This window comes from Pseudonocardia sp. NPDC049154 (assembly GCF_040648315.1).
Classification (GTDB): domain Bacteria; phylum Actinomycetota; class Actinomycetes; order Mycobacteriales; family Pseudonocardiaceae; genus Pseudonocardia.
Window position 1 is genome coordinate 1 of record NZ_JBEZDN010000033.1, and the last position, 57,126, is coordinate 57,126.

At 74.7% G+C, this 57,126-nt stretch carries 51 protein-coding genes (1 of these 51 only partly in view); 30 read left to right on the top strand and 21 right to left on the bottom strand.

What is annotated here, in order from left to right:
• The first annotated feature begins 152 nt into the window (after positions 1-152).
• From AB0B41_RS17915 to AB0B41_RS17925, 3 genes are read left to right on the top strand one after another with little or no spacing between them, the layout of a single operon-like run.
• Entirely contained in the window at positions 153-479 is a 327-nt protein-coding gene (locus AB0B41_RS17915) for a rhodanese-like domain-containing protein (RefSeq protein ID WP_358204383.1), read from the top strand.
• A 17-nt stretch (positions 480-496) separates the two neighbouring features.
• Positions 497-1,486 carry a DUF4328 domain-containing protein gene (locus tag AB0B41_RS17920; protein WP_358204386.1) on the top strand — a complete coding sequence of 330 codons (990 nt, stop codon included), beginning with the start codon at positions 497-499 and terminating at the stop codon, positions 1,484-1,486.
• Entirely contained in the window at positions 1,486-2,424 is a 939-nt protein-coding gene (locus AB0B41_RS17925) for a DUF5926 family protein (RefSeq protein WP_358204388.1), read from the top strand. Before AB0B41_RS17920 ends, AB0B41_RS17925 begins: the two co-directional genes overlap by 1 nt.
• 18 nt (positions 2,425-2,442) lie before the next feature.
• Here AB0B41_RS17925 and AB0B41_RS17930 read toward each other — a convergent pair whose 3' ends face one another.
• Positions 2,443-2,976, bottom strand: a complete 534-nt coding sequence (locus AB0B41_RS17930; protein ID WP_358204390.1) for a ferritin — start codon at positions 2,974-2,976, stop codon at positions 2,443-2,445.
• A gap of 23 nt (positions 2,977-2,999) precedes the next feature.
• Entirely contained in the window at positions 3,000-3,803 is an 804-nt protein-coding gene (locus tag AB0B41_RS17935) for a CPBP family intramembrane glutamic endopeptidase (RefSeq protein ID WP_358204502.1), read from the bottom strand.
• Between the two features lie 337 nt (positions 3,804-4,140).
• Between AB0B41_RS17935 and AB0B41_RS17940 the strand changes: the two genes are divergently transcribed.
• Together AB0B41_RS17940 and AB0B41_RS17945 are read left to right on the top strand one after the other, a co-directional pair.
• The gene (locus AB0B41_RS17940; protein WP_358204393.1) at positions 4,141-4,677 is read left to right on the top strand and encodes a hypothetical protein; all 537 of its coding nucleotides are present in this window, start codon (positions 4,141-4,143) and stop codon (positions 4,675-4,677) included.
• A gap of 23 nt (positions 4,678-4,700) precedes the next feature.
• Complete coding sequence (locus AB0B41_RS17945) at positions 4,701-5,057, top strand: DUF3817 domain-containing protein (RefSeq protein ID WP_358204396.1); 357 nt, start codon at positions 4,701-4,703, stop codon at positions 5,055-5,057.
• A 1-nt stretch (position 5,058) separates the two neighbouring features.
• On the opposite strand, the gene AB0B41_RS17950 is transcribed toward AB0B41_RS17945, so the two are convergent.
• Entirely contained in the window at positions 5,059-5,877 is an 819-nt protein-coding gene (locus AB0B41_RS17950; RefSeq protein WP_358204398.1) for a DUF2470 domain-containing protein, read from the bottom strand.
• Positions 5,878-5,993: 116 nt separating this feature from the next.
• Between AB0B41_RS17950 and AB0B41_RS17955 the strand changes: the two genes are divergently transcribed.
• The 3 genes from AB0B41_RS17955 (at position 5,994) to AB0B41_RS17965 (ending at position 8,765) form a co-directional block, all read left to right on the top strand.
• A complete protein-coding gene (locus tag AB0B41_RS17955; protein WP_358204400.1) occupies positions 5,994-6,896 on the top strand; it encodes a hypothetical protein in 903 nt (300 codons plus the stop codon).
• 226 nt (positions 6,897-7,122) lie between these two features.
• Positions 7,123-8,082 (top strand): prephenate dehydratase, encoded by a 960-nt coding sequence (gene pheA / locus AB0B41_RS17960; protein ID WP_358204403.1) that lies wholly within the window; start codon positions 7,123-7,125, stop codon positions 8,080-8,082.
• A complete protein-coding gene (locus tag AB0B41_RS17965) occupies positions 8,079-8,765 on the top strand; it encodes a histidine phosphatase family protein (protein WP_358204405.1) in 687 nt (228 codons plus the stop codon). The genes pheA and AB0B41_RS17965 overlap by 4 nt, the downstream gene beginning before the upstream one ends.
• A 34-nt stretch (positions 8,766-8,799) precedes the next feature.
• Here AB0B41_RS17965 and AB0B41_RS17970 read toward each other — a convergent pair whose 3' ends face one another.
• Positions 8,800-9,183: a maleylpyruvate isomerase N-terminal domain-containing protein gene (locus tag AB0B41_RS17970; protein ID WP_358204407.1), complete on the bottom strand. Its 384-nt coding sequence runs from the start codon at positions 9,181-9,183 to the stop codon at positions 8,800-8,802.
• A gap of 74 nt (positions 9,184-9,257) precedes the next feature.
• On the opposite strand from AB0B41_RS17970, the gene AB0B41_RS17975 reads away from it, so the two are divergent.
• On the top strand, positions 9,258-9,689 hold the full coding sequence (locus tag AB0B41_RS17975; protein ID WP_358204410.1) for a MarR family transcriptional regulator: 432 nt from the start codon (positions 9,258-9,260) through the stop codon (positions 9,687-9,689).
• Here the strand turns inward: AB0B41_RS17975 and AB0B41_RS17980 are convergent.
• Positions 9,670-11,034 carry a DHA2 family efflux MFS transporter permease subunit gene (locus AB0B41_RS17980; protein ID WP_358204412.1) on the bottom strand — a complete coding sequence of 455 codons (1,365 nt, stop codon included), beginning with the start codon at positions 11,032-11,034 and terminating at the stop codon, positions 9,670-9,672. The two genes, AB0B41_RS17975 and AB0B41_RS17980, sit on opposite strands and share 20 nt — an antisense overlap.
• Complete coding sequence (locus AB0B41_RS17985; protein WP_358204414.1) at positions 11,031-11,615, bottom strand: NAD(P)H-dependent oxidoreductase; 585 nt, start codon at positions 11,613-11,615, stop codon at positions 11,031-11,033. The genes AB0B41_RS17980 and AB0B41_RS17985 overlap by 4 nt, the downstream gene beginning before the upstream one ends.
• A gap of 64 nt (positions 11,616-11,679) precedes the next feature.
• Here AB0B41_RS17985 and AB0B41_RS17990 point away from each other — a divergent pair, with 64 nt between their 5' ends.
• Complete coding sequence (locus tag AB0B41_RS17990) at positions 11,680-12,324, top strand: TetR/AcrR family transcriptional regulator (RefSeq protein ID WP_358204417.1); 645 nt, start codon at positions 11,680-11,682, stop codon at positions 12,322-12,324.
• Positions 12,325-12,395: 71 nt separating this feature from the next.
• Here the strand turns inward: AB0B41_RS17990 and AB0B41_RS17995 are convergent, their stop codons facing one another.
• Both AB0B41_RS17995 and AB0B41_RS18000 read right to left on the bottom strand, forming a co-directional pair.
• Positions 12,396-12,734, bottom strand: a complete 339-nt coding sequence (locus AB0B41_RS17995; protein ID WP_358204504.1) for a metallopeptidase family protein — start codon at positions 12,732-12,734, stop codon at positions 12,396-12,398.
• 13 nt (positions 12,735-12,747) lie between these two features.
• Positions 12,748-13,980 (bottom strand): septum formation family protein, encoded by a 1,233-nt coding sequence (locus tag AB0B41_RS18000; protein WP_358204419.1) that lies wholly within the window; start codon positions 13,978-13,980, stop codon positions 12,748-12,750.
• Between the two features lie 256 nt (positions 13,981-14,236).
• Here AB0B41_RS18000 and AB0B41_RS18005 point away from each other — a divergent pair, with 256 nt between their 5' ends.
• From AB0B41_RS18005 to AB0B41_RS18015, 3 genes are read left to right on the top strand one after another with little or no spacing between them, the layout of a single operon-like run.
• Positions 14,237-14,905, top strand: coding sequence for a hypothetical protein (locus tag AB0B41_RS18005; protein ID WP_358204421.1), 669 nt, complete (start codon positions 14,237-14,239; stop codon positions 14,903-14,905).
• Positions 14,906-14,908: 3 nt separating this feature from the next.
• A complete protein-coding gene (locus AB0B41_RS18010) occupies positions 14,909-16,075 on the top strand; it encodes a glutathionylspermidine synthase family protein (protein ID WP_358204424.1) in 1,167 nt (388 codons plus the stop codon).
• Between the two features lie 54 nt (positions 16,076-16,129).
• Positions 16,130-16,576, top strand: coding sequence for a DUF350 domain-containing protein (locus AB0B41_RS18015; RefSeq protein WP_358204426.1), 447 nt, complete (start codon positions 16,130-16,132; stop codon positions 16,574-16,576).
• Positions 16,577-16,582: 6 nt separating this feature from the next.
• Here the strand turns inward: AB0B41_RS18015 and AB0B41_RS18020 are convergent, their stop codons facing one another.
• Both AB0B41_RS18020 and AB0B41_RS18025 read right to left on the bottom strand, forming a co-directional pair.
• Entirely contained in the window at positions 16,583-17,227 is a 645-nt protein-coding gene (locus AB0B41_RS18020) for an endonuclease (protein ID WP_358204428.1), read from the bottom strand.
• The gene (locus AB0B41_RS18025; RefSeq protein ID WP_358204431.1) at positions 17,224-18,255 is read right to left on the bottom strand and encodes an FUSC family protein; all 1,032 of its coding nucleotides are present in this window, start codon (positions 18,253-18,255) and stop codon (positions 17,224-17,226) included. The genes AB0B41_RS18020 and AB0B41_RS18025 overlap by 4 nt, the downstream gene beginning before the upstream one ends.
• Before the next feature lie 58 nt (positions 18,256-18,313).
• On the opposite strand from AB0B41_RS18025, the gene AB0B41_RS18030 reads away from it, so the two are divergent.
• Positions 18,314-18,805 carry a MarR family transcriptional regulator gene (locus tag AB0B41_RS18030; RefSeq protein ID WP_358204433.1) on the top strand — a complete coding sequence of 164 codons (492 nt, stop codon included), beginning with the start codon at positions 18,314-18,316 and terminating at the stop codon, positions 18,803-18,805.
• Between the two features lie 72 nt (positions 18,806-18,877).
• Here AB0B41_RS18030 and AB0B41_RS18035 read toward each other — a convergent pair whose 3' ends face one another.
• Positions 18,878-19,999, bottom strand: coding sequence for a nucleotide disphospho-sugar-binding domain-containing protein (locus AB0B41_RS18035; protein ID WP_358204436.1), 1,122 nt, complete (start codon positions 19,997-19,999; stop codon positions 18,878-18,880).
• Between the two features lie 76 nt (positions 20,000-20,075).
• Here AB0B41_RS18035 and AB0B41_RS18040 point away from each other — a divergent pair, with 76 nt between their 5' ends.
• The 5 genes from AB0B41_RS18040 (at position 20,076) to AB0B41_RS18060 (ending at position 23,933) form a co-directional block, all read left to right on the top strand.
• Complete coding sequence (locus AB0B41_RS18040; protein WP_358204437.1) at positions 20,076-20,900, top strand: HAD family hydrolase; 825 nt, start codon at positions 20,076-20,078, stop codon at positions 20,898-20,900.
• A gap of 206 nt (positions 20,901-21,106) precedes the next feature.
• Entirely contained in the window at positions 21,107-21,652 is a 546-nt protein-coding gene (locus AB0B41_RS18045) for a phosphatase PAP2 family protein (RefSeq protein WP_358204506.1), read from the top strand.
• Entirely contained in the window at positions 21,652-22,572 is a 921-nt protein-coding gene (locus tag AB0B41_RS18050; protein ID WP_358204439.1) for a decaprenyl-phosphate phosphoribosyltransferase, read from the top strand. The genes AB0B41_RS18045 and AB0B41_RS18050 overlap by 1 nt, the downstream gene beginning before the upstream one ends.
• A 294-nt stretch (positions 22,573-22,866) precedes the next feature.
• Positions 22,867-23,571: a glycosyltransferase family 2 protein gene (locus tag AB0B41_RS18055; protein WP_358204508.1), complete on the top strand. Its 705-nt coding sequence runs from the start codon at positions 22,867-22,869 to the stop codon at positions 23,569-23,571.
• Positions 23,553-23,933, top strand: coding sequence for a DUF2304 domain-containing protein (locus AB0B41_RS18060; protein WP_358204441.1), 381 nt, complete (start codon positions 23,553-23,555; stop codon positions 23,931-23,933). The genes AB0B41_RS18055 and AB0B41_RS18060 overlap by 19 nt, the downstream gene beginning before the upstream one ends.
• Positions 23,934-23,959: 26 nt before the next feature.
• Here AB0B41_RS18060 and AB0B41_RS18065 read toward each other — a convergent pair whose 3' ends face one another.
• Positions 23,960-25,231 (bottom strand): hypothetical protein, encoded by a 1,272-nt coding sequence (locus AB0B41_RS18065; RefSeq protein WP_358204444.1) that lies wholly within the window; start codon positions 25,229-25,231, stop codon positions 23,960-23,962.
• Positions 25,228-27,156: a DUF6541 family protein gene (locus tag AB0B41_RS18070; protein ID WP_358204446.1), complete on the bottom strand. Its 1,929-nt coding sequence runs from the start codon at positions 27,154-27,156 to the stop codon at positions 25,228-25,230. The genes AB0B41_RS18065 and AB0B41_RS18070 overlap by 4 nt, the downstream gene beginning before the upstream one ends.
• Positions 27,157-27,352: 196 nt before the next feature.
• Between AB0B41_RS18070 and AB0B41_RS18075 the strand changes: the two genes are divergently transcribed.
• Together AB0B41_RS18075 and glf are read left to right on the top strand one after the other, a co-directional pair.
• Positions 27,353-28,240 (top strand): glycosyltransferase, encoded by an 888-nt coding sequence (locus tag AB0B41_RS18075; protein ID WP_358204448.1) that lies wholly within the window; start codon positions 27,353-27,355, stop codon positions 28,238-28,240.
• Positions 28,241-28,309: 69 nt separating this feature from the next.
• Positions 28,310-29,503: a UDP-galactopyranose mutase gene (glf, locus tag AB0B41_RS18080; protein ID WP_358204451.1), complete on the top strand. Its 1,194-nt coding sequence runs from the start codon at positions 28,310-28,312 to the stop codon at positions 29,501-29,503.
• A 54-nt stretch (positions 29,504-29,557) separates the two neighbouring features.
• Here glf and AB0B41_RS18085 read toward each other — a convergent pair whose 3' ends face one another.
• From AB0B41_RS18085 to AB0B41_RS18095, 3 genes are all read right to left on the bottom strand, one after another.
• Positions 29,558-30,058 carry an MFS transporter gene (locus tag AB0B41_RS18085; protein WP_358204510.1) on the bottom strand — a complete coding sequence of 167 codons (501 nt, stop codon included), beginning with the start codon at positions 30,056-30,058 and terminating at the stop codon, positions 29,558-29,560.
• Positions 30,025-30,732, bottom strand: a complete 708-nt coding sequence (locus tag AB0B41_RS18090; RefSeq protein ID WP_358204453.1) for an MFS transporter — start codon at positions 30,730-30,732, stop codon at positions 30,025-30,027. Before AB0B41_RS18090 ends, AB0B41_RS18085 begins: the two co-directional genes overlap by 34 nt.
• A gap of 180 nt (positions 30,733-30,912) precedes the next feature.
• The gene (locus tag AB0B41_RS18095; protein WP_358204456.1) at positions 30,913-32,112 is read right to left on the bottom strand and encodes an acyl-CoA dehydrogenase family protein; all 1,200 of its coding nucleotides are present in this window, start codon (positions 32,110-32,112) and stop codon (positions 30,913-30,915) included.
• 302 nt (positions 32,113-32,414) lie between these two features.
• On the opposite strand from AB0B41_RS18095, the gene AB0B41_RS18100 reads away from it, so the two are divergent.
• Positions 32,415-33,878 carry a hypothetical protein gene (locus AB0B41_RS18100; protein WP_358204458.1) on the top strand — a complete coding sequence of 488 codons (1,464 nt, stop codon included), beginning with the start codon at positions 32,415-32,417 and terminating at the stop codon, positions 33,876-33,878.
• A 105-nt stretch (positions 33,879-33,983) separates the two neighbouring features.
• Positions 33,984-35,936, top strand: a complete 1,953-nt coding sequence (locus AB0B41_RS18105; protein WP_358204460.1) for a glycosyltransferase — start codon at positions 33,984-33,986, stop codon at positions 35,934-35,936.
• Positions 35,937-35,979: 43 nt separating this feature from the next.
• On the opposite strand, the gene AB0B41_RS18110 is transcribed toward AB0B41_RS18105, so the two are convergent.
• Both AB0B41_RS18110 and AB0B41_RS18115 read right to left on the bottom strand, forming a co-directional pair.
• Positions 35,980-37,902, bottom strand: coding sequence for a glycosyltransferase (locus AB0B41_RS18110; RefSeq protein ID WP_358204463.1), 1,923 nt, complete (start codon positions 37,900-37,902; stop codon positions 35,980-35,982).
• Between the two features lie 110 nt (positions 37,903-38,012).
• The gene (locus AB0B41_RS18115) at positions 38,013-40,916 is read right to left on the bottom strand and encodes an arabinosyltransferase domain-containing protein (protein WP_358204465.1); all 2,904 of its coding nucleotides are present in this window, start codon (positions 40,914-40,916) and stop codon (positions 38,013-38,015) included.
• A 161-nt stretch (positions 40,917-41,077) separates the two neighbouring features.
• On the opposite strand from AB0B41_RS18115, the gene AB0B41_RS18120 reads away from it, so the two are divergent.
• Entirely contained in the window at positions 41,078-42,868 is a 1,791-nt protein-coding gene (locus AB0B41_RS18120; RefSeq protein ID WP_358204467.1) for a hypothetical protein, read from the top strand.
• Between the two features lie 4 nt (positions 42,869-42,872).
• Here the strand turns inward: AB0B41_RS18120 and AB0B41_RS18125 are convergent, their stop codons facing one another.
• On the bottom strand, positions 42,873-46,064 hold the full coding sequence (locus AB0B41_RS18125; protein WP_358204470.1) for an arabinosyltransferase domain-containing protein: 3,192 nt from the start codon (positions 46,062-46,064) through the stop codon (positions 42,873-42,875).
• A gap of 205 nt (positions 46,065-46,269) precedes the next feature.
• On the opposite strand from AB0B41_RS18125, the gene AB0B41_RS18130 reads away from it, so the two are divergent.
• Positions 46,270-48,354 (top strand): acyltransferase family protein, encoded by a 2,085-nt coding sequence (locus AB0B41_RS18130; protein ID WP_358204472.1) that lies wholly within the window; start codon positions 46,270-46,272, stop codon positions 48,352-48,354.
• Between the two features lie 4 nt (positions 48,355-48,358).
• Here the strand turns inward: AB0B41_RS18130 and AB0B41_RS18135 are convergent, their stop codons facing one another.
• Positions 48,359-51,613: an arabinosyltransferase domain-containing protein gene (locus AB0B41_RS18135; protein ID WP_358204475.1), complete on the bottom strand. Its 3,255-nt coding sequence runs from the start codon at positions 51,611-51,613 to the stop codon at positions 48,359-48,361.
• Positions 51,614-52,106: 493 nt separating this feature from the next.
• On the opposite strand from AB0B41_RS18135, the gene AB0B41_RS18140 reads away from it, so the two are divergent.
• From AB0B41_RS18140 to AB0B41_RS18160, 5 genes are all read left to right on the top strand, one after another.
• On the top strand, positions 52,107-53,213 hold the full coding sequence (locus tag AB0B41_RS18140) for a hypothetical protein (RefSeq protein WP_358204477.1): 1,107 nt from the start codon (positions 52,107-52,109) through the stop codon (positions 53,211-53,213).
• Positions 53,206-54,333 carry a glycosyltransferase family 4 protein gene (locus AB0B41_RS18145; RefSeq protein ID WP_358204479.1) on the top strand — a complete coding sequence of 376 codons (1,128 nt, stop codon included), beginning with the start codon at positions 53,206-53,208 and terminating at the stop codon, positions 54,331-54,333. The genes AB0B41_RS18140 and AB0B41_RS18145 overlap by 8 nt, the downstream gene beginning before the upstream one ends.
• 9 nt (positions 54,334-54,342) lie before the next feature.
• Positions 54,343-55,044, top strand: coding sequence for a class I SAM-dependent methyltransferase (locus AB0B41_RS18150; protein WP_358204482.1), 702 nt, complete (start codon positions 54,343-54,345; stop codon positions 55,042-55,044).
• 40 nt (positions 55,045-55,084) lie between these two features.
• Positions 55,085-55,738: a nitroreductase family protein gene (locus tag AB0B41_RS18155; RefSeq protein ID WP_358204484.1), complete on the top strand. Its 654-nt coding sequence runs from the start codon at positions 55,085-55,087 to the stop codon at positions 55,736-55,738.
• Positions 55,739-55,888: 150 nt separating this feature from the next.
• Positions 55,889-56,875 carry a hypothetical protein gene (locus tag AB0B41_RS18160; RefSeq protein ID WP_358204487.1) on the top strand — a complete coding sequence of 329 codons (987 nt, stop codon included), beginning with the start codon at positions 55,889-55,891 and terminating at the stop codon, positions 56,873-56,875.
• Between the two features lie 24 nt (positions 56,876-56,899).
• Here the strand turns inward: AB0B41_RS18160 and AB0B41_RS18165 are convergent, their stop codons facing one another.
• Positions 56,900-57,126 carry the final stretch of a decaprenylphospho-beta-D-erythro-pentofuranosid-2-ulose 2-reductase gene (locus AB0B41_RS18165; RefSeq protein ID WP_358204489.1) on the bottom strand. 529 nt of this gene lie beyond the right edge of the window, so only the last 227 of its 756 coding nucleotides appear in the window; its start codon lies beyond the right edge, outside the window — the gene reads right to left on this strand; the stop codon is at positions 56,900-56,902.

Consider the following 57,126-nt stretch of genomic DNA (forward strand, 5'->3'; position numbering starts at 1 on the left):
GGGGTGGTCGAGGGCCCCCTAGGCCGCAAGACCCCCCCTCCCCCGGCACGCCGGGCTCACACAAAAATTTTTGGTGAGCGAGAGCGCCGTTCGTGCATCGGAGGGGCGGGCGTTCACGGCCGGCTGACGGGGCCGGGTGCCATCATGGGGGCATGACCAGCGTTCCGTCCGTGCCCGTCGCGGACCTGCCGGCCGACGCCGCCATGCTCGACGTCCGCGAGGCGGACGAGTGGGCTGCCGGCCGGGCCCCCGCCTCCCGGCACCTGCCCATGTCCGAGCTGACCCAGCGCCTCGCCGAGATTCCCGACGACGAGCCGCTCTACGTCGTGTGCCGCTCCGGCGGCCGCTCGGCCCGCGTCGTCGCCTACCTGGCCCAGCAGGGCTACCCGGCCGTGAACGTCGACGGCGGGATGCAGGCGTGGGCCGGCTCCGGCCGCGAGATCGTCGCCGACCCGGACCGGACTCCCGAGATCATCTGAGCGATCGGGTGAGCCCCATGCCGGACGTGTCCGCCCGCCCGACGGGCGGGGCCCCCGCCCGGCCGCCGGCGTGCTCGCGGTGCGGGCGGGTCGCGCCGCCCGGGTCCGGGCCCTTCTGCCCGTACTGCGGCCGCTACCTCGCCGCGCTGGCGTGGGTGGCCGAGCCGCCGCCGGGCGGGAAGCCGCGCCCGCCGGTCCGCCCCCGCTTCCGCTACACCGGCCCGCCCCGCTACCGGGAGGTGCCGCGCTGGGGCTTCCCGCCGCTGCCGTGGCGTGGCGAGCCCGAGGCCGAGCGCGTGCCGGCGCTCGAGCGGGCAGCCCGGGTCGCCCACCCGCTCGACGTGCTGCTGCGGGTCACCGCGGGCGTCGCCGTCGTGGCCGCGCTCGCCGAGATCCTGCGGTACGTCCTGCTGGTGCTGAGCCGCGCCGACGCGCTGCCGGCCGGGCTGGTCGCGTTCTCCGACGCCGCCGTCGCGTTCGGCGGCTGGGCGTCGCTGGCCGGGCTGGTCGGCTGCGGGGTGCTGATGGTGCTCTGGACGCTGCGCGCCCGCGAGGCCGCCGCCGAACGGACCGGCACGGTGTCGGCCCGGCCCGCGGCCGCCGTCGTCGCCGGGTGGGTGGTGCCCGGGCTCAACCTGTCGCTGCCGGGCTCGCTGCTGGCCGAGATCGAGCACGCGGGGCTGGACCGTCCGCCCGCCGAGCGCCCGCGGCCGTCGCGGCTGCTGCTGGTGTGGTGGGGGCTGTGGGGCGCCGGGGTGGTGCTCGGCGTCGTGGTGTTCCTGTGGTCCTTCCGCGGCGGGGTGCAGGCCATGGCCGACGGCGTCCTGCTGCACGCGGTGCTCGACCTGCTCGCCGCGGCGACCGCGCTGGTCACGGTGCGGGTGCTGCGCTACCTCACGGCGCTGCTGGAGCCGGCCCGCCCGGTCCGGCGCGAGACGCTCGTCGCCGTGCGGCCGCCGGGACCGGCGGCGGACGAGACGGCGCCCGGCGCTACGGTGGCGCCCTGATGGCCAAGAAGAACCGCGACAAGTCCACCGCCGCGACCGGCGAGAACCCGCGCCGCCCCTGCCCCTGCGGCTCGGGCAAGCGGTACAAGGCGTGCCACGGCGCCGGCGACGACGTGATCGTCACCCGGCCCTTCGAGGGGCTCGCCGCCGAGCCGGACCTCGTCGCGATGCGCGAGTTCCTGCCGTCGGCCGTCGCCCCGCTCCCGCTGCGCGAGACCGGCGAGCGCGCCGTCCGGCTGGCCACGGTGCTGCCGGGCGCCTCCGCGGCGCTCGTCCGCCCGGACGGCGAGATCCTGCTGGGTATGCAGGTGCAGACCCGCTCGGGCGACCTGTCCGCCGACCTCGCCAAGGCGCTGCGCTGGGCCGAGTCGGCCGAGCCGGGGTCCGCGCTGCCCGTCGTCGGGCCCGGGGTGGGCGAGGGCGAGGTCGTCCGGCTCCAGGACCTGCTGGTCGCCGACGCCGAGCTCGACCTCGAGCTGCACCAGGACTTCGGCTGGTGGCTGCCCGCCGACGGCGAGCAGCCCGGCGCCGAGATCGCCGCGACCATCGAGCGGGCCAACTCAGTGATCATGCCGACCGAGGCGCTCGGCGGCGAGGGCGTCCGGGCCGCGTACTGGGTCGACACGGGCACGAAGGCGCACGTGCGCTGGGTGCGCCCGGAGGCCGAGGACGCCCTGATGCCGGCGCTGGCCCGGCTGCAGGCGGCCGGCGAGCTCGACCTCGGCGAGGGCAGCCGCTATGCCGGCGCCTTCCGCGCCCACGGCCTGCTCGTGCCCGTGTGGGACGTCGACCGGGAGATGCACGCCAAGGAGTGGGCGGCCCCGGCGGTGGCCTTCGCGAAGCGGCTGTCCCAGGCCCTGGCCGCCACGGACGAGCTGACCCCGGCCGAGCGCAGCGCCCGGGACGCGCTCGCGGGCAAGCAGATCACCCTGCGCTGACCCGGCCGGGTGGCCGCCTCAGACGCGGCCGCCCGCGACGGGCGGGGCGGACGGGTCCGGTGCCTCGCCCTTCGTGAGTTCGCGGGCCACGAAGTCCTCGATGTGGAAGAGGTTGTCGCCGGCCCGGCGCACGACGGTGAGCAGCGTCGACATCGAGGCGACCTCCTCGACCTGCTCCTTGAGGAACCACTGCATGAACTGCTCGCCGAGGTAGTCGCCCTCGTCGCGGGCGGTGCGGGCCAGCGTGGTGATCTGCTCGGTGACCCGCTTCTCCTGCTCGAGCGCCAGCGAGACGACGTCCTCGACCGTCGCGAAGTCGTTCCGGACCTCGTCGATCCCCGGGATCTGCACGCGCTCGTGGGTGTCCAGGATGTACTGGACCATGCTCATCGCGTGGTTGCGCTCCTCGAGCGCCTGGGCGTAGAAGTGCGCGGCCAGCTGGGGGAGGTCCTCCCCGTCGAGCCACACCGCGACGGCCGTGTACTGCTGCGAGGCCGTGAACTCGCTGCGGATCTGGTCCTTGAGCAGGGCGAGGAACTTCGAGTCGGACACCCGGGAAGGGTAACCTCAGCGACCTACGGACGAATGCTCGCGGGCAGCAGGGCGTACCCCACGAAGGCCACGACGTCGATCAGCGCATGCGCCCCCACCAGCGGCCACAGCCGCCCGGTCCGCTGCCACACCCGCCCGAACACCAGCCCCATCACCAGGTTCCCGACGAATCCGCCCAGCCCCTGGTACAGGTGGTACGCCCCGCGCAGCACCGCGGCCGCGAGCACCGAGCGGTCGGCCGACCAGCCGAGCTGGCGCAGCCGGGTCAGCAGGTACCCGATCATCACGATCTCCTCGGCCCACGCGTTCGCCGCGGCCGCGAGGACGAGGACGGGGGTGCGCCACCAGACGTCGTCGAGCGTGCTGGGGGCGACGTCGAGGCTCACGCCGAGGGCCCGGGCCAGCAGGTAGAGCCCGAGGCCGGGGATGCCGATCAGCGCGGCCAGCCCCACGGCGCCCAGCGCGTCCTTCCCGGGGCGCGTCCGGTCGAGCCCGATCCGCGCCAGCGGGATCCCGGCCCGCAGCAGCAGGTACGCCGCCAGGGCGCCCCAGCCGACGAGCTGCAGCACCCGGACCAGCTGCAGCGCGAGGTCGACCAGGTCCGCCTGCGCCGCGGGGGCGTTGAGCGCGACCTGCTGGTCGGCCAGGGGAGTGGGGGCGAGGAGCGCGTCGATCAGGGCCAGGGTGCTGCGCAGCGCGGAGAGCCCGAGCGTCACCGTGAGCACCACGGCGATCTCCAGCCCGATCAGCCGGCGCGCCCGCGGATCGGTGACCTCCGCGATCCCGGACGGCGGGGCCGCGAGCCACCGCCCGACCCGACCTGCCACCACGACCCGAAACTACCGCCCACTGCCGCAGCAGGTACCGGACCCCGTGGTCGCAGCCCGAACGGGGCGGGTGTCACCAGCCCGCTCGCCCATGATCACCGGCCGGGGCATCTCCGCGCCACATCCGGCGCCCGGCGGTCCCGAGTGACGATCACGCGCCCGAGAGTCGGCACCCGTCACTCGGATCGCCGCCGACAGCGCTCCCACAGAGACCCAGCCCGTGATCGCCGTTCGGGACCGGACACCGCCAGAGCGGTCACGTATCGGTCCCGGCCGGTGATCACCGGGGGCGGCGAGGGCGGCCGGGGCCTGCGGCGGACCGCGTATCGTGGTCGGTGTGTGGCGCGTGGTCCTGTCCCCCCGCTGGATCCTCTGGCACGTGCTGGCGATCCTCGCGGTGGCCGGGTGCGTGCTCGCGGCGATCTGGCAGTGGGACCGCGCGGGGTCGGCGCTGGGCTCGGCGCTGAACGTCGGCTACGGCATCCAGTGGCCCATCTTCGCCGTGTTCTTCGCCTACATGTGGTGGCGCTTCCTGCGGCTGGAGCTGCTGGAGCACCGGGAGACCGCGGCGGAGGGCCCCGCGCCTGCAGAGCCCGAGACCGTCCCCGCGCCGCCCGAGCCCATCGGTGCGGAGGCCGGCGCGGACACCACCGCGGAGACCCGCGCCGACGTCCGGGCCGGGTCGAGCGCCGACGACGCCCCGGCGCCGTGGGACGCCAGCCCCTTCACCCGCAGCCCCCTCGCCGCCCCGGCTCCCGTCACGGACGCGGAGGCGCCCGGGCTGGCCGAGTACAACCGGATGCTCGCCGGCCTGGCCGCCCGCGACGCCGCTCACAGCGCGGGCCGGGACCGGGAGACCGCGGACGAGCGGTGAGCCGCCGCGGTTAGAGTCGAGTCGTGACCAGCCCCAGGACGTCCACCGCCCAGCGCCCCGTCGGGTGGCGGCTGCCGCTGTACCGCGTGTTCGCCTACGTCACGGGCGTGGGGCTGCTGCTGCTCGTGTTCTACGCCATGCCGATGAAGTACTTCGCCGGCGACCCGCGGCCCACGGCGATCATCGGCATGCTGCACGGCTTCCTCTACATGGCCTACATCGTGGCCACGCTGGTGCTGGCCGAGCGCGCGCGGTTCACCCCGCTGTTCGCGCTGCTGGTGCTGCTCGCGGGCACGATCCCGATCTGCTCGTTCATCGCCGAGCGCAAGGTCACGCAGCGCGTGCAGGAGCGGGAGCGCACCCTGCAGCAGGAGGCGTAGCTCAGGCCTCGTCGACGGCCTCGTCGACCCGGTCGTGCGCGCCGCCGCCGACCTGGCGGAAGGGGCAGCCGACCAGCAGCCCGAGCTGCACACGCAGCTCCTCGGCCGTCGTGGCCTCCTGCGGCCAGGCGAGCCGTACGTCGTGGTCGCCCTCCGGCGTCTCCACCCGCAGCCGCAGCCCGCAGCGGTCCACCCCGAGCGGCCGCACACGCGCACCCGTCGTGCAGCGCAGCGGCGCCGGCAAATGCCGTGCGAGCGCGTCGAAGACCTCGGGGTGCGCCTCCTCGAGGTGCGACAGCCAGTGGTTCTCCATCCGGCAGAACGGGTCCGGACGCGCGGCGGCCAGGTCGACGGGCGCGAGCGCGGCCGTGCCCTCGGCGTCGGCCAGCACGGCCGAGCTCGGGGTGAGCTTCACGAGCGTGGCACCGTGGCCGAGGTCGAGCAGGCGCGGGTGCGGCGCCACGTCGGCGACCTGCATGGCGGCCCGGCGGGCCGACGTCGCGTCGGGGATCCGGAGCCAGCCGCTGATCCACAGCAGTGCGCGGACCGGCTCGCGCAGCTCGACGGGCGCGCGGTCGGTCAGCTCGAGCATCACCGGGATCTCGGCCCGGTCCGACGTGCGGATCGCCTCGAGGACCGGCGACTCGTCGGGCAGCAGCACGACGGCCGAGCCGTCGGCGTGGACGTGGTGCACCAGCGGCACGACGGGCTCCGGTCCGCCCGTCCCGACCAGTGCCGCCTCCCCGCCGCGCGCCGCGACGCTCCGGGCGCGTTCGGCGTCCGCGGGTGCCGGCGGACGCCGGAGCCGGGTCTGTCCCACGTAGCTCACCTCCGAGTTAGGTGAGGCTAAGTTAGCTCCCGGACGACGACGCTGTCCAGGGCCGACCGGCGACCCCTTGTCGGGCCCGTGTGAACGGCGGGTTAGCGTGCGTACCCGTGACGACCGTGCCCTCGGGATCCTCCGCCGACCCGTGGCCGATCCGTCCCCTGCTCGCCGGCCTGGTCGACGACGCGAGCCTCGTCCAGCCGCGGATGGTCGCCCCGAGCATCGACGCCGTGGTGGCCCGCTACCTGTCGGCCCGCGACGGGGCCTACGGGGGCATGATCGGCCACCTGGTCTGCCCCGTCTCGCGCCTGCCCGCCCTGGTCACCGAGCTGGCCCGCTCGGCGCCGTCGCGGCCCGTCGACCTCTCGCTGGTCGTCGACACGGGGCTCGGCGCGGTGCCGAAGGCGCTCTCCACCGTCTTCTCCCGGTCGAGCCTGCTCACGCCGCGCACGGTCGAGACCGCCGCGCCGCCGGACGTCGACGCCGTCTGGCTGGAGCGCGTGTCCGAGTTCGTGCCGGACGAGGTCACGCCCGTGGTCGAGCCGCGGCGCCCGCTCGGCGGCACCGCCGAGGAGATCGACGCCTGGCTCGACGCCGTGCAGCGGGTCGCCGAGCACGGCTGCACCCCGAAGCTGCGCTGCGGCGGGCCCCGCCCGTCGGACGTGCCGTCGGTCGCCGAGGTCGAGCGGTTCCTGCAGGTCACCGTGGGGGCCGGGCGCGGGTTCACCGCCATCGGGCTGCGCGAGGCCGTCCGGCCGACGCCGGAGAACGAGACCGGCAAGGGCCGCCACGGCGTGCTCAACCTGCTGATCGCCGTCGCCCGCGAACTGGGTACCGGCGGCGAGGGCACCGTGGGCGACGCCCTCCGCGAGACGGACGGGCAGGCGCTCGTCGGCGAGGCCGAGGCGCTGTCCGGGCGCACGGTCGACACCGTGCGGGGGCTGTTCACCTGCTGCGGGATCGACCCCGACCCGATGTCGATCAGCGAGTTCGCCACCCTCGGCCTGCTGTAGGCACGTCGGCGAGCCGCCGGACCCCGGGCGCGGGGTCCGGCGACCCCCGGGGCGTCCGCGCGCCGAAGACCCCCCGGCCACCTCGGATCGCGACTCCCTGTCCTGGCCTACGCGTGTGAGGGCCCGACGGTTCGCCCGGAGCGCGAAGTTCGGTCCTCCGGCCCCCTCCGTTGCTCGGGACGGGGCAGCGCGGCGGCCGCCGGCGGCCCGACTAGGCTGGTCGATCGTGCCCCGTCCCCGATCCCGCATCGGTTTCCTCGGCCCGCACGCCACCTTCACCGAGCAGGCGCTGCGCACGCTGCCGGAGTCCGAGGACGCGGAGCTGGTGCCGCTGCCGGGTAACCCCGCCGTCCTCCGCGCCGTGCGCGACGGCACCGTCGACGCCGGCTGCGTGCCGATCGAGAACAGCGTGGAGGGGGCCGTCCCGCCCGTGCTCGACGGGCTGGTGGAGGAGCCGCCGCTGGTGATCGTCCGGGAGGCGGTCATCCCCGTGCGGTTCGTCCTGCTCGGCCGCGCCGGTACGACCCTCGCCGGGGTCCGGTCCGTCGCCTCGCACGGCCACGGCATCGCGCAGACCCGCGGCTGGATCGCCGCGCACCTGCCGGAGGCCGACGTGCGGGTGGCCACCTCCACGTCCGAGGGTGCGGCGCAGGTCGCGCGCGGCGAGGTCGACGCGGCCGTGTCGTCGCCCCTGGCCGCGCAGCAGCACGGGCTCGAGGTCCTGGCCGACGACATCGCCGACAACGCCGGCGCGGTCACCCGCTTCGTGCTGGTCACCCGGCCCGGCACGCCGCCGCCCGCCACCGGGCACGACCGCACGACCCTGGCCCTGACCACGGAGAACCGGCCCGGCTCGCTGCTCGGGCTGCTCACCGAGCTGGCCGTGCGCGGGATCGACCTGACCCGCATCGAGTCCCGCCCGATCAAGGACCGGCACGCGGACTACTGGTTCCACCTCGACTGCAGCGGGCACGTCGCGGACCCGGCGATGGGCGAGGCGCTGGCCGCGCTGCACCGCCGTTGCGACCGCGTCCGCTTCCTCGGCTCCTACCCGCGGGCGGCCGGCGCGCCCGAGCCGGTGGAGGGGGTCGGGGCGCCCGCGGTCCCGCTGCACGGGGCCGACGCGGCGGCGTACCGGGCGGCACAGGAGTGGCTGCAGGGAGTGCGGAACGGAGCGTGGACATGACCCCCGAGGAGCCCGAGCAGGACGAGCTGCGCCTGGTCCTGCTGCGGCACGGCCAGACGGACGCGAACGTCGCGCGGGCGCTGGACACCATCCCGCCCGGGGCCCCGCTGAACGAGACGGGCCGGGCGCAGGCGGCGGGCGTCGCCGAGCTGATCGCGGACTGGCCGATCCGCGCGGTGCACGCCTCCCGGGCCATCCGCGCGCGGCAGACGGCGGAGCCGGTCGCCCTGGCCCACGGACTGGGCGTGACCGTGGTCGACGGGGTGCACGAGATCTTCGTGGGCGAGCTGGAGGGCCGCTCCGACAAGCCCGCCCGCCGCGAGTTCGACGAGGTGTACGACGCCTGGTGGGGCGGCGACCTGGCGCGCACCCTCCCGGGCGGGGAGTCGGCGCTGGACCTGCGCGCCCGGTACCTGCCCGCCGTCGCCCGGATCGTCGAGCAGACGGAGCGGGCGTACGGGCCGAGCGGGATGGTCGTCCTGGTGAGCCACGGCGCCGCGATCCGGCTCGCCGCCGCCGCGCTGCTCGGCGACACCGCCGAGACCCGGTACGTGCCCAACGCCGGCCGGGTGGTGTTGCGCCGCGACCGGTCCGTCGAGAGCGGCTGGGCGCTGGAGCTGTGGGACTCCGGTCCCGCGCTGGTCGGCGACGTCACGGCCGGCGCCGCACCCGAGGCCCACTGAGGGCGGCGCCCTGACGACCACCCCCCGGCGGCCGTCAGGGTGCGGCGAGCCGCTCGAGCCCGTCCCCGGTGAGCCGGGGCAGCGCGGCGGCGCTGCGCCCCGTGAGCAGCAGGAGCAGGGCATCGGCGGACCCGCGGATCTCCGCGCCGTCGGCGTCGCCGGCGGTCCAGTCGACGTCCGTGGCCACGAGCCGCGCGCTCAGGGCCTGGAAGTCGCCGCCGGCGCGGACGCCCGCAGCGAGAATGCGCAGGATGCCCGGGGACTGCGGGGTGAGTGCGACGTGCGCCGCGACGTCCCGGATCCGCCACTCCGCGCACAGCGACGGGCGCTCCCACTCCTCCTCGTGCAGCCCGGCCAGCAGGTCGGCGAGCTCCCGCCGGCGTCCGGCGATCACCGCCCACTTCTCGTCGCGGTCCATCGGCCACCCCGATTCAGTCAGAGAACCTGACCAATTTCGTCAGAGTCTCTTACCATCTCGTAGGATCGTCAAGTGTGACGGAGTTGAACACCGGGCTGCTGCTCTTCCTGCCCTATCGGGCTCTCGAGTCCCGCGTGTTCGAGGGTCTGGCCGCGGCCGGGTTCGACGACTTCACCCCCGCCCAGGCCCGCGTCTTCCAGCGGATCGCGCCCGGCGGCAGCCGCACGACCGAGCTGGCCGAGCAGGCCGGGATCACCAAGCAGAGCGCGAGCTTCCTCGTCGACCAGCTGGAGCGGGCGGGCTACGTCGAGCGCGTGCCCGACCCGGCGGACGGCAGAGCCCGCCTCGTCCGGGTCGCGGAGCGGGGCGCGCACAGCGTGGAGGTGTCCCGCGGGATCGTCGCGGAGGTGGAGGCGGAGTGGACCGCGCACCTCGGCGCACGCCGGATGGCGCAGCTCCGCACGATCCTCGCCGACCTGCGGGAGATCACCGATCCCTGGCGGTGACCGGGCTCCGGGCGAGGAGCGCCGCTGAGACCAGGGCGACCGCGCCCAGGCCCGCGAGCAGCCAGAACACCGCGGCAAAGGCCGGCCCCGCGCCCTGCGGCAGCAGCGTCGCCAGGGTGGTGGCCACCAGCGCGCCGCCGACCGCTCCGCCGACCCGCTGCAGCGCGTTGAGCTGGGTGGTCGCGTCCGGCAGCTGCTCGGGGCGCACCGCCGCGTAGGCCGCGACCGTCGGCGGGATCGCCGCGAAGCCGATCGCGATCCCGCGCAGGACCAGCAGCACCTGGACGAGCACCGGCCCCGGCTCGGCGAGCGCGAAGGGGAGCGCCGTGAGCACCAGCCCGGCGCAGCCGGCCGCCGCGACCACACCGCCGCCGAACCGGTCGGTGAGCCGGCCGGCCAGCGGCGTCGACACCGCCGTCGCGAGCCCGTAGGAGAGCAGCGCGAGGCCGGTCCCGACGGTGTCGGTGCCGCGGCCGAGCTGCAGGAGCAGCGGGAAGACCAGCACGGTCCCGAAGAGCGAGGCGCCGGTGAGGGTGCTGCAGAGGGTCGCGGTGGCGTATCGGCGGTCGGCGAACAGCCGCAGGTCGGTCAGCGGGTGCGTGCGCCGCAGCGACCGCGCCACGAACAGGGCGAGCGCGATGCCGCCGCCGAGCACCGTCCCGCCCACCACGACGGGCGCGCCCCGCTCGCCCCACGCCGTGAGGCCGTAGACCAGTGCGGACAGGCCGATCCCCGCCAGGAGCAGGCCGGCGACGTCGAGCCTCCCGGTGCGCGTCGGCACCCCGCGAGGCAGAACCCGCAGCCCCGCGACGATCCCGGCCACCCCGATCGGCAGGTTGACCAGGAACAGCCACGGCCACGACGCCACCTCGAGCAGCACGCCGCCCACGACGGGACCGAGCGCGGGGCCGAGGCTGACCACCGAGCCGAGCACCGCCATCACCCGGCCGAGCCGGTCCGGCCCGACGGCCTGACCCAGCAGGGCCTGCCCGGTCGGCACGAGGAACCCCGCTGCCACGCCCTGCAGCACCCGTGCGGCCACCAGCAGTCCGAGGCTCGGGGCGCCCGCGCAGAGCAGCGAGGCCAGCGTGAACCCGGCGAGTGCGAGCACCCACAGCCGCCCGGCACCGATTCGCCGGCTGAGCCACCCGCACGCGGGCAGCGCCACGGCCAGCGCGAGCAGGTAGGAGTGCGCGATCCACTGCGCGGCACCCAGGCCGGCCCCGAGGTCGCGGGCCATCGACTCGAGCCCGACGGCGACCACCGTCGCGTCCAGCATCGAGAGCAGGGCCCCCAGCACCACGACCGCGGCGATCCTCCGGGTCGCGGGGTCCCAGACCGTCACGCCGGGACCCGCAGGCCCCGCAACGCTCCCGCCCAGGCGGTGACCTCGTCGAGCATCCGGCGCAGCGTCGGTTCCTGGTGCTCGGCCGGGGCGATCCGGCCGACGTCGGTCGGCCCGGTGAGGACGAAGTCCGACATGAGGTTGACGCAGACCTGCGTCCGGACGTCGGCGATCCCGACCTCGGCCAGCACCGGTCGGAGCGCCTCGACGGCCCGGACGCCGCCCTGCACGCCGTAGCCGACCAGGCCCGCGGCCTTGTCGTTCCACTCGGCGAACAGGTAGTCGATCGCGTTCTTCACCGCGGCCGGGAAGGAGTGGTTGTACTCCGGGACCACGAAGACGAAGGCGTCGCAGGCCGCGACCGCCGCGGCCCAGCGCAGCGTGTGCGGGCCGGTGTAGTCGCCGTGGATCGCCGGGCTCGGCTCGTCGAGCAGCGGCAGGTCGAAGGCGGCCAGGTCGAGGAGCTCGATGGTCGCACCGTGGGCCTCGGCGACCTGCTGGACCCAGCCCGCCACGACCCCGCCCCGGCGCTGCGGGCGCGTGCTGCCCACGATGATCCCGATTCTGATGTCGCTGCTCATGAGCAGTAAAGTACAACGTGCATTGCAAAGTGACAACGCTCGTTGCATTCGGTAGGAAGTCGTCGTGACGACGGTCGGGACCGGGGCGCGCCGGGGGCTCGCGGACAAGCGGCGGGCGATCCTGCGCGGCGCGCTCACCGTGTTCGCGCGCGAGGGCTACACCCGCGCGAGCATCGACCTCATCGCCCGGGAGGCCGGGGTCTCCACGCGCACCATCTACAACCACTTCCGCGACAAGGCGGCGCTGTTCGAGACGGTGATCCAGGAGAGCGCGCAGCGGGTCGCCGAGGAGCAGATCGCGGAGATGGACCGCCACCTCGGGCAGGTCGGCGAGGGTCCGGAGGCGCTGGAGGAGGCGCTGCTCGCCTTCGGCCGGGCCCACGCGCAGCCCACGGCGGGGGAGCACTTCGCACTCGTCCGGCAGATCCAGGCCGAGGTGCTGCACATCCCCGCCGAGGCGCTCGAGGCCTGGCAGGAGACCGGCCCGCGACGGGTGCAGCGCGCGCTGACCGGGCACATCGCGCGGTTCACGGCGGAGGGCCGGCTGCGCGAGGCGGACCCGTACCGCACGGCCCGCCACCTCGTACTCCTCGCGGCGGGGGAGGTGACCAGCCGGTCCTTCCACGGCGCGGTCCCGCTGCCCCGGGCGGAGGTCGACACGATCGTCGCGACCGGTGTCGACGCGTTCCTGCGGGCCTACGCCCCCTGACCGAATCGGCGCAGGTCAGCAGGGGTCGTGAGTGCCGACTGCCCCTACAGGGTCACCCGGCACTCACGGGGTCAGCCCCAGCCGAGCTCGTGCAACGTGTGCTCGTCGATGCCGAAGTGGTGGGCGATCTCGTGCACCACTGTCACGGCGACCTCGTGCACGACCTCGTCCTCGGTCGCGCAGATCTCCAGCACCGCGTCCCGGAAGATCGTGATCCGGTCGGGCAGGACGCCTCCGTAGTCGCTCGTCCGGTCGGTGAGCGCGACGCCCTCGTACAGCCCCAGCAGCTCCGGCTCGTCGGGATGCCGGTCCTCGACCAGCACCACGACGTTGTCCATCGCCGCGGTCAGCCGCCGGGGGACCGTGTCCAGCGCGTCGGACACCAGCTCGTCGAACCGGGCCCGGCTCATCTCCACCACGACGTCAGGGTGCCGCAGGGACCTCCACCGGCAACGGCGCGGGCGCCGCCGCCGACTCGGACTCCGACGGCGCGGGCGCCTCGGAGCTCGGCGGCGCCGCCGGGTCGGAGCTCGACGGCGGGACGCTCGGGTCCGTGGTCGGCGTGCCGGACTGCGTCGGCGGGGCGGGGACGCCCGGCTTCGGCGTGGTGGTCGCGGGCGGCGCCGGCCGGTCGCCGACGGTCACGGCACCCTTCACGGGGCCGGTGACCGGCGCGAACCCGCTGCGGTCCGGCAGCAGCGCCGCCAGGTTGCAGTTGACCTTGCGGGTGCCCGCGTTCCAGGAGTCCTCGGTGATGTTGTCCCAGTACACGGTGAGCTTCTTGTCCGTGATGACCTGCGGGCCGCCGGCGTACTCGCCCGCGATCCGGGTGCACTCGGGCTGCAGGAACCCGTCCTGGTCGCCGACGGCGGGAAAGCCCTCCGGGAACTTCTGCGACAGGTCGACGACGCCGACCGTCTCCACCGCGTGCGGCCCCGTGCAGTCCGTGGGGTCGCCGACCCGCGGCCCGTCGATCGCCAGGCAGGTGCCGGGCTCGTACACCCCGGACTGGTCCTGGTCGGCGGCCTTGCCGGTCAGCGGGTAGAGCGCGCCGGAGCGCGAGGCGCTCTGCACGCCGCAGCGCAGCTCGCGGTCGCCCTCGTCCCACTTCTTCTGCGACGGCTTGAGCGCGCCCACCCGGAACTTGCCGTTGGGGTCGAACTTGCCGCCGAGGTACTGCAGGACGACCGGGGTGCACCGCTCGTTGACGAGCTGGCGCATGGTCGCGTCGTCCGGCAGGGCCTGCTGGTCGGTGAGCTGGACGGTGCCCGACTGCTCGAACAGGTGCGGCTGCGCGCAGTCGACGACCGTGGTGTCCGCGGCGTCGGCGCGGGCCCAGTTCAGGCAGGTGCCGGGCGTGGTCGGCGGCGGCGGGATGTCCTCGACGTCCGCCGAGGTGCCGTTGGGCGACGGCAGCGCGGCCAGCGAGCCGAGCACCGGCACGGTGGCGCCGGCGACGGTGTCGAGCGTGGCCACGCCGAGCATCACCCCGGCGCCCACGAGTACGGCCGCGACGATCCGCCGCGCCTGGCGGCGGCCCGGCAGGCGCGCACCCCGGCGGGGTGGCGCGGGCGGGCTCGTCCGCGGGGAGCGGGCCGGGCGGTCGGCGACGGCGAGGGGGGAGCGGCCGCCGGACGGGGTGGGGAGCTCGTCCATGTCGGCGACCATCTTGCCGTCCCCGTCCGGGCGACCCCGATCCGGTGCCGCCGTCGCTCGGTCATCGGTCGCGCGCGTGCTGCGAGGTGTCGTCGGGGGACGGCGAGGCACCCCGATCCGGTGATCCTGCGCGACGGGAGGCGCCCCGGGCCGGGTGAACGGTGTCGCGATCTTGGTCGGGTCGATACCGACCCGAGACCGAGGGCGGTTCCGTGGGTCCGCCCCGAGCGGATACGGTGCGCACGGGGGTGGACGCATGACGGAGAACGACGGCCGGGACCAGCCCGGGCCGCCGGACGAGACCGGGGAGACCCGGCCCGTCGAGAGGGTCCGCGGGCGCATGGCGCGGCAGGACGCCTCCACCACGCCCCGTGAACCCACCCTCGCCGAGAAGCGCGCCCGCGAGCAGGGCGCCCGCCGCCGTGCCGAGGAGGCCCGGCAGGCGGAGGAGGACGCCGGGCGCCGGAAGAAGCGCAAGCGGATCCTCATCGGCTCGGGCGTCGCGGTCGGCGTGGTCGCGCTGATCGCCGTCGGGTACGCCGTGGCCTCGGACGACGACGAGGTCGAGGCCCGCTGCGTCGACGAGAACAACGTGGTCGTCGACGACGCGAACTGCGTGACCCCCGCCTCGGCCAGCAACAACACCTACTACGGTGGCGGCGGCTTCTACCCGATCTTCATCGGCGCCGGCGGCGCGCAGTACCACTACAACTACGGCGGCTCCGGCAACGTCGGGCAGGTCGCGACGGGCGGCACCACGACCGTGCCGAACAACGCGACCGTCCGCACCCCGTCGGGCAAGACCATCTCGCGGGGCGGCCTCGGCGTGAACAGCGGGAGCTCGTCGTCGGGCGGGTCGAAGGGCACGTCCGGCGGGTCCTCGTCGTCGGGCGGCTCGTCCTCCGGCGGAAGCAGCGGGAGCTGAGCGGTGCGCCGTGAACGCGGGGCCGCGCGCCCCGGCTGGCAGCAGATCGTCCGTGACCAGGGTCTGGTGTACGACGCACCCGGCCGGGACGCGAACGGGCTCGCCCGACCCTACTGGGACGAGTCGGTGCACTACGTCTTCGAGATGGACGAGATCCTCTCCCTCGAGGCGGACGTCGAGCTCCTGCACTCGATGTGCCTGGAGGCCGTGGACCACATCGTCACCACCGAGCGGTTCCGGGACTTCGCCCTGCCCGAGTGGGCGTGGGAGAAGGTCGCGGCCTCGTGGAAGCGGCACGACCCGCACGTCTACGGCCGCTTCGACCTGCGCTACGACGGCTCCGGCCCGGCCAAGTTGCTGGAGTACAACGCCGACACCCCGACCACGCTGCTCGAGGCGTCGATCCTGCAGTGGTACTGGCTGAAGGACACCCACCCGGACGACGACCAGTGGAACTCGCTGCACGAGCGCCTGGTCGAGCGGTGGGGCGAGATCAAGGGCACGCTGCCGGGCTCGGAGGTCCACTTCACCTGGTCCGGCGGCGACTCCACCGGCGAGGACCACGTGACCGTCGGGTACCTGCAGGAGACCGCGGCGGAGGCCGGCCTCGACACGGTGGGCCTGCGCATCGAGGACCTCGGCTGGGACGTCGACCTCGACCGCTTCGTCGACCTCGCCGAGGCGTCGATCGCCACGGTGTTCAAGCTCTACCCCTGGGAGTGGATCCTCACCGAGGAGTTCGGCAAGCACGTCGTGCGCAGCCTGCCCGAGACGCTCTGGCTCGAGCCGCTGTGGAAGACGCTGCTGTCGAACAAGGCGATCCTCGCCGTGCTGTGGGAGATGTACCCCGGGCACCCGAACCTGCTGCCCGCCTACCTGCACGACCCGGGCCTGCTCACCGAGTACGTGCGCAAGCCGCTGCTGGGCCGTGAGGGGGCCAACGTCGACATCGTCTCGCCCGGCTCGCAGGTCTCGACCGGCGGTGTGTACGGCGAGGAGGGCTACGTCTACCAGCTCTTCGACCCGCTGCCCGAGTTCGACGGCTTCCGGCCCGCGCTGGGCGCGTGGATCGTCGGCGACGGCTCGGCGGGCCTCGGCATCCGTGAGACCGCCGGTCTGGTGACGGACGACGGCGCCGCGTTCGTGCCGCACCGCATCCCCGAGGACTGACCCCGTCCCGCCCCGGAACCCCCGCTCCCCGTCCCCTTCCTCCCGGAGGACCCCATGACCCTCGCCCTCGATGCGGTGTACTTCGCGAACATCGGCCGCGGCGTCGGCGCGATCCTGCTCTACGCGCTGCTCGGCGCGCTGCTCATGCTCATCGGCTTCTGGGCCATCGACATCACCACGCCCGGCAAGCTGAACCGGCTGGTCCGCGACGGCCGCCCGGGCGCGGTGCTGGTGACCTCCGCCGGGATGATCTCGATGGCGTTCATCGTGGTCGTGGCGATCTGGAGCGCCTCGGGCCTGCTGGCCGAGGGGCTGCTCGCAGCGCTGATCTTCGGCCTGGTCGGGATCATCGCGCAGGTCGCGGCGGTACGGCTGCTGGAGTGGGTCACCGGCATCCGGATCGGCGAGGTGCTGGCGGCCGACGAGCTCAACGCCGAGGCGTGGGTGGTCGCGGCCGCGCACGTGGCACTCGGACTCGTGGTGGCCGTCGCGATCATCTGAGCCGGGTCAGGCGGACTCGCGGACCTTCTCGACGACGTCCTTCGCCAGCGCCGCCCGGGTCAGCGCGGCCGCGAGCTGCGCGAGCCGGTCGTCGGGGACGAGCGCGGCGAGGTCGTCGGGATCGGTCGGCAGACCCAGGCGTTCGGCGCCCTGCCGCGCCTTGCCGTCGAGCGCCGGGCGCAGCTCGGGCCACACGGCCTGGGCCTCGCGGCAGAAGATGTCCGCGCCGGTCGGTCCGAGCCGGGGGAACTCCGTGAGCAGCTCGCGGAGGCGGCCCGGGTCGCCGCGGCCCTCCTCGCGCAGCCGCCGCAGGTCGCCCTTCCAGCGGTCGAGGAGCAGCTCGGCGCCCTCGCCGAGGGCGGTCGCGGTGCTCTCGTCGTAGCGCGTGTAATGGGCGCGGCCGAGGGCGTCGACGCGGTCCTGCCAGCTCGCGTCGCGCATCTTCTCGGGCGTGCCCATGCCGGAGCGGACGAGCTCGTGCGCCGCGTCGACGGCGATGTCCGCCCGGATGCGGGTCGACAGCAGCACCGCGAGCACCAGCAGCCGGTACAGCGGTGCGGGGGTGTCCTTGAGCGTGATGCCGGCCTGCTCGGCGTAGGTCTCGCCGGCCTCGTCGAGCAGCGCGGTCACGGTGTCCTGGAGCGTGCTCATACCTCCGGGTACCCGGCCCGGCGGGCCCGTGCACGGCCGCGCAGGCCCAGGACGGCCAGCGCCACCAGCACCCCGACCACGGTGGCGACGAGCCGGTCGGTGAGCAGGGTCGCGGTGTCGGCGGGGTGCATCGTCGTGCCGACGACCAGCGCGAGCGGCGTGATGAACAGCAGTGCGACCGCGTAGTTCCGCATCACCAGCAGCTCCGCCCCGGTCTGCAGCACCACGGCCGTGACGACGATCGCCCAGCCGGGCAGGTGCAGGGCCAGCAGCACCGCGGCGACGGCCAGACCGGCGAGCGTGCCGCCGATGCGCATCACGCCGCGGGTCACCCGGGCTCGCGAGCCCGGCACGGACAGCGGGACGACGGCCGCGACCAGCGCCCAGTACAGGTGCTCCACCCCGAGCAGCACGGCGAGCGGCGCGGTGACCGCGCAGGCCAGCAGCACCTCGAGCACGATCTCGCGGCGCACGGCCTCGCGCAGCGGCACCGCGACCAGCGGCGCGGGGCGCCGGACGTGCCCGGGCAGCAGCGCGCCGGCGCTCCCGACGAGCACCGCGAACCCCGCCGAGCCCGCGGCGACGGCCACGACCTGCAGCGACGCGGACAGACCGAGCGGATGGGCGCCGGCGAACGCACCGGCCGCGAACACGAAGAACAGCGGCCCGCCCGGCTTCCAGCCGACGACCTCGCCGCCGACCGTGCCGGCGACGGCGACGGCCACCAGGACGAGCAGTGCGAGCCAGGGCGAGGCGGGCAGGTGCGCGGCGAGCAGCCCGACGACCACGCTCGCGACCAGCCCGAGGCCGGTGACCGCCTGCACGCCCGTGCGGGCGGGCACCGTCAGGTTCCGCCCGTAGATGGCGGCGAAGGCGCCGAAGGTGGCCGCGCCGAGCAGGTCGAACCGGCCGAGCGCGAGCAGCACGAGCATCGGGACGCCCACCGAGATCCCGCACCGCAGCGCGGGCCGGTGCGCGCCGGCGTGGGCCTCGAAGCGGACCAGTTCACGGACCAGCGTCCCCTGCACGCATACTCCTTTCACCGGTGTAGCAATTTACTTCACCGGTGTACGAAAGGGGAAGCCGATGACGGCGAACCGTGACGCGATCGACGAGATCCGGGCGGTCTGGGCGGGCCGGCGCCCGGACCTGGACACCGAGCCCATCGCCGTCGTCGGGCGGATCCTGCGGGCCGCGCGGTTCCTCCAGCAGGCGGCCGACGACTGGCTGGCCGACGCCGGCGTGACCCGCGCCGAGTTCGACGTCCTCAGCCAGCTGCGCCGCAACGACGCCCCCCTGCGCCCCGGCGACCTCACCGCCGGGGTCGTGGGTTCGCCGGCCGCGACCACCAAGCGGCTGCACAAGCTCACCGCCGCCGGGCTGGTCACCCGCACCCCCGACCCCGACGACGCCCGCGCCGCCCGCGTCGCGCTGACCCCGTCGGGCGAACGCCTGGTCGACGAGGTGCTCCCGCGCCAGCTCGCCGCCGAGGCCGAGCTGCTCGAGGCCCTCACCCCCGCCCAGCGCGAGTCGCTGGCCGCGTTGCTCCGGACGGCGCTACTGGCCTGGGAACCGTGAGCGGCAACTGCCCCAAGAGGGTCGGTCGCCGCTCACGACCGGGGCTGAGCTGCGGAGACACCGCCGGGAGGCTCAGTCGAGGGCGGCCACGTCCGGCACCCGGGCCTCGGGCGGCGGCATCGCCTCCAGCTCGGTCCGGACCTCGCGGGCGTTGGCGGCCAGCTCGCCGTCGGCGACCAGGCGGCGCAGCGCCTCGGCGGTCACCTTCCCGGCCAGACCCGCCCCGCGCCGCGCGATGAGCTCGGCGTTGTGCCGCCGGTCCCCGGCCCCGGGCACCGCGAGCTGCGGGATGCCGGCGGACAGCGCGCCCATCGCGGTGCCCGAACCGCCGTGGTGGACGATCGCCGCGCACAGCGGCATGACGTCGACCAGCGGCACCCACCCGACCGTCCGGACCGTGTCGACGCCGCGCGCCCGGCGCTCGATGCGCGGCTCCGGGCGAACCAGGACGATCTCGGCGTCGACCTCCGCCGCGGCGGCCAGCGCCGCCGGCATGGGGTCGGCGCCCGGGCCGGGGGCCGTGCTGCGCGAGACGAGGATGCGCGGCCGGTCCGCCGCGTCCGACGGCACCCGCAGCCAGGCCGGGATCTCCCCGCCGCCGCGCTGGACCGGCCGCATCGGCAGCCCGGTCCGCTCGCCGACGACGCTGCGCGGCGCCGTCGTCAGCACCACCTCGGGGGCCGGGAGCCCGCGATCCTCCAGCCCGTGCCGGCGCAGGGCGCGCCGCATGATCTTCGACTCCGACGTGACCCGGACCAGCGACGGCCCGTCGAACAGCGAGTTCTCCAGCAGCACCGTGGGCAGGTCGTAGCGAGCCGCGGCGACGGCGGCGGCGACCGCGAGCGGCTCGTGCACCACGACGTCGGGCCGCCACTGCTCGACCACGGTGACCAGCCCGTCCGTGAGCTCCTCGTTCACGGCCCCGAACAGCCGCGCCACCATCCGGGTGCCCGCGGTGCCGGCCAGCTCGGCCCGCGCGTCGAGCGGATGGGCGGCCATGCTCCGCGCGGCGATCCGGGCGAACGAGAGGTCCCGGGCGATGTCGATCACGGGGAGATCGCCCGTGTCGGCGCCCATCGCGTCGCCGCCGGTGGCGACGAGCACGTCGTGCCCCGCCTCCCACAGCGCCTCACCGAGGGGCAGCATCGGCAGCAGGTGCCCGGTGAGCGGCGCCGACACCAGCAGCACGCGCATAGGCGCACGCTATCCCGGAGATCGCGTCGGCCGCTGCCCGTACGCTGGGGGCGTGTCACGGTGGATGGTGTAGTCGATGGAAGCCCCACGCCTCGTGGCGACGGACGTCGACGGCACCCTGCTCGGCGAGGACCACGAGGTCAGCCCGCGCACCGCGGCCGTGGTCGGCAGACTGGTCGCCCGTGGCGTCCCGTTCGTGCTGGTGACCGGGCGCCCGCCGCGCTGGATCCCGCCCGTGGCGACGCAGCTCGGGGTGGTCCGGTACGCGGTCTGCGCCAACGGCGCGGTGCTCTACGACGTCGAGGCCGACCGGATCGTCGGCTCCCGCCCCCTGCACCCGGAGGACCTCACCCGGCTCGAGCAGGCCGTCGCCGAGGCCCTGCCGGGCGCCACCCTCGGGGTGGAGCGGGTGGGCGAGCACGCGTTCGACGACCAGGTGGCCCAGTTCGTCGCCGAACCGGACTACGAGCACGCCTGGCCCGGCGGCGGGCCCCCGACCGAGGAGCGCGACCGGCTGCTGGCCCACCCCGCGGTGAAGCTGCTGGTCCGGGCCAAGGGGATGTCCAGCGACGCCATGGCCGCCGTGCTGGAGCCGCTGGTCGGCGACACCGTCGACATCACCTTCTCGCACCCGGGCGGGCTGATCGAGGTGGCGCCGGCGGGCGTCTCGAAGGCCACCGGGCTGCTCGACCTCATGGAGCGCACACCGGAGTTCGCGGGAATTCGGGCGGACGAGGTGGTCGCGTTCGGGGACATGCCCAACGACCTGGCGATGCTGCGGTGGGCCGGGCACGGGGTCGCGATGGGCAACGCGCACCCGGAGGTCGTCGCGGCGGCGGACGAGACCACGGCGACCAACGTCGACGACGGCGTCGCGCTGGTCCTCGAGCGGTGGTTCTGACCTCCGGCTGACCTGCCCGGACGGTCCGCCCCGGCACGCCGGACCGGGGCCGGCGCGGGTGACGCGTAGCATGGCTGCGCCGTACACCCCGCAGATCGGCGCCCGCGGAAACCCCGCCGCGAGCGCGAGGAGGCCTGCCCGTGACCGACCGGTCGCTCGACGTACCGGCCGTGCCGGACGCACCCACGGTCCCCGCCGTACCCCCCGTGGCGCCGTCCGAACCCGTCGCGACGCCCGCGTCGCCCGAGCTGCAGGTCCTGGCCGCTGTCCAGCGCGGGATCGCGCGGCCTCGGACGGTCTCGGCGGCCCGGGGCATGTCGCACTTCGGCGAGCACGCGGGCGGCTGGCTCGCGCTGGGCCTCGTCTGTGCGGCCGTCGACCGCCGGCGGCGCGCGGAGTGGCTCTGGTCCACCGCGGCCGTCGCCTTCGCCCACGGGGCGTCCATCGGGGTCAAGCGCGTCGTGCGCCGGCCCCGTCCCGAACACCCGTCGGTCGAGGTGCTCGTGGGCACCCCGAGCCGGCTGTCCTTCCCCTCCTCGCACGCCACCTCGACCACCGCCGCCGCCGTGCTCTACGGCGGGCTGCTGCGGTCCGCCGCGCCGCTGGCCGTCGTGCCGGTGATGGCGCTGTCCCGGCTGGTCCTGGGCGTGCACTACCCGACCGATGTGGCGACGGGATCGGCGCTCGGCGCCGGCGTCGCCCTCGCCGCCCGGCGCGTGATCCCGCGCCTGATCCACAGGAAGAAGCGCTGATGACGAGCACGGACGTACCCCCGACGATGGAGGCCCCGCAGCGGACCCCGATCGGTCTGGCGGCCGGCGTCGTCAAGACGATGCGCCCGCGTCAGTGGGTCAAGAACGTCCTGGTGCTGGCCGCGCCGTTCGCCTCCGGCGACCTGTTCCAGGGCGCCGTGGCGGTCAAGCTGGCCATCGCCTTCGTGGCGTTCTCGCTGGCCGCGTCGGGCATCTACCTGGTCAACGACGCCAAGGACGTCGAGGCCGACCGCGCGCACCCGACCAAGCGCAACCGGCCCGTCGCGGCGGGGATCGTCCCGGTGCCGGTGGCCTACGGCGTCGCGGCGGTGGCCTTCGCCGCGGCGATCGCGCTGTCGCTGCTGGCCTCGGTGCAGCTGCTGATCGTGCTGGGCGTCTACGTCGGCGTGCAGCTGGCCTACTGCTTCTGGCTCAAGCACCAGCCGGTGCTCGACATCTGCATCGTCGCCTCGGGCTTCCTCATGCGCGCCATCGCCGGTGGCGTCGCGGCCGCCATCCCGCTGTCGCAGTGGTTCCTGCTCGCCGCCGGGTTCGGCTCGCTGTTCATGGTCGCCGGCAAGCGCTACGCCGAGATGATGCTCGCCGAGCGCACCGGCGCGAAGATCCGCAAGTCGCTGGAGTCCTACTCCCCGTCCTACCTGCGGTTCGTGTGGGCGCTGTCGGCCACCGTGCTGATCATGACCTACGGGCTCTGGGCCTTCGAGATCCGCGAGGCGTACCACAACTCGGTGTGGTCGGTGATCTCCATCGTCCCGTTCGTCGTCGCGGTGCTGCGCTACTCGGTCGACGTCGACAACGGCGACGGCGGCGAGCCCGAGGAGATCGCCCTCGGCGACCGGGTCCTGCAGGTCCTCGCGATCGCGTGGGTCGCGATGCTGACCCTGGCGGTCTATCTGTAGATCCGCTTCCGCTGCGTCCTTTCACCCGTCCGGGCCGTCGTGTCCGGGCGGGTGTTCTGTATCACCCTCGTTATCGTCGCCGTCGGAATCGGGTTCGAGGATCCGGAGTCGTCGCAGCTCAGCCGGTACACGCCGGGCACTTCGCGATTTCCCGAATTCGGTTCGCACACGTCGGACTCGGGGACCGCGTGTACCCGCAGGAGCAAAGGCGCACTGATGTCGGCTGTCCATCTCGACCAACTTCCGCTCGACTTCCCGCCGCCGTCGGCGCTGGGGGCCGGGCTGCTGGTGGTCATGCCCGCCCTCAACGAGCAGGACTCGGTGGCCCGGGTGATCGGCGAGGTCCGCGCCGCGTGCCCCGCGGCCCGCGTGCTCGTCGTCGACGACGGCTCGACCGACCTCACCGGGCGGCGCGCCGCACAGGCGGGCGCCGCGGTGCTGAAGCTGCCGTTCAACCTCGGGGTGGGCGGCGCGATGCGGGCGGCCTACCGATGGGCGCACGAGAACGGGTACGCCGCGGTCGTCCAGGTCGACGCCGACGGGCAGCACGACCCCCGGGACATCGCCGACCTCGCGGCCCTCACGGACGCCGAGATCGTGATCGGGGCCCGCTTCGCCGGGCGCGGGAACTACGAGGTGACGGGTCCGCGGCGGTGGGCGATGCGCCTGCTCGCCGCGGTGCTCAGCCGGATCGCCGACACCCGCATCACGGACCCGACCTCGGGTTTCCGGCTCGTGCGCGGCCCCGCGGTCGCCCTGTTCGCGGAGCAGTACCCCGAGGAGTACCTCGGCGACACGGTGGAGGCGCTGGTCATCGCCCACCGCGCCGGCCTGCGCATCCGGCAGGTCCCGGTGGCCATGCGCCCCCGGGAGACGGGCACGGCCAGCACCAACCCGCTGCGCTCGGCCGTCTACCTGCTCCGCGTCGTCTCGGCGGTCGGACTCGCCCTCGCCCGCCGCCGCACCGGGAGCGCGCAGCCGTGCCCAGCCTTCGCCTGACCGTCGTCTCCGTCGTCGTCGCGCTCGTGGCGCTCGCCCTCGTGGTCGAGCTGCTGCGGCGCCGGCGGCTGCGGGAGAAGTACGCCGTGATCTGGGTGCTGATCTCCCTCGGCACCCTCGTCGTCGCCGTCTTCCCCGGGGTGCTGGTGGGGATCGCGGGCCTCCTGGGCATCCAGACGCCGAGCAATCTGCTCTTCTTCGGATCCCTGGTGGTGCTGTTCGCGGTCTCCCTGCAGCTGTCCCGGGAGATCGGGCTGCTGGAGGAGCAGAGCCGCACGCTGGCCGAGGAGACCGGCTCGCTGCGGCTCCGGGTGCAGGCGCTCGAGGAGACCGTCGCCCCCGCGGAACGCCCCTCCGCCTGAGGATCCCGAGCCTCGTTCTCGACCGTCTAGACGGACGTCCGACCGGACCGGCGCACGGAGCGCAGGGCGAGCAGCATGGCCGCGCCGACGACGATCGGGCCCACGACCTGCGCGCCGACGGCGCCGGTGACGGGGTCGAGGGGCAGCGCGAGCAGGGCGCCGAACCCGCACCCGCCGACGAGCCAGGCGCCCGTGACGGACCGGTGCGCCCCCGTCGCGACCAGGGCGGGTTGCAGGAGCTGCGCCGCCAGCATCCCCGCGGTGCCCAGGCCGAGGACCCCGGCGGTGGCGGCGGGGAGGTCGAGCGGTGCGCCCATGAGGACCCGAGCCGCCCACGGCCCGAACACCGCGGCCCCCGCCGTCCCGACGACGCCCGCCGCGCAGATGGCGGCCAGGACGTGTCGCAGGCGTCGCCCGAACGCCTCCGTGTCGCCGCGCTCGGCCGCCGTCGTCAGACCCGGCAGCAGGAAGGACTGGACCGGGGCGAAGACGAAGAGCGGGGTGCGGGCGAGGACGAAGAGCGAGACGTAGGAGGCGGCGAGCTCCGGCCGGTCGGTCAGCCGCGCGACCAGCACGAGCGGCGCCGCGTTGGCGAGCACGAAGGTCACCGCGCCGCTGAGCGCGAGCAGGCCCGCGGACCGGGTCATCGCACCGACGTCGACCCTCGCCGCCGGGCCCTCGTGGGCGGGGGAGCGCAGGCCCGGCAGGCACACCAGGAACGCCACGCCGGCCCCTGCGGCAAAGGCCAGCCCGAACGCGGCGGGGTGCGTCCAGCCGGCCGCCGCGACGGCTCCGCACCCGGCGATCCGGCTGCCCCCCTCGACGGCCAGGCTCAGCCCGTACCAGCCGCGCCGGCCCCGGGCGGCGAGGACACCGCGGACGGCCGCGAGGCCCGCCGAGCCCGCGACCGCGAGCAGGAGGCAGCCGAGCAGCTCCCACGAGCCGCCGAGCATCCGCGGCACGACCAGCGGACCCGCGGCCACGGCGAGGCCGCCGACGAGCGCCGCGAGCCGCAGGCCGGCGAGCAGCCCGGCGCGGACGACCGGCTCGTCCCGGTTCCCCGTTGCCCGGAGCCGCGACGCCTGGCGGTTGGTCTCCTGCTCGACCGCGCTGAAGGCCCCGGGCCCGACGATCGCCACCAGCAGGTAGAGGGAGGCGACGGCGGAGTAGGCGCCGGGCTCGAGGGCGTGCCCCGCCACTCCGAGCACCAGGAACGACGAGACCCCCAGCACCACGAGCCCGCCGGCCACGGTCAGCGCGCCGACGGGGCCGCCGGTGCGGACCGACGTGGCCGTCACGGCGCGACGCGGTAGACGCGGGCGGCGCCGTCGACGTGCTCGAGGACGAGCCCGGGGGAGCCGGCGAGCCGGCGGAGGCCCAGGACGTGCTCCTCCCCGGCGATGAAGCCTTCGCCCAGCACCACGTAGTGCACGCCCAGCCGGTCGGCCGCGGCCCGCACCGCGGGGTCCCGCCCGATGTCCCGGAAGGAGGTCCACAGGATGCGGCGGTCGGGATCCATCTCCACGAGCTCCTGCGGCTCGATCGTCGGCGACGCGAAGAGCGGCCGGACCCCGGACAGGGCCCACATCGCGGCGGACCCGTCGAAGGGGTCGTTCATCACGGGCTGGCCGGGCGGCACGACGCGGGCCAGGTAGTCGTACACGCGCCGCTCGTCCGGGCCGACGGAGCGGTCCGTGAGATAGGCGTTGGCGAGCCGCGTCTCGTTCCGCCCGTGGTAGAGCCCCTCCGTGCCGACGACGAGCAGACCGGCTAGGACGGCCAGCGACACGGAGGAGACGAGCGCGACCCGCACGCCCCGGAGGACCCGGAGCCGCCCGAGGACGCGGGTGAGGAGGTCCGAGAGCGTCACCAGACCGGCCGCCGCCGGCACCACCGCCGCGAGGGACCAGAGTGCGGCGAACCTCCACCGGTCGTTCCACCACGGCCGGGTCAGTGTCGCGACGAGCGATCCCTCGTAGGACGCGGCGAGCACGAACAGCCCGGCGAACACCGCGCCCGCGACGACGAACCAGGCCATCGGCCGGACCGCACGGCGGCGCAGGAGTCCGACCAGGCACAGTCCGGCCAGCCAGTACTGCGGGTGGGCCTGTCCGTGCCCGAACGTGAGGACCGCCCCGATGGCGTCCGACGGGGTCACGTTCGCGGCCCAGTCGACGGCGGTGCCCTCGGTGGCGCCGAGGGTGGCGAGGACGAACGGCAGGCCGAGCACCAGCGCGATCAGGCCCACGACGGCGGACGCACCCAGGTCGCCGGCCCGCGGCCCCCGCCGCAGGGACTCCTGGACCAGCAGGGCGGCGGCGAAGACCAGCGCGGCGATCAGGACGCTCGGGTGGAGCGCGAGAACCCCCAGGGCGCCGACGGCGGTGGCGGCCGGCACACCCACCCGGTTGCCGCTGCGGCGTCGCAGGAGCGTGGCCACGAGGGCGAGCAGCCCCGGGATCACGGCCAGGCCGGTCGCGTAGGGGAACAGCGGACCCCACGCGACGACGTCGTAGGGGAAGCCGGTGAACGCGCAGCTCAGCAGCGCCGCCGCGGCAGCGAGCGCGGCGCGACCGCCGCAGGCCCGGACGAGGGCGGCCGTGCCGAGCGCGAAGGCGCCGCCGAGGACGGTCACCGTCGCGTCGATCGCGGCGACGGGGCCGATGCCGGTGAGCATCGACAGCGTGGCGGCGAGGACGTGGAAGCCGTTCGGGTAGAAGAAGTTCGTCGTCGTCGGGTTGTTGAGCGCCTGCAGGGCACCCGGACCGGTTGCGCCCGTCTCCCGGATGAACTGCACGGCGTTCATGTGCCAGAAGGCGTCCCACCACTGCGGCATCGCCGTGAGCCCCTGCGTGGCGTTCCAGCCGATCCACAGCCCGGTTCCGGTCGCGACGACGATCCCGGCCGCGACGCCGAGGTGCTGGTGAGGTCCCCAGTACGGCCGTTCCTCGGCCGCCGGCGGATCGCTCCGCAGAACCCGCGCCAGCGCGAGGCGGGCGGCCGTCCCGGCGGCGGCGAGCACGAGTGCGGCACCGGCGAAGGTGGCGGGCGACCAGCGCAGACCGAGGGCGGGCACCAGCGGACCGGCGATCCCGACGACGCCGACGGTCAGGACGGGGGCGGCCCCGGCGAGGACCCAGCCCCGGAGACCGAGCGCCGCGCCCAGGACCAGCCCGGGGACGAGCGCCAGCGCCACGAGCGGGAGGATCGCGTGCAACGACATGAACTGCTCCAGTGCAGCCGTGGGACACCACAGGTGATTCGTCGCGGGGACGATCAGAATAGGGATCGCCGCGGATCGCCCTGCGCCGCGCCGATGACGCGTTCGGGTGTTTCCGCGCAGCCGCTCGGCGGGTTTGCGCGTTCGTCCGGACGAGGCCCGCCACGATCCGGGCCCACGACTCGGAGCGGAGGCGACGATGACCGTCGACATCCTGTTGCCCTATTACGGCGACGTCGCGTTGATGAAGACGGCGGTCGAGAGCGTGCTCGCGCAGGACGAGCCCGACTGGCTGCTGACGGTCGTCGACGACGGATATCCGGATCCGACCGTCCGCGAATGGTTCGCGGCGATCGAGGACCCGCGGGTGCGTTATCATCGCAACGAGCGCAATCTCGGGGCCAACGGCAACTACCGCCGCTGCCTGGAATTCGTCGAGCACCGGCATTTCGTGGTCATGGGTGCGGACGACGTCATGCTGCCGGACTACCTCGATTCCGTCCGCCGCGCGCTCTCCGTCTTTCCGGACGCCGCGATCGTGCAGCCCGGTGTCGAGGTCATCGACGAGCACGGTGCGCCGTCCCGCCCGCTCGTCGATCGGGCGAAGCGCTGGTACGCCCCCCGGGGCACCGGCCTGCGGGAGTTGCGGGGTGAGCAGCTCGCGGTGAGCCTGCTGCGCGGTGACTGGCTGTACTTCCCGTCGCTGTGCTGGCGGGCCGACGCGCTGCCGCCCGGCGGGTTCCGTCCCGGTCTCGACGTCGTGCAGGACCTCGCCCTCGTGCTCGACGTGGTCACGGCCGGCGGCTCGCTCGTCGTCGACGACACGGTCTGTTTCCGCTACCGGCGGCACAGCGCCAGCGACTCGTCGTGGCGTGCCCTCGAGGGCACGCGGTTCGACGAGGAGCGCCGGTTCTTCCTGCAGACGGCGGCCGAGATGCGCGAACGCGGCTGGAACCGGGCTGCGGGTGTCGCCCGCCTCCACCTGTCGTCGCGCCTGAACGCGGCGACCCTGCTGCCGACGGCCGTGCGGCACAAGCAGCACAGCGGCGTCCGCAACCTGAGCAGGCACCTCGTGGCCGTGCGCTGAGGGACGCCGGCGGGCGCCCGGTCCGCCCTCTCACGGGCGCGGATCACCGCGCCGCTACCCTCGGTGCCCGTGACTGACGCACAGTTCGATCTGGTCGTGGTGGGCTCGGGCTTCTTCGGGCTGACGATCGCGGAGCGGGCAGCCGCAGAACTGGGTAAGAAGGTCCTGGTGCTCGAGCGGCGTCCCCACATCGGCGGCAACGCCTACTCCGAGCCCGAGCCCGAGACGGGCATCGAGATCCACCGGTACGGCGCGCACCTCTTCCACACGTCGAACAAGCGCGTGTGGGAGTACTGCAACCGCTTCACGGACTTCACGAACTACCAGCACCGCGTGTTCGCGCGGTACCGGGACCAGGTCTACGCGTTCCCGATGAACCTGGCGCTGATCAACCAGTTCTTCGGCAAGTCGCACACGCCGGACGAGGCGCGCGCCCTGATCGCCGAGCAGGCCTCCGAGTTCGACACCGCGAAGGCGGAGAACCTGGAGGAGAAGGCGATCTCGCTGATCGGGCGCCCGCTGTACGAGGCGTTCGTCAAGGGCTACACGGCGAAGCAGTGGCAGACGGACCCGACCAAGCTCGGCGCCTCGATCATCTCGCGGCTCCCGGTCCGCTACACGTTCGACAACCGCTACTTCAACGACACCTACGAGGGCCTGCCCGTCGACGGGTACACCGCGTGGCTGGAGAAGATGGCGGACCACCCGCACATCGAGGTCCGGCTGGACACGGACTACTTCGCGGTCCGCGACGAGCTGCCGGCCGGCATCCCGACCGTGTACACGGGTCCGCTCGACCGCTACTTCGACTACAGCGAGGGCGAGCTGTCGTGGCGCACGCTGGACTTCGAGACCGAGGTCCTGCACGACACCGGTGACTTCCAGGGCACCTCCGTCATGAACTACAACGACGAAGAGGTCCCCTACACCCGCATCCACGAGTTCCGGCACTTCCACCCGGAGCGGGACTACCCGAAGGACAAGACGGTCATCGTCCGCGAGTACTCGCGCTTCGCCGAGTCCGGCGACGAGCCGTACTACCCGGTCGGCACCCCCGAGGACCGCGCCAAGCTGGAGCGCTACCGGGAGCTGGCGCGCAAGGAGACCGCGAACCGCAACGTGCTGTTCGGCGGGCGCCTCGGCACCTACAAGTACCTCGACATGCACATGGCGATCGGCTCCGCGCTGACCATGTTCGACAACCGCCTCACCCCGCACTTCACGGACGGCAGGGCGCTGTCCGGCACCGAGAGCGAGGACTGAGCCCGGGCTCAGCCGGCGAGCTCGGCAATGGACTCGACACCCGCAGGACCCTGATCAGTCCTGCCCGGTGGGAGCGCCGACCCGACGCAGCGAGCGGTCGGCGAGGGTGACCGCGAGGAACACGCCGGCGACGGCGAGCAGGAACGCGGCGAGGTGGTGCAGGCCGGGGGCGTCGGCCCGGTCGGCGAGGAAGGCGCCGTTGCCCACGGACGCGACGATCGCGCCGAGGTAGCCGAAGGTCCGCAGCAGCCCGGCCGACGCGCCGGTCCGCTCCGGGTCGGCCTGGTGGTGGAGCGCGTTCTGGTTGGCCAGGCTCACCAGGCCCTGCGGGATCCCGATGAGGATCGCGAGCCCGACGATCAGCCAGAGCGGCGTGCTGCCGCCGAGGGTCAGCAGTGCCGCGCAGGCCAGGACCTGCGCCGTCGCCCCGACCCGGAGCTTGCCGCGCACCTCGGGTCGCCGGCCGGTGAGCGCGGAGACCGCGACCGCGGTGACCGACATCGGCAGCAGCATCAGCCCCGTCACCGACGCCGACAGCCCGCGCCCCTCCTCCAGCCACTGGGTGTAGCCGTAGAGGAACGCGTAGGCGGACGACGTAGCTGAGCAGCGTGCGCCCGTACGTCGCGAGCAGCGGGCCGTTGCCGCCGAAGACCCGCAGGTCGAGGAACGGGTCGACGGTCCGCAGCTCCCACCGGGTGAACCCGGTACCGGCCGCGACCGTCACCGGGAGGAGCCACCAGCGCTCCGGCTCCCTGAGGAACAGGAGCAGCGCGACGAGCGTGGGCGGCGAAGAGCGCGATCCCGGCCAGGTCGATGCGGGGCGCCGGGCCCGTACGCGGGGTGCGCGGCAGACGCCTCGCCCCGAGCGTGACGGCGACGACCGCCAGTGGCACGTTCACGGCGACCGCCGCCCGCCAGCCACCCAGGCCGATCGCCAGGCCGCCCAGCGTCGGCCCGATCACCGAGATCGTCTGCGTCGACACGGAGAGCACGGTGAGGATGCCGGCCGGGCTCGCCAGCCCGGTGCGCCGCGACTCGCTGCGGATCAGGTACATCGCCGCCGGGTAGCCGGCGCACGTCCCGAAGCCGAGGAGCACCCGGGCGAGCACCAGCACCCAGAGCTGCGGGGACAGCGCTCCGACGACGCCCGCCAGCCCGACGAGCGTGGTCCCGGCGAGGAACAGCGGCCGGGGCCCGTAGGCGTCCACCAGCCGTCCGACGACAGCCACTCGACGCGCGCCGCCCGGTCGCCGGCCGCGCGCTCGCGCCCCGCGGCCGACAGCGTGATCAGCTGCCGGCGCCCGTCTCCGGGGTCGGGGCGGCGCTCGATGAGCCCGTGCCCGTCGAGCGCGGCGAGGATCGTGGCCATCGACTGGGGCCGGACGCCCTCGGCGGCGGCGACTGACGAGTCAGCCGCCCTGCGGGTTGCCCCAGCGCACCGCCGGCGAGGTGCCGAGCAGCAGGTGCTCGCCGATGATCCGGGCCTTGAACACGGCCGGGTTGTGCGAGGCGAGGGTGCGGGCGTTCCGCCAGTGCCGGTCGAGCAGCCGGGAGCGGTCGAGGGCGGAGGCACCGCCGACCTCGAACAGCCGGTCGGCCGCCTCGAGGATCGTGTCCCCGACGACGAGCTGGGCCCGGTACGCCGCGAGCTCCGCCCGGTCCGCGAGAACCGGGTCCGGGCCGTCGACGCCCACGGAGTCGGTCGCGGCCTGCAGCTCCCGGGCGGCGGTCAGGACGAGGGACTCGGCGGTGAACGCCGCGGCGGACAGCCGCCCCACCACCTGCTGGATCAGCGGGTCCTCGCGAGGCAGCACGCCGCGGCCGGTGAGGAAGGAGCGCGTGCGGGGCCGGACGAACTCCACCGCGTCGCGCACGAGCGCGCGGCCGATCCCGGCCAGCACCGCCAGCAGGTAGACCTGGTAGAACGCGGCCGACGTGCTCGCGCCGGGGTTCTCGTACGGCCCGACGTGCACGGCCTCCACGGCCACCGAGTCGAAGATCGTGGTGCCGCTGCCGGTCAGGCCCTGGCCGAAGCCGTCCCAGTCGTCGAGCCGGCGCACCCCGGCCGCGGTCGCCGGCACGGCGACGGACATGCGGGCGCCGTCGAGGATCGCGGTCGCGGCGATCCAGTCGGCGAAGATCGTGCCGGTGCTGTAGTACTTCCGGCCGGTCAACAGGTACCCGCTGCCCGAGCGGCGCAGCACGGTGTCGAGCTCCGTCGAGACCTTGTCGTTCGTCTCGCTGGAGGCGTTCCCGACGATCTGCCCGGCGGCCGCGCGGTCCAGCCAGGCGTCCCGGACCGGCCCGTCCGCCGCCTGCAGCCGGCCCTCGAGGTACCCGAAGTGGCCCCGGAGCAGGTGCGCGACGTGCGGGTCCGCCTCGGCGAGCGCGATCACGAGGCCGAACAGCTCCGGCAGGTCGACGCCCGAGCCGCCCCGCTCGAGCGGCACCCGCACGGCCCCGAACCCGGCCTCCCGCAGCCACTGCACCTGCTCGAACGGCAGCTCGCGCGCCCGCTCGCGGTCGGCCGCACCGACGGCGATCCGGGCGAAGAGGTCGCCGAAGCGGGCCGCGCCCGCCGGGACGGCGCGGTGGTCGATCGCGGTCATCAGTGTCCTCTCCGACGCTGCAGGGCTCGCGGATCCGGTCGCCGGACCACGTCCGACCAACGACGACTCCGTTGAGTGAGATCCTGTCACTCTCGGTACCCACCGGGGTACCGGGTCGGGAAGCGGTGGGCGGGACGGACCTCGCCGGGTTAGTCCCGGTCCGTCCGCCGGTCGTCGATCGAGGGCGGCCGCTGCCCGACGACGATCGCCGCGCCGGGCGGGTCGGGCGCGATGATCCGTACGGTCGTACGTATGGCGGTTCACCGGATGTTCACCCGGCGTCGGCCTGAGGGACACGCGAGGTGAGCGCGGCGCGCCTGCGTGCCCTGCGCGCGTTGCCCCGCCGCGCCCGGGCGCAGTTCCGCCGGCTACGGGAGCTGCCGGTGCAGATGCGGGAGCTCGACCGGCACCTGTCGGCGATCGACACCGAGCTGCACCGCACCCGCGAGGAGCTGGGCGCCGTCCGTGCGCGGCTCGACGACGTCGGCTCGACGGTCGACGGGGTGCCGGACCGCTACTCGGAGCTCCGCGACTCGATCCACCTCGTCGCCCGCCGCGCGACCCTGCACCGCACCCCGATCAGGGTGCTGTTCCTCGCGCACGTGCTCGGCTCATGGGACGCCACGCACCCGCTGGTCGAGGCGATGGGGGGCAGCGAGGACTTCGAGCCGGTCGTGGCGTCGATCCCGCGCCGGTTCCGCGGCTCCGACGGCTTCTACGGCGAGCAGGAGGTGCACGAGGGCCTCACCGGCCGCGCGGTGCCCCACCTCCGGCTGGCGGCCGACGGCGAGCAGGACCTCCTGCAGCTGGTCAAGGCCATCGAGCCGGACGTCATCTTCCGGCAGTCGCAGTGGGACGCGGACGTGCCGGACGAGTTCGCGACCGAGCGGCTCGGCTTCGCCCGGACCTGCCTGGTCCCGTACGAGACGATGAACATCGTCCGCAACGTCCCGGACCCGCGCACGCCCAACACCGCCGTCGACGCCCCGTTCCACCGCGCCGCCTGGCTCGTCTTCTGTGCGAACGAGCTGATGCGCGAGATCGCCGTCCGGGACGGTGCGCGGGCGGGCACGCAGTTCCGGGTGGTCGGACACCCGAAGGCGGACCGGCTGCGGGCCGCCGTGCCGCGGTGGCCGTTGTCGGGTGACCGGCCGCGGCGGCCGGGGCGCGTGGTCTGGTCGGCGCACCACACGATCGCCCGCGGCTGGACGGACTTCGGCGCCTTCCACCTCATGCGGGCGGAGATGCTGGACTGGGCCGCGCGCAGTCCGGACACCGAGTTCGTGTTCATGCCCCATCCCGCGCTGCTCCCCCTGCCCGACGCGGAGGACTCGCCGATCTCGCGGGAGGAGTTCGACGACTGGATGCGCCGGTGGTCGGACCTGCCCAACACCGCCGTGCTGTCGGAGGCGGAGTACGGGCCGACCCTGGCCGCGTCGGACCTCATGATCACGGACGGGCTGTCGATGCTGGTCGAGTACCAGCTGTTCGGGAAACCGCTGGTGTTCGTGGAGCGTGAGGGCCACCGCCCGTTCAACGAGATCGGCCGTCGGGTCGTGCGCGGGGTGCACACCGTGCGCGCGGTCGACGAGGCGCGGCGGCTGGCGGACAAGTTCCTCTCCGGGCACCCCGATCCGCTCGCCGACGCGCAGCGCCGCACCGTCGACGAACTCTTCGGCGCGGGCAACTCCGCGCAGCGGGTCCTCGCGGTGCTCCGCGAGGAGATCGCCAGGGAGGCGGCCGGTACCCGGTCGTCGGCGTCCTGACACGGCGTGGCTACCCTCGGCCGTTGCCCCGACCGGTAGCGAGACACCGAGGACCGAGTGACGACGACTGTGCCCACGACCACCTCGGCTGAGAAGCCCGCCTCCGTGCCCACGCGCGAAGGGACCGCCGACACGCTGCTGCAGCGGATCATCCTCCCCCGCCCGGCGGACCCGCTGGCGGTCCGCGCGCTCTACGTCGACGAGCGGACCGGCACCACGCTGGCGCCGACCGAGCCCACGACGGGGTCGCAGGAGAAGCCGATGACGCTCACCGTCTCGGCGAGCACCGGGCGGGCGCTGCGGGTGACCTCGCGGACCTCGGCCGTGCTGCCGGCGCAGAGCGAGGTGTCCTTCGGCGCGTACTTCAACGGCTTCGCCGCGGGCTACTGGCGCGCCTGGTCCACGCTCACCGACATCCGGCTGAAGCTCACGCTGGAGGGGTCGGGCCGGGTCGACGTCTACCGGTCGAAGGCGGACGGCTCGCACATCTACGTCACCGGGCAGCGGGTCGAGGGCCGGCAGGAGCTGGACCTCCCGCTGGACCTGCGCCCGTTCGAGGACGGCGGCTGGTACTGGTTCGACCTCACCACGGACGACGGCGAGCTGGTCCTGCACGAGGGCGGCTGGCACGCCCCGACCGCCGCGCCGGGCCGCGCGGCCGTCACCATCGGCATGCCGACCTTCAACCGGCCGGCGGACTGCGTCGCGACCCTGACCGCGATCGGCGAGGACCCGGCCGTGCTCGCGGCCGTGACCGCTGTGATCCTGCCGGACCAGGGCACGCAGAAGGTCCGCGAGCAGGCCGGCTACGAGCAGGCGGCGGCGGTCCTGGGGGACCGGCTGCGGATCGTCGACCAGCCCAACCTCGGCGGCTCCGGCGGCTACGCGCGGGTGATGTACGAGGCGCTCGGGTCCACCGACTGCGAGCAGATCCTCTTCATGGACGACGACATCCTGCTCGAGCCGGACTCGGTCCTGCGGGCCGTCGCGTTCTCCCGGTTCTCGCGGGAGCCGATGCTGGTCGGCGGGCAGATGCTGTCCCTGCAGGCCCGCTCGCAGCTGTCGACCATGGGCGAGGTCGTCGACCGCAACCAGTTCATGTGGCGGGTCGCGCCGGACACCCACCCGCACCACGACCTGGCCGAGCAGACCCTGCGGCAGACGCCGTGGCTGCACCGCCGCGTCGACGTCGACTACAACGCCTGGTGGATGTGCCTGATCCCGCGCGCCGTCGCCGAGGACCTGGGCCTGCCGCTGCCGCTGTTCATCAAGTGGGACGACGCCGAGTACGGCCTGCGCGCCCGCGGCCGCGGCTACCGCACGGCGACCGTGCCGGGCATCGCGATCTGGCACATGTCCTTCATCGAGAAGGACGACTCCAGCGACTGGCAGGCCTACTTCCACTACCGCAACCGCTACGTCGCGGCGGCGCTGCACGGGCCGGACTCGCCGAAGGCGCTGCTGCAGGAGTCGTTCAAGCGCACCCTGCGGCACCTGATGCTCATGGAGTACTCGGCCGTCGCGCTGCAGATCAAGGGGCTCAAGGACTTCCTCGCGGGCCCGGAGGCGCTGTTCGCGAAGCTCCCGGTGGTGCTCGGCGAGATCCGGGCCGAGCGCGCGGAGTACGACGACGGCCGCCCGCTGCAGTCCGCGACCGAGGTGCCCCTGTCGACCCTCGACGCGCTGGGCGCCCAGCTGTTCCCGGAGCCCCCGGTCGGCAAGGTGAAGGTCGGCCTCGGCCTCGCGAAGGGCGTGCTGCGCAACCTCAGGACGCCCAGCCCGGCGCACGCCGAGGTGCCGCAGCGGAACGTGCCGTGGAAGCAGGCCCAGTGGTTCGTGCTGGCCGGGCTCGACTCCGCCACCGTGTCGACGCCGGACGGCCGCGGGGTCACCTTCCGCCGCCGCGACCCGGAGCTGTTCAGGCGGATGGTGAAGGAGTCGTTCGAGCTCCATCGCGAGGTCGCCCGGCAGTGGCCGCTGCTGCGCACCCGCTACACCGACGCGCTTGCCTGGCTGACCAGCCGGCAGGCGTGGTCGGAGGAGATCTTCGACAAGTAGGACGCGGGTCCCGGCCGCCCCGGCGAGGGGCGGCCGGAACCGGTCAGTCCGTCTTCTCCTCGAGCCCGTACAGCCGGGTCCAGTTCTCCCGGCTCGTCAGCTCCGGCGCCGCGGCGCGGTAGCGCTCGGCCACCGCCGGGCCCTCGGTGTGCAGCCGGCGCATCGCCTGCAGGCCGCGGCGGGCCAGCGCGATCAGCTTGGCCTTGTCCCGCTGTCGGATGCGGACGCCCTGCTCGCCCATGTCCGTGACGACGGCCCGCTCGAACAGCCCGACGTGCCACCAGTGCGCGTCCCCGGCGGGGATGAAGCCCATCGGGTACGGCGCCTTGCCGAGCAGCTGGTAGACGGCACGCTTGACCCAGGTCAGGCTCTCGTTGCTGGGCTCGCCGCCGGCCCGCTGCACGGTGAGGGCCCGGAAGTCCTCGGGCAGGTCGGTGAGCTTGTGGACGGTCGTCTCGGGGTAGTCCGCGCGGACCCGGCGGATGCGGGTCGCGGACCCGGCCGAGCCGTCCCGCAGGATCTCCGGGCCCTCCAGGAAGTCCTCCACGGCCTGCAGCAGCGTGGCCGACAGCCCGTAGTGCATGCCGATCAGGTACACCGACAGCAGGTGCCGGACCCGGGCGATGATCGTCTTCGTGGAGAAGCCGGTGTGCAGCGCCGCCATGATCAACCCGTTGCGCAGGTTGAAGTAGCGGTGCCACTCGTCCCAGTCCTTCCACCCGAAGTCGCCGTGCCACACGCCGGCGCCGGGGAGGGAGACGGTGGGGAAGCCGGCCGCACGGGCGCGGTAGCCGAACTCGACGTCGTCCCACTGGAAGAAGATCGGCAGCGGGTAGCCGATCCGGCGGACGACCTCCGCCGGGATCAGGCAGGACCACCAGCCGTTGTACTCGGTGTCGGTGCGCCGCTCCTGGTTGATGGGGAGCAGCCGCTCGTCGAGCCCGAGCAGGTAGGCCTCGCGCAGCGAGCCGGGCGTCGGGAGGCCGTTGATCAGGTTCTCGGGGTCGGCCCGCTCGCCGGAGATGTGCAGGTGCGCCGGGTGGAGCAGGTTCAGCATCTGCCCGCCGACGATCGTCGGCTGCGGCGTGCAGGCCGCGAACGCCGTGAGCCGGATCAGGATCTCGGGCTCGAGCATCACGTCGTCGTCCATGAGCAGGACGTCGCGGTGCTCCTCCGGCGTCCCGGCGGTGGCCTCGTACAGGCCGCGGGTGAACCCGCCCGCCCCGCCGAGGTTCGGCTGGCGCAGGTAGACGAGCCTGTCGCCCAGTGCCTTCGACACGGCGGCGAACCGGTCCCGCGACTCCAGCGGGTCACTGCCCTGGTCCACCACCCGGACCACGCCGACCACGGCGAGGGCCTCCGGGTCGTCGGCGAGGGCCTGCATGGTGTCGAGGCACTCCTCGACGCGGTTGTACGTGCAGATCACGATGTCCGTCGGCGGCACCGACCGCGGAGCGACGACGCTCCAGCGCACCTCCGACACGGTGAGCTCACCGGTCTCGGTGGTGATCTCCAGCCACATGCCGCCGCCGTCGAGGAAGCGGTCGATCGGGCCCGACAGCCGGATCTCCCGCGTCTCGGGACCGGCGGCGGTGCCGACGTCGACCGCGTCGACGATGCGGGAGACCTTGTTGGTGTCCGAGGCGAACAGCCGGACCCGGCCCTCGCCCGCGGCGACCGCCGTGACCTCCACCCGGTCGACGGCCGTCCAGCGCTGCCAGTAGGTGGCGTAGAGCCGGCCGAAGTAGGTGTTGGTGTGGACCCGGGTGCCCGGGGTGAGGCGGACCCGGCCGCGCTCGCGGCGCGCCACGCCCTTCTCGACCACCGAGTAGAGGTCCTCGGGCGCCAGCGCGGAGGGGCCGAAGAAGAGCCCGCGCTGCACGGTCAGCCGCACCGGGCCTTCCGCGCGACGCTCCGGGGACGCCGGTGCGGCCAGGGGTTCGTCCGGCGTCTCTGTGCGAAGCATGGGTGCGGCTCAGTCCTCCGGTGCGGGGGTCGGACCGGCGGAGCCGGGCCGAAGGGCGTCGGTCGCCCCATTGTGGGGTATGACGTGCGTCGCAGGCGGGCGGGCGCGCCTCAGCCGACGGGATCGAGACCGGGGACACGGGTACGCCCGGTGTGCACCCAGCCACCGACCGTGCGGTCGGTGACCTGCGGCGTCGCGACGGCAAGGGGCCGGGCGGGCACCCAGCGATAGACCTGGGCGGCGTCGCGGGTCGGGTCGCCGGCGAGGTAGGTCGCCATCCGCTGCTCGATCACGAGCGTGCGGGCTGCGGCGAACGGTCCCCCGTAGTTCGGCGCGTAGGTGATCCCGGCCGAGTCGTCGCGCTGCGGCGGCGCGACCCGCCACTGCGGGAGCACCGTGGTGCCGAGCGGGAGCGGAGCCGGGGTCAGGCACGGGAGGACGAAGGCGACGGGCCAGTCGAGGATCGCCTCGGTCCCGGCCGGGAGGACCTCGTCCATCGGCGTGAGCCGCGGGACCCGGGGCAGGGTCGCGACGGCGGGGATGTCGACGGGCTCCCGGACGTCGACGACGAGCCGGACCCGCGTCGCGCCGTCGGGGGCGAGCAGCCGGACGTCCTGCGGGACCTCGCCGTCGGGCTTCAGCGCGGCGCGCTCGAGCGGCTCGCCGTCCCCCGCGAACTCGGCGGCGAGGGTGTCGCCGGGTCGCAGCACACCCGCGACCGTCACGACCACCGGGAGCTCGCGCGACCGCTGTGCCGGGTCGAGGGCGAACCACGCCGTGTCGCCGGTCCCGGCCGCCCGGATCCCCGGCAGCTCGGTGCCGCCCGCGTCGACCGGCTCCGGCGGCAGCGCCGACGGTCCGGGCAGGGCGGGCAGCAGCCCCGCGGCCGGGTCGGTCTCCACGGACAACCGCTCCTGCAGCCCGCACGGTGCGCCACGGGCGGTGGACACGGCGTCGGACAGGAGCGTGTAGCTGTCGCGGTGCTGCCAGCCGGTGCGCGCGAACGACCCGACCTGCAGCAGGACCACCGCCGTGAGCAGCACGGTCGTGACGGCGGCCGGGCTCGGGAGCCACCGCGGCGGCCGCCCGGTCCCGCCGCCCGAGCGCCGCCAGGCGAGCACGAGCAGCGCCACCGCGACCAGGACGAGCCCGGCGACCAGCCACACGGGCGCGAGCTCGACGCCCGCGACGACCGGCGGGAGCGTGCTCCAGGTCAGGCCCCACCAGTTGGAGACGAAGGGCCACACGTTCTGCCCGGCGAGCACCAGCGACCCGACGACGGCGAGCGCGCCGAGCCCGGCGAGCCACGGCCCCGTCCGCCCGGCCAGGGCCCGGCGCCCGACGGCCACGATCCCGACCAGCAGCACCGCCGCGCCGATCCCGGCGAGGTCGCCGAAGTGCTGGGTCCACTTGGTCGGGGTGGCGGTCATCGACGCGAGCCCGAGCAGGAACACCACGGCGATCCGCCGGGTCGGCCCCGGCGGGATCCGGCGCCCGGCCGCCCACAGCACCGAACACAGCGCCGCGACGGCCGCGAGGAGCGTGAGTAGCACGGGCGCGCGCTTGCCCAGCGAGCCCTGCAGGTCGTCCTGCGTGAGCAGCAGGGCGTAGCGGTTGTACTCGTCGTACCAGGGCTGGCCGCCCCCGATCAGCGTCCGGACCCGGGTGGCCTCGAGCATCGCGGCGAGGCTCTGGTCGGACACCATGAGGAACACCGCGGCCGCCGGGCCCGCCAGCAGCACCAGCACGAGGGGGACCGGGCCGAGACCGCTGCGGCGCAGCGTCCGCAGCACCGGCACCAGGCCGGCGACCACGGGCGCGAAGGCCATCAGCCCGCCCGGCGTGACCGCCGTCGTCACGCCCGCCGCGAGCAGGGCCAGGACCAGCGGGGTCACCCGCCGCAGCGCGATCGCGCGCTCCACGCCCACGAGGGCCAGCACCGTCCCGACGGCGACCCACGGCTCCGGCCGCAGGCCGAGCGTGTAGGGCAGCCACCAGGCGAGGAAGGTGAGCGCGGAGAGCCAGGCGACGCCGCGACCCGCCCGCGGCAGCAGCCGGGGCACCACGCAGCGGGACACCAGGCCCCACGTGACGAGCCCGAGCAGGATCGACGGCAGCCGCATCCAGGCCGTCGAGGCCGAGACCTGCGACCAGGCGTAGTAGAGGTCGTAGAACCAGCTGAAGGGCGCCTCGGGGGCGTTGAGCCAGCGGTAGACGTTGCCCACGAACCCGCTGCTGCCGCGGTCGCGGACGATCCCGGCGATGTAGCCGTCGTCGACGGTCACCGGCCCGGACACCCACCAGACCGCGAGCACCGCGGTCACGGTCAGGTCGGGGAGCCGGGGCCGCCACCAGCGGCGGGGGAGCACCCGGACCGCACGGCGCCGCTCGCCCCGGGCCAGCACGACGACCATCGCGACCAGCGCCAGCGCCCCGACGACGGCGATCGCGGCCTTGAGCGGCGTGATCGAGGTCTGGAAGCGGGTGTCCGCGGTGAGCTGCAGCCGCAGGTCGGAGGTGTCGGGGGCGTCGGTGAGGACCGCGGCGACGCCCGGCCGCAGGTCCCCGGGACGGGAGACGACCGGCGCGCCGTTGAGCAGCAGCGTCGTGGCCGTGGTGTCGCTGCGGAACTCGACCGTGCAGCCGCCCGCGGGCAGGGGCAGCGGATCGAGCTCGACGCCGGCCGTGGTCACGCGGAGCGATCCGGCGGCGACCTCCATCCGCAGGCCGTCGAGCGGGGTCGCGCGGGGGTCCGGCGCGGCCGGGGTCGTCGCGAGGAGCGTGCCCTCGCCGAGCGCGCGGGCGGCGTCGCACGTGGCCGCTGCCGTGAGCGAGACGGGCTGGTAGGGCATGAGCGGCAGCGCGGTGGGGACCGCGCCCGGGCCGCCCCAGTCGTAGCGGGCCTCGGGCTGCACCACCGGCGCGAAGGGGAAGGCGACCGCGCACGCCAGCACGACGAGCCCGAGCAGGGCGGCGAGGACCCCGGGCCGCCGCCGCGGCGGGGCGACGGGCACCGGAGGGTCCTCCCGCGTCGCGTCGGGGGCGGGGCGCGCGGGGGAGACCACGCGGACACAGTGCCAGCCCGCTCGCGACACGCCGCGCTCCGGGGCGGTGGGTCGGTCGCGATTCGTGATCCATCCGCCAGAATGTCCCGGCCTGCCCCTGGGAAGGCTCGTTGAGGACACCGCACGCGAGTGATGAGGAGCAGGCAATCGACACCGTCGCGCCGGTCCACCACGTCCCGGTCGGGCTCCCGCCCGGTCGCACCGACCGCCGGCCCCGGCCCGGCCTCTGGAACGCGGCCGTCCTGGTCGTGCTCCTCGGGGTGTTCGCCGCGCTGGTCTGGAACCGCCGCTGGGTGAGCGACGACGGCCTGATCGTGCTCCGGACCGTACGCAACCTGCTGGCCGGGGACGGGCCGGTCTTCAACGCCGGCGAGCGGGTGGAGGCCAACACCTCCACCCTCTGGACCTACCTCCTCGCGATCCCGGGCCTCGTGCCCGGGATCTCGCTCAACTGGGCCGCCGTCGTCCTCGGCCTGCTGCTGTCCCTGGCCGGGCTGGGGTTCGCGGTCGACGCCGCCCGCCGGCTGCACCGCGCGCGGCTGATCCTGCCGGCCGGCGCGCTGGTGGTGCTGGTGCTGCCGCCGTTCTGGGACTTCGGGACGTCGGGCCTGGAGACCGGACTGATCACCGGCTGGCTCGGACTGAGCTGGTGGCTGCTCGTCCGGCGGCTGCAGGTGCGCCGGGGCGAGGCGGCCGGACGGGCGTGGCCCCTCGCCGTCGTCGTCGGGCTGGCGCCGCTGGTGCGGCCGGACCTCGCGCTCGCCGGGCTGGTCGTCGCGGCCGCGTTCGTGGTGCTGGAGTGGCGCCGGGGCGTGCGCCGGCTGCTCGCGCTCGCCGCCGTCGCCGCGGTGGTGCCGGTCGGCTACGAGATCTTCCGGATGGGCTACTACGGGCTGCTCGTGCCGTCGACGGCGCTGGCCAAGGAGGCGAGCGACTCCCGCTGGGACCAGGGCGGCTGGTACCTGCTGGACCTGCTGGAGACCTACCGGCTGTGGTTCGCGGGCGCCGGCGTCGCGCTCGTCGCGCTCGCGCTGCTGAGCCGGCGCGGCCGGACCGGCCCGGTGCCGGTCGGCACCCGCGGCGCGACGGCCGTGGTGGCCCTGGCGCCGGTCGTCGCCGGGCTGCTGCTGGGCCTGTACGTCACCCGGGTCGGCGGCGACTTCATGCACGGCCGGATGCTGCTGCCCGCGCTGTTCTCGCTGCTCCTGCCCGTGATGGTGGTCCCGGCCACGCGCTGGGCCCTGGTCCCGGTCCTCGGGACGCTGGTGTGGGCGGCGTTCTGTCTGACCTCGCTGCGCCCGGCCTACGGCGAGCACCTCGGCCCGCACTGGATCGCCAACGAGCGGCTGTACTACGTCCTGCTGCTCGGCCACCCGCACCCGGTCACCGCCGAGGACTACGCGGCGCACCCGATGGTCGGCGAGGGGGTCGCGCGGGTCGGGGCGGCGCCCGGGTCGTCGCTCGCGATCGTCGGCGGCGGGCAGTGGTACGTCTATCCGGCCGACTCCGCGCGGAACACGCTGGTGTGGCTCAACCTCGGTGTGGCCGGCGAGCTCGCCCCGCTCGACGTCCGGGTGCTCGACGGCGTCGGTCTCGTCAACCCGGTCGCCGGGCACGCGACCGGGGTGCCCGGCGGGCGGATCGGGCACGACAAGGACCTGCTGCCGGAGTGGTTCCTCGCCGACGCCGGTGTACGCGGCGACACCGGCTTCGTCGGGCCGGCCTTCGTCGACGACGCCCGCCGCGCGCTGAGCTGCCCCGCGACCCGCGAGGTGCTGGCCTCGTACCGGGACCCGCTGACCGCCGACCGGTTCCGGGACAACCTCACCGGGGCGGTCGAGCGGACGTCCTACCGGTACCCGCGGGAGGCGGCCGAGGCCGCCGCCCGCTGCGGCGCCTGACCCGTCACGGGCGGTCGAGCGGCGGGTCCGCCGGCGCCTCGCCCATCTCGCCCACCTTCTGCCAGCCCCACGTGGTGCGGGTGCCCCGCTCGACGTCCGGCCCGCCCGGCGTCGGGGACCACGGCTCCAGCATCCGCAGCTGGCCCCAGTCGAAGTCCCACTGGCCCTGCAGGTAGGTCGGCAGCACCCGCTGCCGGGCCACCTGGTCGATCCACCCCTGCGGGCCGCCCGTCGAGGGGAAGCCCCAGTTGTCGCCGACCTCGCGCTGCTGGGTGTCGGCCAGGATCCGGTAGCCCGGCATCTCGGCGACCCCGCGGTGCACTCCGAAGGGGCGCAGGCACGGGCTGGGGAAGGCCGTCGGCCAGTCGGTGTAGCCCGCCGTGCCCGCGGTCACGGTGGTGAGCGGGGTCAGCTGCGGGACCCGCGGCTCGGCCACGGCGATCCAGCCGTCCTGGCCGAGGGCGCGGTCGGACGCGACGACCCGCACGGTGTCGGCGGTCGCCGCCGCCCCGGACAGGGGCAGCCGGACGTCCCGCCAGCCCAGCCCGGACGAGGCGGTGCCGAGCGGGTCCGCGGTGGTCGTGACGGTGCCGGACGCGCCGTCCGGCTCGATCCGGTCGACGACCTGGTCGCCGCGCGCGAACTCCAGGGTCAGCGACGTGCCGCCGCCCACCTGCCCGGCGATGCCGAGGACCAGTGGGACGGACCCGTCCCGGGCGACCTGCGGCAGGGCGTACCAGCCGCTGCGGTAGTCGCCGATCGCCTGCTGGTCGGCGCTCCAGCTGCCATTCACGCGGCCGCCGTGCGGGCCGGTGCCGGTGACGGCGGGATCGTGGTTGCCCGCGCCGTCGGAGTCGCGGAACGAGCCGGGCCCGCTCGGCGGGACCCCGTCCGGGACGAACCCGACGGTCTCCGGCGGGCCGCCCGGCCCGGCCGCCGGCGGGAGCACGCCCGCCTCGGGGTCGGTCTCGACGAGCACCCGCCCGGCGAGTCCGCAGCGCGAGCCGGTCGGGTCCTGGACGATGTCCGCGGCCAGCGAGTACGTGCCCCACTGCTTCTGCACGCCCTTCGCCAGCGACGCGATCTGGAAGACCACCACCAGCGCACAGATCACGGCGATCGGGGCGTTGTTGAGCCGCGGGCCCCGGCCGTCGGCCGGCAGGGGACGCGGGATCGCGGGCCCGCGCAGGTGCTCGGCCAGCGCGTAGACCAGCGCGAGCGCCGCGGCGACCAGCAGCAGCGAGGTCGCCGAGATCCCGTTCACCGACGGCGGCTTGTCGAACCACGGCACGCCCCAGTTCGAGACGTACCACCAGGTGTTCGGGCCGGCGAAGGCCAGCGCGGTCGCACCCAGCAGTGCCGCCACCAGCAGTGCCTGGTTGCGGCGGGACCGCAGCACGCTCGTGCCGGTGGCCAGGGCGGCGATCGCGGCCATGCCGGCACCGAGCGCGGCGAACGCGCCGAAGTGGTGCGTCCACTTGGTCGGGGTGAACGCCAGCACGACGAACGCGAGCAGGCTGCTGCCGATCAGCCGCCGGGACACGCCCAGGGCGGCCCCCGGGATCCGGCCGCGCCGCAGCAGCACCGCGATGCTCACCCCGAGCAGCAGCAGGAGCAGCAGCACCGGGAAGCGGCGCATGAGGGAGCCGTCCCGGCTGTCCGAGAACAGCAGCTGGTAGCGGGAGAGCTCCTGGTACCAGGGCTGGTTGGGGCCGATCTCGGTGCGCACCCGGGTGGCCTCGGCGACCGAGGCCCAGGTCTGGTCGTCGAACACCGCGACGAGCACGATCACACCGGCGGCCAGCAGCGGCAGCATCACCACCAGCCACCCGGCCTTGCGGGCCCGCTTCGCGAGCAGGCGCAGCAGCGGACGGGCGGCGGCGAGCAGCGGCGCGAAGGCGATCAGCCCGGTCGGCGTGGCGGCCACGGCGAAGGCGCCGGAGACGAGCGCGCCGGCGATCGGCAGCAGCCGCTGCGTGACCAGGGCGCGCTCCAGCAGCACCAGGGACAACAGCGCGGCGATGACCACGACCGGCTCGGGGCGCAGGCCGTTGTCGAAGGGGATCCAGAAGCAGAGGAACACGCCGGCCGCGGCCCACCCCGCGGACCGGCTGCGGCGCACCCGGGTGCCGAGCCGCGGCAGCAGCGCGCGGCTGATCAGGAACCAGGACGCGACGCCCATGAGGAAGGCCGGGACCCGCAGCCACAGGACCGCGTCGCTGACCTCGATCCACTTCGAGTACAGCTCGTAGAACCAGCCGAACGGCGCCTCCGGGACGTCGTACCAGCGGTAGTAGTTCCCGACGTATCCCGAGGTCCAGGTGCCGCGGGCGATGTTGAGGATGTAGCCGTCGTCCGGCGTCATGCTGCCGAAGACGATCGCGCCGCCCAGCAGCACGACGACCGTGGAGTCGCGGACCCAGTCGTGCCCGCGCAGCCGGCCCGACAGCCGGCCGGTGGGCACCAGGCGGCGCCCGTCCCGGTCGTCGAGCCGGCGCAGCACCAGCAGGCAGCCGAGGAGGGCGACGACGGCGAGCGCCCCGGCCGCCACCTTCAGCCCCGAGGGGGCGCTGTCGAAGCGGTTGTCCGTGGCGAACCGGATGTCCGTGCCGGCCACCGGGTCGAGCGCCTGGTCCAGGTCCGACCAGATCCCGACGACCTGCGGGCGGCGGTCGTCGTCGAACGCGGCGAGCTGCCGACCACCGACCGTGACCGTCGTGCTCGCCCAGTCGGAGTGGACGACCAGCGTGCAGTCGCCCGCCGCGAGGTCGGCCTCCGCGATCCGTTCACCGCGGTCGTCGACGGCGAGCCGCCCGGCGTCGACGCTGACCCGCATGCCCACCGCGGCGCCGTCGGGGGCTCCGGGGGCGGTCGTGGTGAGGACGGTGCCCGCCTGCGGGCTCCGCGCGTCGAGGCTGCGGACGGCGGCGCAGGGGACGGTGGCGTCGAAGCTCTCCGGGCGCAGGCCGACGAGCGGAGCGGTCACGGGGGCGGTGCCCCCACCGGCCGTGGGCCAGCTGAGCTGGGCGGTGTTCTGCGACACGGGCAGGAACGGGATCGCGAGCGCGAGCACGGCCGAGAGCAGGCCGAGTCCGGCGGCGAGCCGTCGCAGACCGGGACGGTGGTGTGGGGGAGCGGAGTCACGCCGGGGAGGGGAGCTGCGGCGTGCCTCGTCCACCGTGTCGGTGGTCAGCACGACGCCCGAGGCTATCTCCCGGCCCGGCGCGTCGCTCGACCCGTCCTCCCGGGTGGTGCGGCACACTGTCGTCCGGCTGTCATCCGGTTCGGGCATCAAGAACTACATCCATGTAGTTACGACACTCTGCGTAAGCCATTGGGCCGTTCGGGCGCTCTGTGGGGGACGCCCGTGACGGCTACTCGGGGGCATCGTTGTGGTCGATGTGACCACGACCGCCGAGCACGCGACCGTGTCGGACGCCATGCCGAGCACGGGGCCGGCCCCCGGTTCGCCCCCCGCCCGAGGCGGCGAGCTGCGCGCCCTGACCGGTCTGCGCGCCGTCGCCGCCGCATGGGTCGTGCTGTTCCACTTCCACTTCACCGCGCTGCCGGGCGTCGCCGTGGTGAGCGGGCTGCTCGGGCCGTGGGTCACGCAGGGTGCGCTCGGCGTGGACCTCTTCTTCGTGCTCAGCGGCTTCGTGATCGCCTACACGTACCTGGAGCAGCTCGGGCCGCGGCTCACCGCCGGCGGGACCGGGCGCTTCGTGTGGGCTCGGGCCTGCCGGATCTGGCCGGCCTACGCGCTGGTCTTCCACATGTTCGGCATCTGGCTCGTGGCCCGCGCCGTCTACGGCAGCGACCCGGACATCGCCTTCCAGGCGGTCCAGCCGGTGCTGAGTCCCGGCGAGTGGCTGCAGCAGCTGGTCATGGTGCAGCTCTGGGACAACCCGTACCTCGACGGCGCGTCCTGGGTCGGGGCGACCTGGTCGATCAGCGCCGAGTGGCTCGCCTACCTGCTGTTCCCGCTGGTCGCCGTGGTGTTCCACCGGATGCGGAACCTGCCCGCCGGGGTGCTGGCGGGCGGCGCGCTCGCGCTGATGACGCCGATGGCCGCGGCCTACCTGACGACCGGCAGTCCCTACTACCCGTGGAGCTGGCTCGTCCGGATCCTCTGCGGGTTCGGCGCGGGGATCCTGACCTTCCTCGCGGTGCGACGGCTGCGGCACCGGTCCGGTGTCCGCCGCCCGGCCTCCGTCGTCGCCTCGGTCACGCCGGTGCTCATCGCCGCCGGGCTGCTCGCCGGCGAGCTCGCCGGCCCGGGCCGCGGGGGTGCCGTCCTGGTGCTGTTCCCGGTGCTGGTCGGTGCGCTCGCCCTGGCCGACCGGGGCGTCGCGCGGTGGCTCTCGCGGCCGGCGATGGTGCACGGCGGGCGGATCTCCTACGCGCTCTACCTGATCCACATCCCGATGTTCGAGGTCTTCTGGCTCGCGCTGCGCCGCTACGGCGGCTTCGGCGGCAGCTCCCTCCTCGCGCCCGGCGGCGTCCTCGCGCACGTCCTCGCGCTCGTCGTGCTGGTCGCGACCGTGCCTGCCGCGCACCTGCTCTACCGGCACGTCGAGGAGCCGGCACGCGCCGCGATGAAGGAGATGCCGGCGCTGTGGGCACAGCGCGTGGCCGAGGCCCGGGACCGCCTGCCCACCGTCCTCGCCCGGCTGGTCCCGGCGGGCCCCGCAGTCGTCCTGCCGTTGCCGTTGCCGGTGGCCCCTGCGCCGCGGCGGGCGGAGGAACACGGATCCGTGCGCGTCGGTGGCGCACCCGTCCCCGTCGTGCCCCTCGCGCGGACCGCGCCGGACCCCCGTGCCGTCGCGCCCGCTCCCGAGCCCGCGGCGCCCGCCGGCGTCCGCGCCGTTCCCGATCCCGACCCGGAGGTGGCCCGCATGCCGTCCGTCCCGACCGGTCCGCGGCCGGCCGCCGCTGACCGTTCCGACACACCGTCCGCCCCCCGGACCGCGCCGCTCCCGGTCGTCACGGCCGTCGACGGTCCCGCCCTCGGTGTGCCGATCGACACCGACGCGGCCCGGCGCGACCCCGCCACGGCGGTCCTGCCCGCCGTCTCGCTCGAGCCCGAGGTCGCGATCGGGCTGAGCGGCGCCGGCTCCTGGCCGGAGCGCAAGCCCCGCCGGCCGCGCCCCGCGCCGGAGCCCGCCGCGGCGATCGACAGCACCGTGGCCCGGCGGGACCCGGCGTCCCGGGCGTTGCCGACCGTGGTCCCGCTGCCGCTCGTCGAGCCGCCGACCCAGGCCTTCCCCGCGGTCGCCCCGCTGCCGGCACAGTCCGGCGCCGTCCGCAGGCTCCTCGACGCCCGCAACGCCGACCTCCGCTCGCCGCACCCGCAGCTGGCCCGGGAGCTGTCCGAGCAGCTCGTCGGCGCCCGGCTGGCCCGCGGGAAGCACCGGGTGAAGAACGCCCGCCCGCACGCCGCCCCGCACATCGCAGGGCAGCGGGGCCCCGAGCGCCAGTCCCGCTAGCGGGTCAGGAGTCGTCGCGGTCGGCCCGCTCCGCCTCCGGGGTGGACGGCCGCGGCGGGGCGTCCGAGCCGGCGTTCCCCCCGCCCGTCACGCGCTCGCCGCGGGTGAGGTCGTAGGCGTCGTCGGGGTAGGGCGGCTCGAAGAGGTAGACCTCGAGGTGGCGGTCGTCCTCCGGGACGCCGTCGAGGGTCGTGGCCAGCTGCAGGCCCGTCGAGATGCGCCGGACCTGCCCGAACAGGCCACCGCGGAAGGGCTGCCAGGTCGCGTCGGCGAAGCCGCCGAGCGACGGGTCGCCCCACACGACGGCGGAGCGCGGCGGCTCGGTGATGCCGTCGGCCACGCGGGGCATGGGCAGGCACGGGAACTGGAAGGCCACCTGCCACGACAGGGCGACCGGGCCTGCCGGGAGCGCCTCGCGCAGGGGCACCTGCTGCGCCACGGCCGGGGCGGTGAAGGCGAGCCAGCCGCCGATCCCGCCGCTGCGGTCCACCGCCGTGAGCCGGACGAGGTCGGCCTGGCCCCGGGCGTCGGGCAGCGCGAAGGTGCGCCAGATCGTGTCGGAGGCGGTGTCGGTCAGCGGCACCGCGTCCACGGTCCGGACGGTCCCGTCGGCGGCGCGCCGACCGAACTCGGCAACCAGCGAGTTGCCGTCGCCGAGGGTGCCGGAGGCGAGCACGGCGATCCGGGCGGACCCGTCGGCGGGCAGCGTCGGCAGGTCCCACCAGGGCGTGGTGACCTGACCGGTCGTCCACTCCGGCGCCCCGTCCCGGGCGACGAAGCTGCCCCACGACCGGTCGAACATTCCCGCGCCCGCGGGCAGCGGCGGCCCGTCCCCCCGGGGGAAGCCGTTCTCCGCGAAGCCCTGCGGCTCGGCCGGTGCCGGCAGCCCGGTGGCCGGGGTGAGGGCCCGGGCGCCCACCGGGTCGAGGACGCGCACGGCGCGGGCCGCGTTGCAGTCCGTCGCGCCGGGGTCGCGGAAGTTGTCCCCCCAGAAGGACCACGACCCGCTGGTCCGGTCGACGGCGAGGCCGAACGTCCCGACCAGGTACACGACGTTGGCCAGCAGGCCGAGCACCACCATCGCCGGCACCGCCCGCAGCAGGTGCAGCCGCAGGTCGCGGGTGCCGCGCCAGCGTGCGCCCAGGGCCAGGAGCCCGACGAGCACGGCCAGCCCGAGGACCCACCAGACCGGGTCACCGAACTCGACGACGTTGACCGCCGGCGGGAGCTCCGGCCGCCGGACCCCGACCAGCCACGTGTACGGCCACGCGTTGGGCCCGTGCCCGGCCAACGCCAGGGCCAGCGCGAACGACCCTGCGATCGCCACGAGGAGCGGCACCGGCAGCCGCGCCTCGAGTCGCCGGGCCACCGGGATCCCGAGCACGACCAGCAACGCCAGGAAGACCGAGCACGTGCCGGCGAGCGCCCCGAAGTGGTGCGTCCACTTCGACGGGGTGGGCCAGAGGAGCAGGAACGCCAGGGCGGCGGTGCAGCCGGAGAACACCAGCGGCCACGGCAGCGGGATCCGCCGCGCCCGGGCAGCTGCGAACAGCACCGCGAACCACAGCAGCGCGACGATCGTCACCAGGACCGCGACGCGCTTCGCATACGAGCCCATCGCGATGTTCGTGAGCAGGAAGTTGTAGCGCTGGATCTCGTCGGCCCAGTCGTTCTGGTCCTGGATCCCGAGGAAGATCTCCTGGCCGTGCAGGAAGTCCCGGAAGGCGCCGTCGGCGAAGGCGAGCAGCGAGGCCACGACCGCCCCGGACACCACGGCGACGGCGCGGGCGAGCGTGCGGACCACACCGGTGGTCCGGACCAGCCGCCACAGCGCCGGCAGCCCGGCGACGATCGGCGCGAGCGCGGTGAAGCCCGTCGGGTGCACCGCGAACCCGGCCGCGGCCGCGACGAACGCGAGCCAGGCGACCGAGAGCCGCGACCGCCGCACGGCCATGGCCACCCCGAGCAGCGCCAGCGCCCCGCCGACGGTCACGGCGCTCTCCGGCCGCACGCCCATGTCCAGCGGCAGCCACCACGCCAGGAACGCGACGCCCAGCACGGTCCGCGACAGCGACCGGATCCACCAGCGGTCCGGGGCGGTCTCGCGCAGCGCGGTCGCGGCGAAGCGGCGCACCGCCGCCCAGGTGATCAGCCCGAACACCAGGGCCGGCACCCGCTGGGCGGCCGCCGAGTCGCCGGCGACGGTCTGCCACCAGGCGAGCAGGTGGTAGAACCATGTGAACGGGACGAAGCTCTGGTCGTAGAGCTGGTAGTAGTTGCCCACGAACCCCGACGCGCGGAAGTTGCGGGCCATCGCCGCGTAGTAGCCGTCGTCGTCCGTGCTGGGGGCGAGGAAGAGCCACAGCGTCATCAGCGCCGGGACCACCAGGTCCACGAGCGCGGGCGGACGCAGCCGCCACGGGCGCTTCTCGCGCGGCTCCCGCCGGTCGACGAGCACCAGGCAGAGCACGGCCGCCACCGCGAGGAGCCCGGTGAGCCACGTCAGCGCCGTCTTGACCGGGGTGGGGGCGCTCGCCATCTCGTCGTCGACACGCATCGTCACGCCGAGGTCCCCGCGGTCCGGCAGCGCGGTGATCGACGTGGTGAGCAGGTCGACGTCGGGCACGGTGGCGCCGAAGGCCGACGCGAGCCGGTCGCTGTCGAGGTCGAGCACGGTGCCGTCGCCGTCGGCGTGAAGGGTGTAGAGGCAGCTCCCGCCCGGGATCGGGGCGTCGAGGAGGACCTGGCCGACCGCGGCCACCCGGACGCCGGGCGATTCCGGGGTCCCGGTGGCCGTCACGACCAGGCCCGCGGCCCCGGCGGCGGCGGAGTCCGGCCGCATCGTGGCGACGACGATCCGGTCGGGGGTGCCGGCCGCCGCGCGGACGGCGTCGCAGCTCACCCGGACGTCGAGGGTCAACGGCCGGTAGGACGTCAGCAGCAGCGTGGTCGGCTCGGGCGCCGTCGCTCGCTGCGGCCAGGAGACGGTCGGGGTGCTCACGCTCACCGGTGCGAAGGGCAACGCGGCCGCGCAGACCAGTGCGAGCAGGCCGAACAGGCCGGCCAGGAGGTCGAACGGCATCCGCGGCGAGCGCCGGGTCGGCCAGGCCGGGCGCTCGCGAGCCGGGCGCACGGCGGGGTCGACCCGACCCAGGTCACGGGACGGGCGTGCCGGGCCGGGATCGGTCACGGGCGGCGCGGCGGCCTCCGCCCCGGCGTCCGGGGTCGACGGCGTCGACGGCGCGGATCCGGGCGACACGGCCGTTCCCTCGGTCGACCCGGTCGCGGTCCCGGTGTCGGTTCCGGTGTCCGCTCCGCTGGTCTCCGGCGGCGATCCCACGTCGTCAGTCCTCGGTTCCTCACTCGTCCTGGCCGGGGACGAGAGTGTCATGCCACCCGTCCGGGCACCCGCCCAACCCGCCGCGGAAGGGCCAGGGCATGATTGCGGTCCGGTAACCGGCGACCGTTTCCGGGGCGTTGGTCCCGGGACCACCGGGTACCCGCCCGGTAGAGTCACGCCGATCTCAGACGTCCCACAGGTACCCGTCCGCACGTCGTCCGCAGGAAGGGGTAGAGCCCTGACTCCGACGACGCGCTCCCGTACGCGGTCGCTCGGCCTGGTCGGGCTGGGCATCATCGGGTCCGGTCTGCTTGTCAACGGCTACCTCGCGATCATCGCCCGGAGCCTCCCCGCCGCGGAGTACGCCTACTTCGGCGCCTTCTGGTCGATCGCCCTGGTCGTCGGCTTCGGGGTGTTCCTGCCGATCGAGCAGGAGACGGCCCGGCTGATGCAGGTGCCGGCCCGGCCCGGCCGGGTGCTGCACGCCTCGCTGTTCACCGCGCTGGCGCTCGCCGGGGCCGAGGTCGTGGTGGTGCTGGCATTGTCACCGGTGCTGGTCCGCGCGTTCGGCGGCGAGATGTGGACGATCGCCGCGCTCGCCGTGCTGTGCATCGCGTCCGCCGGGCAGTTCGTGATGCGCGGGGCGCTGATCGGCATGGACCGGATGGACCGGCACGCGCTGGTCATGCTGTGGGACACGGTGCTGCGGGTCGCCCTCGCCGGCGCGGTCGCGCTGCTGATCGCCGACCCGGACAGCTCGGTCTTCGCCTGGACGCTCGTCCTCGCGATCCTGCTGGCACACGGCCCCCAGCTGCTCGCCCTCGCCCGGCGGCGCACCCGGATGGGCATCGTCCCCGAGCTGGGCGAGACGACGATGACGCCGCGCGGCGTCCGCCGCGCCGTCCTCCCGCTGCTCCTCGGTTCGCTGTGCGCGCAGCTCCTGCTCAACGGGCCCCCGATCCTCGTCCCGTTGCTCGCCTCGACCGAAGCCGAGGCCGATCTCGCCGGCCGGTTCGTCGCCGGGTACACGCTGGCCCGGATCCCGCTGTTCCTGATGGTGCCGCTGCAGACCGCGCTGTTGCCGCTGCTCACCCGGCTGCTGCACGGCGGCGACCGGGCGGTCCTGCGGAAGGTCACCCTCCGGCTCAGCGCGGGCCTGCTCGCGCTGGCCGTCGTCGCGTTCGGGCTCGGCTACGCCATCGGGCCGTGGCTGGTCGGCCTCGTCTTCGGGCAGGGCTACCGGCTCGGCGCGTTCGACATGGCCCTGCTGTCCGTCGGCGTCGCCGCCTACCTTGGCATGGTGCTGGTCACCCAGGTGCTCGTGGCGTCCGTCCGGCACTCGCACGTCGCCTGGGCCTGGCTGTCCGGCGTCGTGGTCGCCGTCGTCACCGTGCTCGTCGTGCCCGACCTGCTGCTCAGTGCCGAACTCGCGTTCGTGCTGGGCTCGACGGTCGGGTGGGTGGTCGGCACGATCCTCATGCTGTCCCGGACCCGGAACAGGGAGCTGACCCGTGTCTGATCGCGAGGACGACCTGGTCGTCGCGCTCACCTACTACGCGCCCTACGTCTCCGGGCTGACCAACATGGCCCGGGACATCGCCGAGGGCCTGGCCGCCCGGGGGCGCCGCGTCACCGTCGTGACCAGCCGGTACGACGGCGATCTCCCGCGCGAGGAGGAGATCAACGGCGTCCGGGTGCTGCGCGCGCCCGTGCTGCTCCGGCTCGGCCGCGGCGTGGTGAGCCCGGAGTTCGTGCGGCTCGCCGTCGCCACCGCGAACCGCGCCCGGGTGGTCAACCTGCACCTGCCGATGCTCGAGGCCGGGGCGATCGCGCAGTTCACCTCGGCGCCGATCGTCGCGACCTACCACTGCGACGTCACGCTGCCGCCCGGCCTGGTCAACACGGTGCAGCGGAGGGTCGTCGACGCCTCGAACCGGCGGGCCATGCGCCGGGCGGACGCTGTGGCGGTGACCAGCGAGGACTACGGCCGGCACAGCCGGATGTGGCCGTGGATCGCACCGACCGTCGAGTCCATCCCGCCGCCGTGCCACGCCCCGCCCCGGGGCGAGCCGACCTACCGCGAGACGGACGGGCCGCACATCGGGTTCCTCGGCCGGATCGTGCGCGAGAAGGGCCTGGAGTACCTGGTCCGCGCGTTCCGGACGCTCGAGGACCCCGACGCCCGGCTGCTCATCGGCGGCGACTTCACGCACGTCGCGGGCGGGTCGGTCGTCGAGCAGGTGCGGGCCGCGATCGGCGACGATCCCCGGGTCCGGCTGCTCGGGTTCGTGCCCGAGGAGCGGATCGGCGACTTCTACGCCTCGCTCGACCTGTTCAGCCTGCCGTCGGTCAACGCGTTCGAGGCGTTCGGGATCGTCCAGGCCGTGGCGATGCTCGCCGGCGTGCCGGTGCTGTCCAGCGACATCCCGGGTGTCCGGCAGCCGGTCGCGCAGACCGGGTTCGGCACGCTGGCCCCGAAGGCCGACACCGAGGCGCTGGCCGACGCGATGCGCCGCCTGCTCGCCGACCCGCCGGACCGGGAGGCCGGGGCCGACGCCGCGCGCCGGGCGTTCTCGGTCGACGGCGTGCTCGACGCCTACGAGGTGCTGTTCGACAAGCATGCGCGAAGGGGACGCTGAGTACTTCCGATGAGCACGTCGTTCGGACCTGACCACTACGACGAGGCCTACTACGCGGAGAACGGCCAGGCGGGCGACCGGCCCGCGTTGCGCTGGTACGTGAAGATGGTGCTGCGGTACGTCGGCCGCGGCCCCTACCTGGACTTCGGCTGCGGCACCGGGCACCTGGTCCGCCGGCTCGCCGAGCACGGCCCGGCGTCGGGCGTCGAGGTCTCCGCCTGGTCGGCCGAGGCCGCGCGCCGCACCGCGCCCGGCTGCCCGGTCTACACCTCGCCCGGGGACCTGCCGACGGACGGGTACCGCGGGCTCACGGCGATCCACGTCCTCGAGCATCTCGACGACGACACCGCCGCGGCCGCCGTCGAGACCTGGCGGCGGGTGCTCGTCCCCGGCGGGCGGGCGCTGGTGGCGATGCCCGACCCGGCCGGCCGCGGGCACGCCCTCGCGGGGGAGAGGTGGAACGGTTTCGCCGACCCCACGCACGTCAACCTGAAGTCGCACGAGGAGTGGCGGAAGTTCCTCGTGCACGGCGGGTTCACCATCGTCCGCGAGGGTTCCGACGGCCTCTGGGACGTCCCGTACGGCCGGCTGCCGCGGTTCCTCGACCTCCGCGCCGTGCCTTCGTTCGTCCAGTTCTGCTCGGGCCGGCTGTTCCTCAACCCGGGCGAGGGCGAAAGCTCGATCTTCGTGGTGGAGAACACGGCGACCTGACGCGCTGCCGGTTTCCCGCTCCGCGAGGCATGATCGGGGCATGGCAGAGCTGCTCCCGCTGGACCCCGACCAGTTGCTGACGACCACGCGCTCCGTGCGCAAGCGCCTCGACCTGGACCGACCGGTCCCGCTCGAGGTGATCCGCGAGAGTCTCGAGGTGGCGCTGCAGGCGCCGAGCGGCAGCAACAAGCAGGGATGGCACTGGATCGTGCTCACGGACCCGGCCAAGCGGAAGGCCGTGTCGGACCTCTACGCCCGGTCCTTCGACGCCTACCGCAACTCCGCCGGCTACGCGGCCAACCACACGTCGGGCGACGCCGGCCGGGACGCCACACAGCAGCGCGTCGCCTCGAGCGCGGAGTACCTCGCCGAGGTGATGGCCGAGGTCCCGGTCCTGGTCATCGGGGCGATCGAGACGGGCACCGAGGAGCTGCCCGGGGGCAACCAGGCCGGGCTGTGGGGCTCACTGCTGCCCGCTGCGTGGAGCCTGCAGCTCGCGCTGCGCGCCCGCGGCCTGGGCAGCGCCTGGACCAGCCTCCACCTGCGCTACGAGAAGGAGATCGCCGAGCTGCTCGGGGTCCCGGGCACCGTGAAGCAGGGCGTCCTGCTCCCGGTCGCCTACACCAAGGGCACCGACTTCAAGCCCGCCCCGCGCCAGCCCCTCGACGAGGTCCTGCACGTCGACACCTGGTAACCCCGTGAGTGGCAACTGCCCCTAGAGGGGCAGTTGCCACTCACGACCCCGGTTGAGCTGCGGGAACGCCGAGGAGAGCCGTGCGCGGTTCCCGGTGCCCGCTTTCTGCGAAACGCTCCGCGCCGAGGGGACGGGCCGGACCCTGTCCGCATGCCGCACCTCTCACCGCGTCCGACCGACCACCCCGACTGGGAGGCCACCCTCGCCGCCCAGCACGGCGTCGTCACCGCGGGCCAGCTGCTCCGCGACTTCGGCCTCACACAGAGACACCTCTTGCACCAGCTCGACGCCGGCCGGTGGCAGCGGGTCCTCCCGCGCGTCTATGCGACCTTCACCGGGCCCCTGCCCGAGGAGGCCCGCCTCCGTGCCGCGCTGCTCTACGGCGGCCCGAGTGCCGTGCTCAGTCACCACACCGCCGCGGAGCGGTGGGGTCTGATGCCTCCGCAGCCGGGCCCGGTGCACGTCACGGTCCGGTACGGGTGCTCGGCGGTCTCCCAGCTGCCGCACGTCGTGGTCCATCGCTCGCGAGCCCACGCGCACATCGTGGTCGGGACCGACCCGCCGGTAACGGGACGCGCCGACACGGCGATCGACGTCGCCGTCGAGGAGCCGACCGCCCGTGCTGCCCGCCAGAGGCTCACCGACCTGATCGGGACCGGGCGCGTCGGGGCCGGTGCGGTGTGGCGTCGGCTGCAGCAGCGCCCACCCCGCCGCTACCGGAAGCCCCTCGACGAGGCGGTCCGGCTCATCGCCGGCGGCGTGCAGTCGGTGCTCGAGGAGTGCTACGCCGTCGACGTCGAGCAGGCCCACGGTCTCCCCGCCGGACGTCGTCAGGTCCCTGCCCTGGTCGACGGGCACACGCTCTACGAGGACGTGACGTACGACGATGCAGGCGTCCCCCTCACCGTCCGGCTCGACGGCAGGACCCACCTGCAGCCCGAGACGGCGCTGCGCGACCGCCGACGGGACAACGCCGCGGAGCTGGCCGGGCGGTCGCGCCTGGTCTTCGGCTGGGTCGAGGTGTCGAAGCAGCCGTGCCAGGTGGCGGCCGAGGTGGCGGCGGTGCTCCGTCGGCACCGCTCCGACCTCGGCGGGAGCACCTGTTTCCGCTGCTCAGAGGGGGTCGTGAGTGCGTAGTGACCCTCTAGGGGCAGTCGGCACTCACAGGGGCAGGCGGCGGAAGACCGGGCGCGGGACGTGCCGGAGCGCCGACATCACGAAGCGCAGCGGGGCGGGCGCCCACACCAGCTCCTGCTTGGTGCGCACCGCGTGCACGATGACCTCCGCGACCGCCTCCGGGGTGGTCGACAGCGGGGCCGGCGTGAGGCCCTCGGTCATCTTGGTGTGCACGAACCCGGGCCGGACCACGGTGACCGTGACCCCGAAGG

Bases quoted from the DNA above. Each gene is read 5' to 3' on its own strand.
- AB0B41_RS17915 (WP_358204383.1), top strand. From the start codon at position 153: ATGACCAGCGTTCCGTCCGTGCCCGTCGCGGACCTGCCGGCCGACGCC.
- AB0B41_RS17920 (WP_358204386.1), top strand. From the start codon at position 497: ATGCCGGACGTGTCCGCCCGCCCGACGGGCGGGGCCCCCGCCCGGCCG.
- AB0B41_RS17925 (WP_358204388.1), top strand. From the start codon at position 1,486: ATGGCCAAGAAGAACCGCGACAAGTCCACCGCCGCGACCGGCGAGAAC.
- AB0B41_RS17965 (WP_358204405.1), top strand. From the start codon at position 8,079: ATGACCCCCGAGGAGCCCGAGCAGGACGAGCTGCGCCTGGTCCTGCTG.
- AB0B41_RS17970 (WP_358204407.1), bottom strand. From the start codon at position 9,183: ATGGACCGCGACGAGAAGTGGGCGGTGATCGCCGGACGCCGGCGGGAG.
- AB0B41_RS17985 (WP_358204414.1), bottom strand. From the start codon at position 11,615: ATGAGCAGCGACATCAGAATCGGGATCATCGTGGGCAGCACGCGCCCG.
- AB0B41_RS17995 (WP_358204504.1), bottom strand. From the start codon at position 12,734: ATGAGCCGGGCCCGGTTCGACGAGCTGGTGTCCGACGCGCTGGACACG.
- AB0B41_RS18000 (WP_358204419.1), bottom strand. From the start codon at position 13,980: ATGGACGAGCTCCCCACCCCGTCCGGCGGCCGCTCCCCCCTCGCCGTC.
- AB0B41_RS18005 (WP_358204421.1), top strand. From the start codon at position 14,237: ATGACGGAGAACGACGGCCGGGACCAGCCCGGGCCGCCGGACGAGACC.
- AB0B41_RS18015 (WP_358204426.1), top strand. From the start codon at position 16,130: ATGACCCTCGCCCTCGATGCGGTGTACTTCGCGAACATCGGCCGCGGC.
- AB0B41_RS18020 (WP_358204428.1), bottom strand. From the start codon at position 17,227: ATGAGCACGCTCCAGGACACCGTGACCGCGCTGCTCGACGAGGCCGGC.
- AB0B41_RS18030 (WP_358204433.1), top strand. From the start codon at position 18,314: ATGACGGCGAACCGTGACGCGATCGACGAGATCCGGGCGGTCTGGGCG.
- AB0B41_RS18035 (WP_358204436.1), bottom strand. From the start codon at position 19,999: ATGCGCGTGCTGCTGGTGTCGGCGCCGCTCACCGGGCACCTGCTGCCG.
- AB0B41_RS18040 (WP_358204437.1), top strand. From the start codon at position 20,076: ATGGAAGCCCCACGCCTCGTGGCGACGGACGTCGACGGCACCCTGCTC.
- AB0B41_RS18050 (WP_358204439.1), top strand. From the start codon at position 21,652: ATGACGAGCACGGACGTACCCCCGACGATGGAGGCCCCGCAGCGGACC.
- AB0B41_RS18055 (WP_358204508.1), top strand. From the start codon at position 22,867: ATGCCCGCCCTCAACGAGCAGGACTCGGTGGCCCGGGTGATCGGCGAG.
- AB0B41_RS18070 (WP_358204446.1), bottom strand. From the start codon at position 27,156: ATGTCGTTGCACGCGATCCTCCCGCTCGTGGCGCTGGCGCTCGTCCCC.
- AB0B41_RS18075 (WP_358204448.1), top strand. From the start codon at position 27,353: ATGACCGTCGACATCCTGTTGCCCTATTACGGCGACGTCGCGTTGATG.
- AB0B41_RS18095 (WP_358204456.1), bottom strand. From the start codon at position 32,112: ATGACCGCGATCGACCACCGCGCCGTCCCGGCGGGCGCGGCCCGCTTC.
- AB0B41_RS18110 (WP_358204463.1), bottom strand. From the start codon at position 37,902: ATGCTTCGCACAGAGACGCCGGACGAACCCCTGGCCGCACCGGCGTCC.
- AB0B41_RS18150 (WP_358204482.1), top strand. From the start codon at position 54,343: ATGAGCACGTCGTTCGGACCTGACCACTACGACGAGGCCTACTACGCG.
- AB0B41_RS18155 (WP_358204484.1), top strand. From the start codon at position 55,085: ATGGCAGAGCTGCTCCCGCTGGACCCCGACCAGTTGCTGACGACCACG.
- AB0B41_RS18160 (WP_358204487.1), top strand. From the start codon at position 55,889: ATGCCGCACCTCTCACCGCGTCCGACCGACCACCCCGACTGGGAGGCC.